We start from the raw sequence: 54,987 nt of genomic DNA on the forward strand, positions 1-54,987 counted from the left end.
GCTCGGCGCCGCCGTGATCCACGTCCACATCCGCGACGACCAGGCGCGGCCGACCCTGGAACAGGGCCGGCTGCGGGAGACCGTGGCGGCGCTGCGGGCAAGCACCGACCTGGTGGTGCAGCTCTCCTCGGGCGGCGCGGTGACCGACCCGGAGGCCGAGCGGCTCGCCGTGCTCGACGCCGGCCCCGACATGGCCTCCTGCACCATGGGCACGGTCAACTTCGGCGACGACGTCTTCCTCAACCGCTGGGAGTTCATCGTCGACCTGCACACCCGGATGCAGGACCGGGGCATCGTGCCGGAGTACGAGATCTTCGACCTCGGCCACCTGACCGCCCTGCAACGCCTGCTCGGCAAGTACGGCCTGCCGGCCGGCGGGCACGTGCACGTCGACTTCGTGATGGGCGTGCCGGGCGGCATGCCGGGCACCACCGAGGCGCTGGTCGCCTGCCGCCAGGCGCTGCGGGACCTGCCCGAGGGCACCACCTTCTCGGCCACCGGCATCGGCCGCAGCACCATTCCGGTGATGCTGGCCTCGCTCTCCACCTGCGGGCACCTGCGGGTCGGCATGGAGGACACCGTCACGTACGCGAAGGGGCGTCCGGTGGAGTCCAACATGCAGCTCGTCGCCCGGGCGGTCGGCTTCGCCCAGCTCGCCCAGCGCCCGCCGCTGACCACCGCCGAGGCCCGCGAGCTGCTCGGCGTGCCGGCCGCCGGACGGTAAGCGGCGCGCTCGCCGGCGCTCCTGTACACCGGGGCGCGGACGACCTGGTCACCCCGCCGCCCGGGGCCGCCCGGTCGTCGGTACCGTCCACCCTGTGGGAAAGACGTACGAGGGCGGTGCGCCGCTCGCCGAGGTGGTCCGGTCCGGTTTCGTGGAGGGCGTGCACCGCGGCTCGGTGGTGGTGCTCGACGCGACCGGGGCGACGGTGGCCGGTACGGGGGACGTGACCTCGCCGGTCTTCCCCCGCTCGTCCAACAAGCCGATGCAGGCGGTCGGGATGCTCCGCGCCGGCCTGCCGCTCACCGACCCGGCCGACCTCGCGCTGGTCTCGGCGAGCCACGCCGGTGAGGAGTTCCACCTGGCCCGGGTCGGCGCGCTGCTGGCCCGCGCCGGGTTGGACGAGTCGGCGCTGCACTGCCCGCCGGACCTGCCCGTCGGCGAGGCGGCCCGGGCGGCCGTGCTGCGCGCCGGCGGCGGCCCGCGCCGGATCCAGATGAACTGCTCCGGCAAGCACAGCGGGATGCTGCTGACCTGCGGCGCCGCCGGCTGGCCGCGGGACGGGTACTGGCGTCCGGAGCACCCGTTGCAGCAACGGCTGCGGGACGCGGTCGAGGAGTACACCGGTGAGCGGGCGGCGGCGGTCGGGGTGGACGGCTGTGGTGCCCCGGTGCTCGCCGTCTCGCTGACCGGGCTGGCCGGGGCGTACCTCCGGCTGGTGTCGGCGGAACCCGGCTCGGTGGCCCGGACGGTGGCCGATGCGATGCGCGCCCACCCGGAGATCGTCGGCGGCACCGAGGCGGACGACACCCGGCTGATGCGGGGCGTTCCCGGCCTGCTGGCCAAGGTGGGCGCCGAGGGGGTCATCGCGGCGGCGCTGCCCGGTGTCGGGGCGGTCGCGCTCAAGATCGACGACGGGGCGGGCCGGGCCCGGATGCCGGTGCTGGTCTCCGCGCTGCGCCGGCTCGGCGTGGCCGCGCCGGTGCTGGCCGAGTACGCCGAGCAGCCGCTGTTCGGCGGCGGCGTCCCGGTCGGCGCGGTCCGCCCGGTCTGGTGACCCCCGGGCGGGCCCGGCGGCTCAGCGGAGGAAGTCGAGCAGGGCGGCGTTGACCGGCTCGGGGCGCTCCAGCGGAAGCAGGTGGGCGGCGTCGGGCACGTCGGGCAGGCGTACCGCGTCGGGCGCTTCGGCGGCGATCCGGTCGGCGAGCCGGCTGATGTCCGGCACGTCGGCCGCGCCGGCGGTGACCAGCACGGGCATCCGCAGCTCGGCGAGGCGGCCGATCGCCGGCGGGTCGAGGTCGGCCACGTCCACCGCGGAGAGCGCCAGCTCGGCGGCGAGGGCACGCTGGTCCATCTCCCGGGCGAAGTCGAGCAGCTCCTGGTCCACCTCCTCCGGGCGGCGGCCGGGGCCGACCACCCAGAACCGCACCTCGGCGGCCGCGCTGGCCGCGAAGTCCTCCTGGTCGACCTCGCCCACCAACTGGTCCCAGAGCTCGTTGGCCTGCTCGGACCATTCGTGACCGGAGATCGCGGCGCCGAACAGGGCGAGCGCGCCGACCCGCTCCGGGTGGGCCAGCGCGGTGTCGACCGCCACCGCGCCGCCGAAGGAGCAGCCGACCAGGGCGGCCCGCGACACGCCGAGCGCGTCCAGCAGCCCGACCACGTCGTCGTGGTGGGCGAAGGGGGCGGGCGGCAGCTCGGAGTCGCCGTAGCCGCGCAGGTCGAGCGCGATCACCCGGTGCCGCGCGGCCAGCGCGCCGATCTGCTCGCGCCACATCCGGCGGTCGGCGATGCCGGCGTGCAGCAGCACCACCGGCGTGCCGCTGCCGACCTCGTCGTACGCGAGCTGGGCGCCGTTCACCTCGATCTTGGTCACCGGAGGAAGGTACGCACGTGACGGCCGGGGCGCAACCACCCGATGAGACCCTGCTAACTCTGGCTAGCGCTTTGCTTGCAAGAGTTAGCAGCGCGGGCTAGCGTCGGGGTATGGCCACACCCAAGGACCTTCCCGACGTCGGCGGGTTCATTCGCGACCTGCGCCGCAACGCGAAGATCTCGCTGCGGCAGCTCGCCGAGCAGGCGGGGGTCAGCAACCCGTACCTCAGCCAGATCGAGCGCGGCCTGCGCAAGCCGAGCGCCGAGGTGCTCCAGCAGCTCGCCAGCGCGCTGCGGGTCTCCACGCCGGCGATGTACCTGCGGGCCGGGCTGCTCGACGACAAGGAGGGTCAGGGGGTGCTCGCGGCCATCGCGGTCGACCCCGACCTGACGATGGCGCAGAAGCAGTCGCTCAGCCAGATCTACGAGACGTTCCGCCGGGAGAACGCGCGGCTCGCCGAGGCGACCGCCGCCGGCGGCGCGGCGCCGACCAGCCCGGAGGCCGCGGCGGGGAAGCCCGGCGAAACCCCGCGGCCGTCCGCGCCCGCGTCGGCCGAGTCGGCGCCCGCCCTGGTCAACCCGACCGCCACCGGCCCCACCACCGAAGCGGGCACGCCGACCGAGGCCGTCATCGAGTCGGTCGCCGTCACCGAGGCCGGCCCCGCTCCCGCACCGACCCCCGAGAAGAAGGCCGCCCCCGGGGCGGCCCGGAAGGCCGCCGAGGCGGCCGAAGAGGAGAAGTCATGACCCAGCCGAAGACCAACCGCATCCCGGCCCCGATCTACGCCGCCGCCGGCGCCGGCGAGCTGGCCATCCAGCAGCTGCGCAAGCTCCCCGCGGTGGTCAGCGACCTCGGCACCAAGGTCGTCGCCGACCTCGGTGGCAAGGCCGTCGTCACCGGCTTCGAGCTGCGCCAGAAGGCCAACGAGACGCTGCGCACCGCGAACCAGACCGCCGGCAGCCTGCGCGAGAAGGCCGTCCCGGCCGAGCTGGACCTGAACCGGCTGCGTGAGGCGGCCGACCTCAACCGGCTGCGCGAGGTCGCCGACCTGGACAAGCTGCGCGCGGTGGCCACCCGCAACGCCGCCGTCGTGGTGGCCGGCGCCCAGGCCGCCCAGGAGCGGGCGCTCGCCGCGTACGGTGCGCTGGTCGCCCGGGGCGAGCGGGTGGTCGGTGCCGGCGTGCTGGAGGCCGCCGACACGGTGAACGCCGACATCGAGGCGACCGAGGCCGCCGAGCCGGCCACCGCCGCGAAGCCGGCCGCTCCCGCCGTCGAGGTGCCGACCCCGGCCGAGGTGGCCGAGGTCGTCGAGGCCAAGCCGGCCGCCGCGAAGAAGGCCACCCGGGCCGCCAAGGCCACCACCAAGGCCGCGAAGCCGGCCGCCACCCCGTCGGCGAAGCTGCCCCGGGCCACCAAGCGGACCCGCCCGGCCGCCGAATGATCCGCTGAGCCGGCGACCCCGGAGGCGTCCTTGTCGGACGTTTCCGGGGTCGCCGGCATAAGCTTGCCCCCATGGCCAACGCCGCGCCGATCTTCGCCTTCGAAGTCCGCTACGTGATCGAGCTGATCCTGCTCGTCTTCGCGCTGATCATCCAGGGCGTCGCGCTGGTGCACGCCATCACCCAGCGATCCGACGCCTTCCCCGCCATCGGCACGCTGCCCAAGGGCGGCTGGATCGCCATCCTGGCGGTCTGCCTGGTGCTGACCCTGCTCGGGTTCGGCCCGATCAGCCTCTTCGGACTGATCGGCATCGCGGCCGCGCTCATCTACCTGCTCGACGTCCGGGTCGGGCTGCGCGACCTCAGCGACGGCAAAGGGTTCTGGTGAGAGGCTTCCGCTGGCCACCCCCGCCGGACGGCGGGCCCCGCACCTGGGGTCCGGGGCCGGGCGGTCCGCGTACCGGGCGGCCGGCCCTGCCCGAACCGGAGACCGAGCTGGTCGCCACCCCGCACGGCGTACGGCTGGAACGGCTGGTCACCGGGACCGGTGACCCGGTCACCGTGTTCGCCCACGGCCTGGGCAACGGCATCGCCACCACCCGGCCGTTCGGCAGCGGCGTCACCGGCCGCAAGCTCTTCTTCCAGTTCCGCGGGCACGGCCGCTCCGACGCGCCACCCGGGCCGTGGAGCTATCTCGACCTCGCCCGCGACCTGCGGGCGGTGGCCGACCTCGGCGGCGCCACCCGGGCCTTCGGCGCGAGCCTCGGCGCGGGCGCGCTCTGCCGGCTGCTCGTCGAGAGCCCGGAACGGTTCGAGCGGCTGGTGTTCTTCCTGCCGGCGGTGCTCGACCGGCCGCGCGGCGAGGTCGCCCAGGCCCGGCTGACCGCGCTGCTCGACGCGGTGGAGAGCGGCGACGCCTCGGCGGTCGCCGAGGTGGTCTCGGTGGAGCTGCCCCCGGGCGTGCGCAACACTCCCGCCGGCTGGGCCTACCTGCGCCAGCGGCTGGACCAGCTGCTCCGCGACGGGCTCGCCCCCGGGCTGGCCAGCCTGCCCGAGCAGGCGCCGCTGCGCGACGCCGGGGCGCTGGCCGCGGTGACCGCGCCCGCCCTGGTTATCGGCTGCGCCGACGACGACCTGCACCCGGTGGAGGTGGCCGAGCAGCTCGCGGCCGCGCTGCCGGCGGCCACCCTGCACGTGTACGACCGGCCCGGCGTGCTCTGGACCGAACGCGCCGACCTGCGGTCGCGGATCTCCGCCTTCCTCAACGAGTAACCTGCCCTGTCATGGGCGTCACACACCACGGACGTACGCACCGGCTGGACCTCGCCGACCCGACGCTGCGGGAGTGGCAGTGCACGGTGCTGCACGCCGACCCGGAGCAGGGCATCGTGCTGGACCGGTCGGCGTTCTACCCGGGCGGCGGCGGCCAGCCGCCGGACCACGGCGTACTGCTCTGGCAGGGGGTGCAGACCCGGATCGTCGGCACCCGCAAGGGCGACGACCTCTGGCTGATCCCGGCCGAGGGTGACCCGCTGCCGCCGGCCGGCACCCCGGTGACCGGCGCGGTCGCCGACGAGCGGCGCACCCGGCTGATGCGCACCCACTCGGGGCTGCACGTGCTCTGCGGCGTCGTGTTCCGCGACTTCGGCGCGCTGGTCACCGGCGGCAACATGGAACCGGGCGAGGCCCGGATGGACTTCAACCTGCCCGAGGTGCCACCCGACTTCAAGAGCCGGATCGAGGAACTGGTCAACGCCGAGGTGGCCGCCGACCGGGCGGTCGCCGTCCGGGTGCTGCCCCGGGCCGAGGCGCTCGCCCTGCCGGACATCATCCGCACCCAGTCCAACCTGATCCCGCCGGACGAGCAGGAGGTCCGGATCGTCGACATCGTCGGCCTGGACGTGCAGGCCGACGGCGGCACGCACGTCGCCTCGACCGCGCAGATCGGCAAGGTGCAGGTGGTGAAGGTGGAGAGCAAGGGCCGGGCCAACCGCCGGGTCCGGGTACGCCTGGTGGACTGACCGGTCTCCCGGCGCCGGGGCATCCCGACGCCGGGAGGTCACCGGCTCACACCAGGTCGATCCGTTCCCGCTCGACCGGATAGCCGGCCCGGGCGAAGGCGGCCGCCATCGGGTGGTTGGTCTGGTCGGTGGCCGCCACGATCACCTCCACCCCGGCCTCGACGAGCAGGTGGGTGGCCTCGACCAGCAGGTCGTACGCGTACCCGTGCCCGCGCTGCTCGGGGACCACGCCGACGAAGCCGACGATCGGATCGCTGTGGTTGCGCGCCGGCACGGTGATGCCGACCAGTTCGCCCTCGGGCGTCCAGGCCAGCCGCCACCAGTCGCGCGGGCTCGGCAGCCAGCGCAGCAGGTCGAGTTCCTCCCGCGCGGCCGCGTCCGGCCCGTGCTCGGCGGCGGTGTGCCGGGTGTGCGCGTCGAGGCTTCCCTCGCCCACCCGGCGCAGCACGTCGAGGATCACCGCGTCGTCCGGTTCCGGGCGGAACTCCAGCCGGCCGGGGCGGGCGGGCAACCCGCACTCCGGCGTCCAGCGGTACCGGTACCGCTCGACCAGCGGTGCCATGCCGGCGTCGATCGCGGCGTCGATCCGGGCCTGCGCCTCCGCGCGGACCGTCGGGTCGTCCCGCCAGCCGGGCGGCAGGGAGAGCGAGTACTCGGCCCGCAGCGGCGCGGTCCGCAGTAGCCGGACCGCGGCCTCGCGGTCGGTGAAGTCGAACCAGTCGAGGGCCAGTGGCGATTCGTCGTCCGGCCCGCCCCACCAGGCGGCCCGGGCCACCACGGTGCCGGCGCGCAGGGCGACCCAGCTCCACCCGGGACGGTACTGGCCGTCCGCGGCCATCTCGGAGTAGGTGTCGCCGAAGGCGGCGCGCCCGACCAGCTTGGTGTGTGGCAGGGAGTCGAACAGTGCTTCCTCGCCCGCGGTGAGCGGGCGGATGACCAGGTCGGTCATGGGATCCTTCCGGGTTTCGTGCTCCCGGCTCAGGACCGTGGCGCCCTCGTGACCGGGCGGGAGCACAACGATGTCGTGGACACGGTGCTCACCTCCCTTCCCGTCGACGAGGGCGTGCGGGGACGCTACCAGGCGGCCGTGGCGGCCGGTCAACCGATTTCCTCGGGCAGGTGGGCGGCGCGGACGTCGAGCAGCCAGCGCTCGACCGTGGCCTCGTCCGGCCGGTCCGGCAGCGGGGTGCGGATCCGGTCGAAGTCTCGCTCGGCCTCGGCCAGCAGCGCCCGGGCCTCGTCCAGTTCGCCGCCGGCGACCCGTTCGCCGAACGCCCGGAACCACTCCGGGTCGGCGAGCCGGATCTCCAGCACCCCGGTGGCGTAGAGCAGCCGGCCCTGGTGCACCAGCCGGGCCAAATGCCGGGCGTGCTTGGCGGTCCGGCGCCGGGTGTCGGCGGAGAACGTACCGTCGCCGCGCGACTCCAGCTTGCGGAACTGGCGGCTGGCGTAGCCCAGGTACGCGTCGCGGACCCGGGGCGCGCTGAGGAAGGCCGCGCGGATGGCGATCAGCCGCTCGCCGAACTCCGTCCGGGTCTCGTAGCAGTCGTCCGGCAGCCACATCAGCTCGGTGGCGGTCGGATTGCCGCTCAATCCCAGCTTCGCGTACTTCGCCGCCTCGTGCAGGGTGACGTCCGGGTCGGTGGTGACCACCGACTCGCGGGGCGGGTGCAGGCCGTGGAAGGCCACCGTGGGCGCCGCGAACACGCCGATCCGGTCCACGTCCGAACCGGGCCGGGCGAGCCCGTACGCGACCGAGCCGACGATGCCGGAGAGCAGCAGGTGCATGCCGGCGAGCATGACGGACGACACCCGGTGCGCGAAACCCGACTTCGGCTGTCAGGTATTGCTGACACGCTGGCCGCATGACGAAACCGCTGACAGGAAAGATCGCGCTGGTCGCCGGCGCGAGCCGCGGCGCCGGGCGGCAGATCGCGGTGCAGCTCGGCGCGGCCGGGGCCACCGTCTACGCCACCGGGCGCAGCAGCCGGGCCGGCCGGTCGGAGATGGACCGGCCGGAGACCATCGAGGAGACCGCCGAGCTGGTCACCGCGGCCGGCGGCGAGGGCGTCGCGGTCGTGGCCGACCACCTGGTCCCCGAGCAGGTCCGCGACCTGGTGGCGCGGATCGACGCCGAGCGGGGCCGGCTGGACGTGCTGGTCAACGACATCTGGGGTGGCGATCCGCTGATCACCTGGGAGAAGCCGGTCTGGGAACAGCCGCTGGAGGCCGGCTTCCGGACGTTGCGGCTGGCGGTCGACACGCACATCATCACCAGTCACTTCGCGCTGCCGCTGCTGATCCGCCGTCCCGGCGGGCTGGTGGTGGAGATCGGCGACGGCACGAAGGAGTACAACGACGCCAACTACCGGCTCTCGGTCTTCTACGACCTGGCCAAGGTCTCGGTGAACCGGCTCGCGGCGAGCTGGGCGCACGAGCTGAAGCCGCACGGTTGCACCTCGGTCGCGCTGACCCCGGGCTGGCTGCGGTCGGAGTCGATGCTGGAGCTCTTCGGCGTCACCGAGGAGAACTGGCGGGACGCCCTGGACAAGCAGCCGCACTTCGCCATCTCGGAGTCGCCGGCGTTCGTCGGCCGCGCGGTCGCCGCGCTGGCCGCCGACGAGGACCGGGCCCGGTGGAACGGGCGGTCGGTGTCCAGCGGCGAGCTGGCCAAGGTGTACGGCTTCACCGATCTCGACGGCAGCCAGCCGGACGCCTGGCGCTACCTGGTGGAGGTGCAGGACCCCGGCAAGCCGGCCGACGTCACCGGCTACCGCTGACCGCTGCCGCCGTGCCCGCCGACGGCATCCGGCCAGGGCGGAGGTGACGCCGCGTAGAGGGCGGCGGTACGAGCCGCGGCGTCGGCGAGCCACGCCCGCAGGCCGGGCGGGTCGAGCACCTCCACCTCCGGCCCCAGCCCCAGCAACTGGGTGTACGCCACCTCGACGGACTCGACGGGCAGCCGGGTCACCACCCAGCCCTGCCCGTCGGGTTCCCCGGCGGCGGCCACCGCCTCCTCGTACGCGAAGGGGGCGTCGGCGGCGTGCCGGAGCCGGCGCAGGCCGGCGGGGCTGAGCCGGACGGTGATCCGGTCCCGCAGCATGCTCCGCAGGAACGCCTCGGCCTGCTCCCGCCAGTACCCGGCCAGGTCGAAGCGCTCGTCCCGGTCGAAGGTCTCCGTCCGCACCTCGACGCCGGTGACCCGGTCCACCCGGTACGTCCGGTACCCGTCGTCGACCCGGCCGACCAGGTACCAGGTGCCGCTCTTGAGCACCAGGCCGTAGGGGGACAGCTCCCGGGTGACCTCCCGGTCGCCGCGCCGGTAGCGAAGCTCGACCACCCGGTCCCGCCAGACCGCGCCGGCCAGCTCGCTCAGCCACGGCGGCGGCCCGGTCTCCCGGAACCAGCCCGGCACGTCCAGGTGGAACCGCTGCCCGGTCCGGGCCGGCGCGTCCCGCAGCGCCGGCGGGAGCGCGGCCAGCACCTTCAGCTCGGCGGCCGCGACCGCGTCGGCGAGCCCCATCTCGCCGGCCGGGCCGGGCAGCCCGGCCAGGAAGAGCGCCTCCGCCTCGTCCCGGGTCAGCCCGGTCAGCCGGGTCCGGTAGCCGCCGAGCAGCCGGTAGCCGCCGGCCCGGCCCCGGTCGGCGTAGACCGGCACGCCGGCGGCGGAGAGCGCCAGCACGTCCCGGTAGACCGTCCGCTCGGAGACCTCCAGCTCCCGGGCCAGCTCCGCGGCGGTCATCGTCTCCCGCGCCTGGAGCAGCAGGATCAGGGAGATCAACCGGGACGCGCGCACCCGTCCATCCTGCCCCGGCGGCGCTCAGCGCCCGGCGGGGGTGAGCAGGCCCCGGTCGTACGCGGCGGCCACCGCGGCGGCCCGGTCGTTGACCCCGAGCTTGGCGTAGACGTGCAGCAGGTGGGTCTTCACCGTGGCCTCGCTGATGAACAGCCGGGCGGCCGCCTCCCGGTTGGACGATCCCTTCGCCACCAGGGTGAGCACCTCCAGCTCGCGCTGGCTCAGCGGCTCCTCGGCGGGCGCGCGGAGCCGCCCCATCAGCCGGCCGGCCACGCTGGGGGAGAGCACCGCCTCACCCCGCCCGGCGGCCCGCACCGCCCGGACCAGTTCGTCGCGGGGCGCGTCCTTGAGCAGGTAGCCGGTGGCGCCGGCCTCGATCGCCGGCAGCACGTCGGCGTCCGTGTCGTACGTGGTGAGCACCAGCACCCGGGCGGTGCTGCCGGCCCGGGCCAGCCGGCCGATCGCGGTCACCCCGTCCATCCCGGGCATCCGCAGGTCCATCAGCACCACGTCCGGGTGCAGGTGGGCGGCGAGCGCGAGCGCCTCGGCGCCGTCGCCGGCCTCGCCCACCACCTCGAAGCCGGGGTCACCGGTGAACATGCCGCGCAACCCGTCGCGCACCACCGGGTGGTCGTCGACGATCAGCAGCCGGACCGGGGCGGTCAACCGGCACCTCCGGGGAGTGCGGGCACGGACGCCGAGACGGCGGTGCCGCCGCCCGGCTCACTCTCGACGGCCAGCTCGCCGCCGACCCCGGCCACCCGCTGCCGCATCACCGTCAGCCCGTAGCCGCCGTCGGGGCGGCGGGGGACGGGCGGGTCGGTGACCGCGAAGCCCACCCCGTCGTCCCGGACGTCCAGGGTGACCACGTCGCCCATGTACGACAGGGTCAGCCCGACCCGGGACGCCTTGGCGTGCCGGGCCACGTTGGCCAGCGCCTCCTGGGCGGCCCGGAGCAGGGTCACCTCGACCTCCGGATGCAGTGGCCGGGCCTCGCCGGTGACGCTCACCTCGGCGCGCACCTCGTTGATCGTCGACCAGCGCCCGGTCAGCTCGGCGAGCGCCTCGGGCAGCCGGGCGGCCTCCAGTGCCTCGGGGCGGACCGCCCGCACCGAGCGGCGCGCCTCGGTGAGGCTCTCCCGGGCCAGGGCGACCGCGGTGTCGACGTGCCGCTGCCAGTCGGCCCGCCGGTCCCGCGCCTGCCCGGCCGCCTCCAGTTGGGTGATGATGCCGGTGAGGCCCTGGGCCAGCGTGTCGTGGATCTCCCGGGCCATCCGCTGCCGCTCGTCGGTCACCCCTGCTTCGCGGGCCTGGGTGAGCAGTTGGGCGTGCAGCCCCTCGTTCTCCCGCATCGTCTCGGCCAGCCGGCGGTTCGTCTCGGCCAGCTCCTCGACCAGCCGCTTGCGGTTGGCGTTCTGCCGGTCGGCGATGGCGCCGAACCAGGTCACCCCGCCGGCCACGCCCACGTTGAACAGCACCAGCACGCACCAGAGCAGCCAGTGTGACAGCGAGGACGGCAGGCCCGCGCTCTGCGCGGTGGCCACCAGGACGGCCGAGGCGGCCACCCCGGCGAACCGCCAGTGGCCGGGCAGCACGGACGCGTGCAGGAAGCCGGCCCAGGCGAAGAAGCCGTACCACGGGCTGGCGAGCACCAGCACGGTGGCGAGCGCGAGCAGCCCGACATAGAAGACGGCCATCAGTGGGCGCCGGGTCGCCCAACCGGGATGCAGGTTGACGAACCAGGCGACCCAGCACGCCGCCGCCGCGGCGACCAGCAGGTGCGGGGCCGGCGAGAGGCCTCCCGGTGCCGGCGCGGCGGTGGTGAGCAGTGCCCCGACGGCCAGCCCCACGTAGGGCACCACCCGGTGGAGTCCCGCCTCCCGGGCCTCCCAGGCGGCCAGCCGGTCGACCTGCTCGGCGGTGCTGGTCATCGGGCCCCCGCTCATTCCCAGCGGAACAGTTTCGCCGCCACCGTACCTGCGAGCAGGGCGACCACCGCCATCACCGCCAGGTGCACCGGTTGCGGTGCGGTGCCGGTCCAGGCGTCGAGCAGCGCCTGCACCCCGGGCGGCGTGTAGTCGCCGATCCGGACCAGGAAGTCCGGCAGCAGGAACCGGGGCACGTAGACCCCGCCGAAGAACATGACCACCAGGAACAGCGGCACGGCCAGCGCCTGCGCCGCCTTGGTCGTCCGGGCGACCGCCGCCACCAGCAGCCCCAGCGCCAGCAGGGCCGCCGTACCGAGGACGAGGGCCAGCGCGAAGCCCAGTGGGCGCCGGGGCAGCGGTACGTCGAAGGCCAGCCGGCCGACCACGACCAGCAGCAGGGCGCTGATCAGGATGGTGGCGAGCGCGATGACCAGTTGGGCGGCCAGCAGCGCGGCCGGGCTGGCCGGGGTGGTGGCCAGCCGGCGTAGCACCCCGCGTTCCCGGTAGGTGGCCAGCACCGTGGGCAGGATGTTCACCGCCGCCATGGCGAGCGTGATCACCAGCAGCGAGGGGGCGAAGTACTGGATGAAGGACAGGCCACCGAACTGCGCCTCCGGCTGGCGCCCCGCCGGGATCAGCCCGAACACCATCAGCAGCGCGAGCGGTAACGCGACGGTCGTCAGCGGCGAGCCGGGGTCCCGCAGGAAGAGGCGTGTCTCGATCTTGAGGATCTGCCCGAAGGCGTGCATACCGGTTCTCTCTCAGTTGGCGGGCCGATGCCCGGTCAGCTCGACGAAGGCGTCGTCGAGGGTGGACTGCTCCAGCCGCAGGTCGGCGGCGACGATCTGGTTGCGGGCCAGCACCGACGTGACCGCGTGCAGCACCTCACCGGTCCCGGTGACCACCACCTGGCTGCCGGTGCGGTGCACGGCGGTCACCTCGGGCAGGTCGGTGAAGAGCCGGTCGTCCACCGGGGCGGACGGCCGGAACCGGACCCGCTGCTCCGGCGCCACCGTCGACACCAGGCCGGCCGGGCTGTCCAGCGCGACAACGCGGCCGCGGTCGATCACGGCCACCCGGTCGCAGAGCCGCTCGGCCTCCTCCATGAAGTGGGTGACCAGCACGATCGTCACCCCGCTGTCCCGGACCTGCTCGATGAGGGTCCAGGTGTCCCGCCGGGCCTGCGGGTCCAGCCCGGTGGTCAGCTCGTCCAGGATCGCGATCCGGGGATTGCCGACCAGCGCGAGCGCGATGGACAGCCGCTGCTTCTGACCGCCGGAGAGGTTCTTGTACGCGGTGTTCCGCTTGTCGCCCAGACCCAGCTTGTCCATCAACCCGGCCGGATCGGCCGGGTCACGGTAGAAGGAGGCGTACAGTTCCAGCGCCTCGGCCACCCGCAACCGGTCGGGCAGCTGGCTCTCCTGGAGCTGCACCCCGACCTGCTGACGGAGTTGGGCCGCGTCCCGGCGCGGATCGAGCCCGAGGACCGACACCCCGCCGGAGTCCGGGACGCGGAGCCCGGAGACACATTCCACCGTGGTGGTCTTGCCCGCGCCGTTCGGGCCCAGGATGCCGAAGATCTCCCCGGCCTCCACCGTGAACGACACGTCGTCCACGGCCACCACGTCGCCGTACCGCTTGTGCAGGTTCGTCACCTCGATGACCGGCATCGCGCCGCCTTCCGCCCTTGGAGATCCGTACGTCGAGGATGGCCGCGCGGACGCGGCGGCGGATCGACCACGCGGCGATCATGGGGGACGGCGCGGGTTGACCCCGGCGATCCACCAACCGGTTGACGCGCCGCCCGCCGTTAGGCTCTCGGTCGTGAACGCACCCCGCCTCGCCGCGCCCGTGACCGGCCCCGCCCGTCGGTTCCTCACCGGCGTCGGGCTGCTGCTGCGCGGTCTCGGCCTGTACGTCCGCAGCCCCGGCCTGATGCTGCTCGGCATCGTGCCGGCGCTGATCTCCGGTGCGCTCTTCGTCGCCGCGTTCGTCACCCTGGCGTTCTTCGTCGACGACCTGGCCGAGCTGGTCACCCCGTTCGCCGACGACTGGTCGGCGACCCTGCGCGACCTGGTCCGGGTGGTCGCCGGGCTGGCCTTCCTCGGGCTCGGCGGCCTGATCGGGGTGCTCGCCTTCACCGCTGTCACCCTGGTGATCGGCGACCCGTTCTACGAGAAGATCTCCGAGCGGGTGGAGGAGCGCCTCGGCGGCACACCGGGCGCAGTCGACGTGGCGTTCTGGTCGTCGCTGCGCCGCAGCCTGGCCGACTCGGTCCGGCTGGTGGCCCTCTCGGCGCTGATCGGCGTCCCGCTCTTCGCGGCGGGCTTCATCCCGGTGGTCGGGCAGACCGTGGTTCCGGTGATCGGCGCGGCGGTGGGTGGCTGGCTGCTCGCGCTGGAACTGGTCGGCGCGCCCTTCTACCGGCGCGGCATGCGACTGCCGGACCGCCGGTCGGTGCTGAAGGCGGACCGGCCCACCGCGCTCGGCTTCGGGGTGGCGGTCTTCGTCTGCTTCCTGATCCCGCTCGGCGCGGTGCTCGTCATGCCGGCCGCGGTCGCCGGCGCCACGCTGCTGGCCCGCCGGTCGCTCGGCCAGTCCATCGAGGAGCGCTGACGTGCGGATCACCCTGGTGGAGGGCGACATCACCACCTAGGAGGTGGACGTGGTCGTCAACGCCGCGAACTCGTCGCTGCTCGGCGGCGGGGGCGCCGACGGCGCGATCCACCGGCGCGGTGGCCCGGCCATCCTGGCCGAGTGCCGGGCGCTGCGTGCCTCCCGCTACGGCCGGGGCCTGCCGACCGGGCAGGCGGTGGCGACCACCGCCGGGAACCTGCCGGCCCGCTGGGTGGTGCACACCGTGGGGCCGGTCTGGTCGGCCGACGAGGACCGCTCGGCGCTGCTGCGCGACTGCTACGCCAACAGCCTCCGGGTCGCCGACGAACTGGGTGCGCGCACGGTGGCGTTCCCGCTGGTGTCGGCCGGGATCTACGGCTGGCCGGTCGAGGACGCGGTCGGTCAGGCCCTGGCCGTGCTGCGCGCCGCGACCCCGGCGAACGTCACCGAGGCGCGGCTGGTGCTCTTCGGGGCGGACACCTATGCGGCCGCTCGGCGCGTCCACGCCGGCTGAGCACTCCGGACGGTCCCGGGCAGGACCGGAGATCGGCCACCCGGCGCCTGTCGTGAAGATGCTTCCCGATCCACCCGTCACGTGTGCCCGGTTTAGGACCCGGATAGCCGTTCCTGCCCAGAACTCTGTTTGGTCACCCTTATCCCTGGATAAGAATTAAAGCCATTCTCCGTCCCTTCTGCCGGATTATTCGTCCGGACAATTCGTCGGAAAATAGCTTTCTCTGCGCTATCTGCTTATACATTTCGTCCGTTGTCGCCAGTGGCATGAACGGAAGCCGACGGGATGGGGTAGCGGATGAGAGCAGCAGGCGTCGCGCGCCTGGCCGCCGCCGGTGTGGCGGTCGGCGCGCTGGTGTGGCCGGCGGCGCCGGCGGCCCGGGCGCAGACCACCATCGACCCGAGCGCCACGCCGCCCGCCGTCCGGCCGTCCGCCGACCCGCCGGCCAGGAGCGAGTCGCCGACGACCGGCTCCTGGGGTGGGGACGTCATCCCGCTGGCGGCTCTCGGCCTCGGCCTGGTCGCGCTCGGCACCGTGCTCAACGGCGCCCACCGGCAGGAGGCGGACGACTGATCCAGCTTTACCCGACGTAGCTCCGACCCCGCGCAGTGCGGTCGCGGGGCCGGGCTACGGAGCCGGGGGCCTCTCCTGCGCCGGGAGAGGCCCCCGCTGCCGTGCGGGTGGGAACCCCGCTCAGCTCGACGGGCGGACGGCGGCCACCGCCTCCACCTCGACCAACTGGTCGGCGTAGCCGAGCACGGCCACCCCCAGCAGGGTGCTCGGCGGATCGTGGTCGCCGAAGTGGTCGCGGACCACCTCCCAGACCGTGACCAGGTCGGCCTGCCGGCCGGACGCCACGTAGACGGTCGTCTTGACCACGTCGGTGAGCCGCGCGCCGGCCGCCGCGAGGGCGGTTTCCAGATTGGCCATCACCTGCCGCGCCTGGGCCGCGTGGTCGCCGGGCGCCACCGTCCGGCCGTCCGGGTCGAGCGGGCAGGCGCCGGCCGTGAAGACCAGCCGGGCCGGCGGCTCCACCGTGGCGGCGTACGCGTACTCGGCGACGTCGGAGAGCGCGGGCACGTGGATCAGGTGGGTCGTCACCGGCCGACGCTATCGCCGCCCCGGCGGGGGCTCGACCGAATATCCCGGCCGCTCAGGCGGACTCGCGCCGGATCAGCTCGGTCGGCAGGACCAGGGCGGTCTCGATGGCCTCGCCGGCGGCCAGCCGGAGCAGCTGGCGGGTCATCTGCCGGCCGATCTCCTGGATCGGCTGCCGGACGGTGGTCAGCGGCGGCTCGGTGTAGGCCGCCGTCTCGATGTCGTCGAAGCCGATCACCGCCACGTCGTCCGGCACCCGTCGCCCGGCCTCCCGCAGGGTACGCAGGGCGGCGTGCGCCATCAGGTCGGAGGCGGCGAAGACCGCGTCGAGGCCGGGGTGCTCGGCGAGCAGTTGCCGCATCGCCGCCGCCCCGGACTCCCGGGTGAAGTCGCCGACCGCCACCAGCTCCGGCAACCCGGCCGCCGCCACCGTGTCCCGGTAGCCGGAGAGCCGCTCGATCCCGGCGACCATGTCCTGCGGGCCGGCGATGGTGGCGATCCGCCGCCGCCCGCCGTCGACCAGGTGCCGCACCGCGGCGGCCACCCCGCCGACGTGGTCGACGTCGACGTACGGCACGTCCGCCTCGCCGAGCGGCCGGCCGCTGCACACCACCGGGATGCCGAGCCGGGCCAGCCGGCCGGGCAGCGGGTCGGCGCCGTGCAGCGAGGCGAAGAGCACCCCGTCGACGTGCCGCCCGGTGGTGTACCGCTCCACCCGGGCGTGCCCGGCCGGCGAGCCGGCCAGCATCAGCACCAGTTGCTTGTCGGCCGCCTCCAGCTCCTGGCTGACGCCCCGGATGATGCCCGGGAAGACCTGGTCGTCGGAGAAGACCCGGGTGGCCGCCTCCGGCATGACCAGGGCGATCGAATCGGTCCGCTGGGTGACCAGGCTGCGGGCGGCCAGGTTCGGCACGTACCCCAGCTCGGCCACCGCCCGGTTGACCGCCTCCCGGATCGGCTCGGCCACCGTGGTGGAGCCGTTCACCACGCGCGAGACGGTGGCCCGGGACACCCCGGCCCGGCGGGCCACCGCTTCGAGCGTCGGTCGTTGCGCCGTCGTCATGGTCGCCATCCCCCCCGCTGGTCACAGCCCGTTCCGGGAGATCACCTCCTGGTACCACCGGGCGCTGGCCTTCGGTGTGCGCCGCTGGGTCAGGTAGTCGACGTGGACGATCCCGAACCGCTTGCGGTAGCCCTCCGCCCACTCGAAGTTGTCCAGCAATGACCATACGAGATAGCCGCGCAGGTCCACCCCCCGGGCGATCGCCTCGTGCGCCGCGCGCAGGTGCCCGTCGAGGTAGGCGATCCGGTCGGTGTCGACGACGCCGCCCCCGCCGTCCGGTCCGTCCGCCCCGGGCTTGTCCGGGAACGCCGCGCCGTTCTCGGTGATCAGCAGCGGCACGCCCGGATAGTCGGTGGCGATCCGCTCCAGCAGCCGGGTCAGCCCGGCCGGCTCGATCATCCAGCCCATGTCGGTCAGCGGCCCGACCGCCGGCAGGAACTCCACCGCACCCTCGGTGCCCGGGTAGGCGCCGCCGCCCCCGGCCCCGCCGGGCCGGCCGGCGACGTAGGTGGGCTGGTAGTAGTTGATCCCCAGCAGGTCGATCGGGGCGGCGATCAGCTTCTCGTCGCCGTCCCGGATGAAGGACGGCTCGACGATCCGGCCGACGTGCTCCAGCACGTCCTCCGGATAGCCGCCGGCCAGCAGCGGGTCCAGGAAGATCCGGTTGTGCAGGCCGTCGACCAGGCGGACCGCGGCCGCGTCGGCGGCGCTGGCCGGGTCGGCCGGGCGCACGTCGGCCGGGTTGAGGGTGATCCCGACGGTCTGCGCGCCGGCCGCGCGCAGCGCCCGGGCCGCCAGGCCGTGCCCGAGCAGCAGATGGTGTACGGCGGTGAAGGCCGCCGCCGGATCCTGCTCGCCCGGGGCGTGCACCCCGTTGCCGTACCCGAGATAAGCCGAGCACCACGGCTCGTTGAGCGTGGTCCAGGTGCCCACCCGGTCACCGAGTCGGGCGTGCACCGCGGTGGCGTACGTGGCGAAGTGCTCGGCGGTCTCCCGGTTGGTCCAGCCGCCCCGGTCGGCCAGGCTCTGCGGCAGGTCCCAGTGGTAGAGCGTGACGATCGGGTCGATGCCGCGGTCGAGCAGCGCGTCGGTCAGCCGGTCGTAGAAGTCCAGCCCGTGCGGGTTGACCGGGCCGGTGCCGTCCGGCTGGATCCGGGGCCAGGCCACCGAGAAGCGGTAGGCCCGCAGCCCCAGCTCCGCCATCAGCGCCACGTCCTGCGGGTACCGGTGGTAGTGGTCGCAGGCCACGTCGCCGGTGTGCCCCTGGAACACCTTCCCCGGCGTACGGCTGAAGGTGTCCCAGATGGACGGGCCGCGGCCGTCGTCGCGAGCCGCGCCCTCGATCTGGTACGCGGCGGTGGCGGCGCCCCAGAGGAAGCTCTCGGGAAATCGGATGTTGCTCAAGCTTTGACCGCACCTTCCATGATCCCGCCGATGATCTGGCGGCCGAACAGGACGAAGACCAGCAGCAGCGGGAGCGTTGCGATGGCCGTCCCGGTGAAGACCTGCGACATGTCCTGGTAGTACCCGTCGGACAGGGCCCGCAGGGACAGCTGGACGGTCGGGTTCTCCGGGTCGTTCAGCACAGCGTACGGCCAGAGGAAGTCGTTCCAGGTGGTCATGAAGGTGAGCAGGCCGAGCACCGCCGCGGCCGGGCGCAGCGCGGGCAGCACCACGTTCCAGTAGATCCGGGCCGTGCCGCAGCCATCGACCCGGGCCGCCTCGATCAGCTCGGTGCTGACCGCCTGGCCGGCGTACTGCCGCACCATGAACACCCCGAAGCCGGTGACCAGTGCTGGCACGATCACCGCCGGCAGCCGGTCGTTCCAGTTCAGCTTCGTCATCAGCAGGTACAGCGGGATGACGCCGAGCTGGGTCGGCACCATCATGGTCGCGATGATCACCAGCAGCAGCGCGTTGCGCCCGCGGAACCGCAGCTTGGCGAAGGCGAACCCGGCCAGGGTGGAGAAGAAGACCACCGAGACGGTGACGGTGGTCGCCACGATCGCCGAATTGATCAGACCGGTCAGGAAGTACGCGTCGGTGTTGTCGAACAGCCGGGCGATGTTCGCGCCGAGGTTGCCGCCGGGGGTGACCGGTGGCGGCACCTGCCCCATCGCGTCACTGGACCGGCTGGCCACCACGAACATCCAGTAGATCGGGAAGATCGACAGGAACGCGGCGGCGACCAGCGCGCCGTACGTCAGCGGGCTGGCCCGCCACAGCCGGCTCATCGGAGGTCTCCCTTCGCCGCCCGGCCACCGGGCGTCTGCCCGCCGAGCCGCCGGATGATCAGTACGTTGACCGCCGCCACGACGGCGATCAGGGCGAAGAGCAGCCACGCCACCGCCGAGCCGTAGCCGAAGTTGTAGTGCGGCGCGAAGGCGTTCTCGAACATGTACATGGTCACCGTCTGCGACTCGCGCAGCGGTCCACCGCGGATCGGGTTGGTCCCGGAGTGGAACAGCCGCGGCTCGGTGAAGAGCTGCAGCCCGCCGATGGTGGAGATGATGACCGCGAAGATGATCGTCGGCTTGAGCAGCGGCACGGTGATGGACCAGAACTGGCGGGCCCGGTTCGCGCCGTCGATCGCCGCGGACTCGTAGAGGTCCCGCGGGATGGCCTGCATGGCGGCCAGGAAGATCAGCGCGTTGTAGCCGGTCCACCGCCAGTCGACCATGGCCGAGATGGCCACCCAGGAGGCGAACCGGTCCGACTTCCAGTTGACCGCGTCGATCCCGACCAGGTCGAGCAGCCAGTTGACCATCCCGAACTCGCGGCCGAAGAGCACCCCGAAGACGATCGCGACGGCCGCGGTGGAGGTGACGTTCGGGATCAGCACCGCCATCCGCCACCCGGTGCGGGCCCGCAGCGACCGGTTGAGCAGGTTGGCCAGCCAGAGCGCGGCGAGCAGCTGCGGGGCGGTGGAGATGACGAAGATGCCGAGGGTGTTGACCACCGCGTGCCAGAAGTCGGCGTCGGCCATCAGCCGCGCGTAGTTCTCCGCGCCGACGAAGGCGTGCTCGGTACCGAGCAGGTCCCAGTCGTGCAGCGAGACCCAGAACGTGTACGCCAGCGGGTACACCCCGAACACCGCGAAGAGCAGGAAGAACGGGGCGATGTAGAGGTAGGGCGAGAACCTGGTGTCGAACCGGCTGAGCCGGTGCCCCCGGGTGGGCCGGGCGGCGGCTGCCGGTACCACCGGAGGCCGCGCGTCGAGCTGGACGCTCATGGCCGGAAACTCCTTTCCACGCCGCCTGCCCGCCCCGTGACCCGCCGGCCACCGGGTCGGCCGAGCCGGGGTGCGGGGGCGGGAGGGGGTTACTTGGCGGCGGCCTTCTTCGCGTTGGTCACCGCGTCGGTCCAGCCTTGGTCGGGGTTGCGCTGGCCCAGCTCAACGGTCCGGACGGCGTTCTCCACCTCGGTCCGGACCGCCTGGTTCTTCGGGCCCATGTAGACCGGCTTCAGGTTCTTGGCCCCGGCGGCGAAGATCTGGCCCACCGGCGCCCCGGAGAAGTACGCGTTGGTCGCCCCGGTGATCGCCGGGTCGTCCAGGGCCTGCGGCGACGACGGCAGCGGCCCCTTGGCCTTGAACGCGCCGATCTGCCCCTTGGCGCTGGTGAGGAACTTGGCCAGCTCGATCGCCTCGGCCTGGTGCTTGCTCTGCTTGGGCACCGCGAGGTAGGAGCCGCCCCAGTTGCCGCCGTTGCCGGGCACCTGGGCGATGTCCCACTGGCCGGACGCGGCCGCGCCGGCGTTGCCTTCGATGACCCCGGTCATCCAGGCCGGGCAGGCGATGGTGGCGAACTTGGCCTGCTTGAAGGCGGAGACCCACTCCTCGGACCAGGCGCCGTACTTGCCGGACAGGCCCGAGTCGATGATGTCCATGGTGGTGTCCCAGGCCTGCCGGACCGCGGGGTTGCTGTCGACGACCAGGTTGTCCGAGGTGTCGTAGTAGCTGTAGCCCTGGGCGTTGCCGGCGGTCTGCAGCAGGATGGTGTTGAAGGTGTTGGTGGCCGCGTCCAGGAAGGACGCCCCGGTCTGCTTCGCGGTGAACTGCTCGCCGACCCGGATGTAGTCCTGCCAGGTGGGCCAGAGCTTCGAGACCGCCTCGCGGTCGGTGGACAGGCCCGCCTTGGCGAACAGGTCCTTGCGGTAGCACATCGCCATGCCGCCCACGTCGGTGCCGAGGCCGATGAGGTGCTTGCCGTCGGCGGTCAGCCCGGCGTTCCACTTCCAGTCCAGGAAGTTGCCCTTGAGCTCGGCGGCGCCGTGGTCGAGCAGGTTCACGAAGTTGCCGGGGTTGGCCTTGTACTCGACCAGCAGCCCCTCCTCGATGGCCACGACGTCGCCGGCGCCCTTGCCGGCGGCGAGCCACTGGGTGAGCTTCGGCGAGTACTCGTCGAGGTTGCCACCGGTGCCCCGTTCGACGATCTTCACGCCGGGGTGGCTGGCCATGTACTCCTGGTAGAGCTGCTCGTAGCCGAACTGGCCGAAGACGTCGACGGTCAGCGTGACCGTGCCGTCCTCGGCAGCGTCGTCGCCACCGCAGCCGGTGGTGACGAGCAGTGCGCTGGCGGCGACGAGGGCGACCGCCGCGAGGCGGCGGCGCGGAAAGGCACCCATCTGTCTCGGACCCCTCTCAGGTCGGGCGGGTGGTGGTGGAATGAATCTGAGAGAGCGCTCTCACGTAGGGTGCGGTCTCGTTGATCCGGTGTCAAGAGAGCGCTCTCTCAGGTGTCGAGACCGTTACCTGGCGGCCGTCGGCCCGGCCTTCGTCGCCGCCGCCTGGCGGGACGGGTCCCCGCAGACGGAAAGAGTGGCCCCCCGGCGACGGGAGGCCACTCTTTCCGTACCTGGTCCGGGACTGGACCCGGGCGGGGTCGGGCTCAGCCGGTGCGGAGGCCGTCGAGCAGGGTGCGGTCGCCCGCGACGTCCAGGTTGTCGAAGCCGACCCGGCCCCACAGCGCCAGTAGCAGGTCGCTCGCCGTGCCGCTGACCTGCACCCGGGCGTGGTGGTCGTCGTGGTCGAAGATGGTGGCGGTGTCCAACAGCGCGACACCCTCGCCGCGCAGCCGCAGGTACCAGTCCTGGGCGGCGTCCACCGCCGACAGGTGCACCACCCCGTGCCACTGGCCCTGGACCCGCCGCCGGCCGGCCGGCAGCCAGGTGTCCAGCACCTCGCTCACCCCGTCGGCCGCGAGCTTCGCCTCGACCGGTTCGCCGGCGGCGATGGCGAGCTGGGCGTCCCAGCGGTGCACGGCCGTCTCGTGCGCCGCCCGGCGCGGCCAGAACCCGGCCTTCTTCGGCTGCGGCGCCCAGTTCCACGCCGGCGCCTCCGGGTCGAGCCCGTCGAAGAGGGTCATCAGCTGGTCGAAGTCGTGCTGCCAGACCTGGAGCGGGGTGGCGCCCGGCTCCAGGTCGGCGAGATCGGGGCGCTTCGCCGGGGCGGTGGTGGCCCCGGACCCGGCGAACGAGTGCACCCACCGGTAGAAGGCGGCCAGGTGCAGGGTGAGGTCGGCGACCGTCCAGCCGGGACAGGACAGCACCGGGGTCTCGGGCGGCGCCTCGGCGACCGCGGCGGCGAACGCCGGCCCTTCCGCCCGCAGCGCGCCGATCCAGAAGTCCTTCGTTACGTGCAGCCTGCTCATCGCCATCCTCCCGGGGGTGACCCGGCCACCAGTAGGTGCCGCGGCTACCCCACAGCCTAGGGTGAAAGGCGTGTCAGACGTCTACGCCCAGCCGACAACCGGACCCGGAGCCGACGCCATGTGCGATCTGGCGCGATACACCACATTGCGCCTGGGCGGGCCGGCCGGGCGGATCGTGACGGCCACCAACGCCGAGGAAATCGTACGAAGCGTCCGCGAGGCACAGGGACGGGACGAGCAGGTGCTCATCCTGGCCGGGGGCAGCAACGTGGTGATCGGTGACGCCGGGTTCCCCGGCACGGTGGTGCTGGTCCGCTCGCGCGGCCTGCGGGTGCTCACCGAGGACGACGACGCGGTCACCGTACGGGTGGAGGCCGGCGAGCCGTGGGACGACCTGGTCGCCGCCACGGTGGCCAACGGCTGGTCCGGTCTGGAGTGCCTCTCCGGCGTCCCCGGCTCGACCGGCGCCACCCCGATCCAGAACGTCGGCGCGTACGGCCAGGAGGTCGCCGAGACCATCACCGCCGTCCAGGTCTACGACCGGGTGGAGGGCATCACCGGGCGGATCGCCGCCGCCGACTGTGGTTTCGCCTACCGGTCCAGCATCTTCAAGTACAGCGACCGGTGGGTGGTGCTCGCCGTCGACTTCCGGCTCGCCCGCGCACCGCTCTCCGGGCCGGTGCGCTACGCCGAGCTGGCCCGGGCGCTCGGCGTAGAGGTGGGTGACCGGGTGCCGCTGGCCGACGCCCGCGCCACCGTGCTGCGGCTGCGCGCCGGCAAGGGCATGGTGCTCGACGCCGCCGACCCGGACACCCGCTCGGTCGGCTCGTTCTTCACCAACCCGGTGCTGGACCGGTCGGCGTACGAGCTGCTGCGCGAGCGCGCGGCCGACATCGGCGAACCGCCGGCCTGGTCGGGCGCGGGTGACGTGGTCAAGGTCAGCGCCGCCTGGCTGATCGACAAGGCCGGCTTCGGCAAGGGCCATCCCGGCCCGGAGGGGGTGGCCATCTCCAGCAAGCACACCCTCGCGCTGACCAACCACGGCGGCAACGCCAGCACCTCCGCCCTGGTCGAGCTGGCCCGGGAGATCCGCGACGGCGTCCACCACCGCTTCGGCGTCACCCTCCACCCCGAACCCGTCCTCATCAACTGCACCATCTGACCCCACCCTTCCCCCTCGGGGTTGCTCCGCGATCTTGCAGTGCTGGCTCCGGCATAACCGGCGAACGGTGCGATCCGCGGGCCGAAGGCAAGATCGGCGGGGTGGGGGTGGCGGTCAGGTGGGGGCGATGGCGGGCCAGGGAAGGGTCAGTTCGCCGAGGCGCCAGCGGCGGGGGCGGTCGAGGATCGGCCAGCCGGCGGCCTTGACCGACTCGACGGCGTGCAGCCAGCGCTGCCGGGGGCCGAAGGGGGCGTAGCCGGCGGCGGCGTGCCAGGCGTCGTCGAGCGCGCGGATCAGATCGTGCACCGGCTCGCCGGGCACGTTGCGGTGGATCAACGCCTTGGGCAGCCGCTCGGCCAGTTCGGCCGGGCTGCCCAGGGTGCCGAGCTTCGCGGCCAGGGTCAGCGTGCGCGGCCCGTCGGCGTCGAGCAGCACCCAGCCGCCGAGCCGGCCCAACTCGTCGCAGGTCCCCTCGACCAGCAGCCCGCCCGGGGCGAGCCCGCCGGTCATCGTGCGCCAGGCGTCGGCGACCTCGCTCTCGTCGTACTGGCGCAGCACGTTGAACGCGCGGACCAGGGCCGGCCGCAGCCCGGCCAGTTCGAAGCCGCCCCGGGCGAAGGTGAGCCATGGCGGATCGGCGGCCGGCGCGGCGGCGGCCACGCGTACCGGATCGATCTCCAGCCCGACCACCCGCACGTCGGCGCGGACCGCGGCGGCCAGCCGGGCGCGCAGTTCGACGGCGGTGACCGGGGTGGCGCCGTAGCCGAGGTCGACCACCAGCGGGTCGGCCGCGGCCCGCAGCCGGTCCCCGCAGGTCGCGACGATCCAGTTGTCCGCCCGGCGCAGCCGGTTGGGGTTGGTTGTCCCCCGGGTCACCACGCCGAGCGGCCGGCGCCGCGCCATCCCCGCCACGCCCGGGCCCGACTCAGCCGACCCGGTGCACCTTGTGCTGGGCGGCCTGCGCCAGCGGGCGGACGACCAGCCGGTCCACGTTCACGTGGTGCGGACGGGTCGCGCACCAGGCGATGCAGTCGGCGACGTCCTCGGCGACCAGCGGCTCCGGCACCCCGGCGTAGACCGCGGCCGCCTTCTCGGCGTCGCCGTCGAAGCGGACCAGCCCGAACTCGTCGGTCTTCACCATCCCGGGGTCGATCTCGATCACCCGGATCGGCCGGCCGCAGAGTTCCAGCCGCAGCGTGCCGGCGATCGCGGTCTGCGCGTGCTTGGCGGCGGTGTAGCCGCCCCCGCCCTCGTACACCGTGAAGCCGGCGGTCGACGAGACGATCACGATGGTGCCGGCCCCGGACGCCTCGAGCGCGGGCAGCAGCGCCTGGGTGACCCGCAGCGTGCCGAGCACGTTGGTGTCGTACATCCACTGCCAGTCGCCGACCGAGCCCGACTCCACCGGGTCCAGGCCCCGCGCGCCGCCGGCGTTGTTCACCAGCAGGGTGACCGGTCCCGGCGCGTGGGCCGCCGCCTCGGCGAGCAGGGCCACCGACTCGTCCGAGGTGACGTCGCAGGTCACCGCGGTGGCGGTGCCACCGGCCGCGGCGATCTCGTCGATCAGGCCGGCCAGCCGGTCGGTACGCCGGGCGGCGGCGAGCACGTGGAAACCCTCGGCGGCGAGCCGGCGGGCGGTGGCCGCACCGATCCCGCTGGACGCCCCGGTGACGATGGCGACTGGACTCATCCGGCCATTGTCCTCCCGGCCCGAGGGGCGGCTCGCGCCGGGCGCGGGCCGTGCCGTGATGAGGTCCGTCACGCCCGGCGGCCGTCCCGGGGCATTACCCACCTCCGATGGGGAAGATGACATTCGGCGAGGACGTTGTCCGAAAAGCGCCGGGCGTGCGGGACGGCATCAACCGTGGCAGAGGGAGCGGACGTGGCGGAAATGCACACCGGTGTCGGTCGTCAGCGAGGTGCCCGGCCGTGGCCCCGGCCCCGGCGGATCGCGACGCTCTCGGTGCACACCTCACCACTGCACCAGCCCGGCACCGGCGACGCCGGCGGGATGAACGTCTACATCCTCGAGGTGGCGCGGCGGCTGGCCGAGGCGGACGTCGAGGTGGAGATCTTCACCCGGGCCACCTCGGGCGACCTGCCACCCGTGGTGGAGATGGCCCCCGGGGTGCACGTCCGGCACGTCATCTCCGGCCCGCTGGAAGGGCTCACCAAGGAGGAGCTGCCCGGGCAGCTCTGTGCCTTCAGTGCGGGCGTGCTCCGTGCCGAGGCCGCCCGCCCGCCCGGCTGGTACGACCTCATCCACTCCCACTACTGGCTCTCCGGGCAGGTCGGCTGGCTGGCCAAGGAGCGCTGGGGGGTGCCGCTGGTGCACACCGCGCACACTCTGGCGAAGGTCAAGAACGCCCAGCTGGCGACCGGTGACCGGCCGGAGCCGAAGGCCCGGGTGATCGGCGAGGAGCAGGTGGTCGCCGAGGCCGACCGGCTGGTCGCCAACACCGGGGTCGAGGCCCGGGACCTGATCGACCGGTACGAGGCCGACCCGGCCCGGGTCGCGGTGGTCGAGCCCGGCGTCGACCTGGCGCGGTTCCGGCCGGTTCGGGGTGACCGGCACGCGGCCACCGTCGCCGCCCGCCGCCGGCTCGGCCTGCCCACCACGGGGTACGTGGTGGCCTTCGTCGGCCGCATCCAACCGCTCAAGGCGCCCGACGTGCTGGTCCGGGCGGCCGCCGCGCTGCGCGAGCGCGACCCGGAGCTGGCTGCCGAGCTGACCGTGGTGGTCTGCGGCGGCCCGAGCGGCAGCGGCCTCGACCGGCCGACCGCGCTGATCGAACTGGCCGGCTCGCTCGGCATCGCCGACCGGGTGTGCTTCCTGCCCCCGCAGACCGGCGACGACCTGCCCGCCCTGTACCAGGCCGCGGACCTGGTCGCGGTGCCGTCGTACAACGAGTCCTTCGGCCTGGTCGCCCTGGAGGCCCAGGCCTGCGGCACGCCGGTGGTGGCGGCCGCCGTCGGCGGCCTGGTCACCGCGGTGCGGGACCGGGTCAGCGGCGTGCTGATCGACGGCCACGACCCGGCCGACTGGGCCGCGGCGCTGGGCCGGCTGCTGCCCGACCGGCCGGGCCGGGCCGAGCTGTCCCGGGGCGCCGAGCGGCACGCCCGTAACTTCTCCTGGCACCGCACCGTGTCCGGGCTGCTCGACGTCTACGGCGAGGCGATCGCCGCGCACCGGGCCCGGCTCGTCGCCGAGCTGGCCGGCGATCCGGCACTCTCTTGTTCCTGGTGACGCCCGCGGCCGTCCCGCCCGTCCGGTGCGCCGGCAGGCCTGCCCGTCCGGTGCGCCGGCCGGGCCGGTCGTAGAGTGGGTCCGGTGAGCGGGAAGAGCGATCTTGCGGCCCTGATCGAGTCGGTCTGCGACGAGCGGGAACTGGCCTGGGAGCCGACCGGCCCGGGGTCGTACGCGGTCACCCTGCCCGGCACCCACAAGCTCAAGACCGTCTGCAACCTGATCGTCGGCGAGCACGCGCTGCGCATCGAGGCGTTCGTGATGCGCCAGCCGGACGAGCGGCGCGAGGAGCTGTGGGCCTGGCTGTTGCAGCGCAACGCCCGGATGTACGGCGTCTCGTTCTCCATCGACGCGGTCGGCGACGTCTACCTGACCGGACGGGTGAACCCGGCCGGGGTCGACTCGGACGAGCTCGACCGGCTGCTCGGCGCGGTGCTCACGTACGCCGACGAGTCGTTCGACACGATGCTGGAGATCGGCTTCGGCAGCTCGATCCGCCGGGAGTGGGAGTGGCGGGTCAAGCGGGGCGAGTCCACCGCCAACCTGGCCGCGTTCGCCCACCTCTTCGAGCCGTCCGGCGGCGCCTCGGGCGAGGGTTCCGCCGCGGGGGCGCCGGGCGGTTCCGGGAACGCCGCTTCCGGCGCGCGGAGCACCGGTGCGGCCGATGGAGGTTCGGACCGGTCCTGACGGGTATGCCGCACCGCGCGGTGCGGCACTTGGGACCCGCCGCGCGCCGAGGACGGACTGTCGAGGAGCGTGAGCGTCCCATGGCTCAGCGGAACAGCTCAGGTCGCGGCGGGACTGCGACCAGGACGAAACGGCAGGCGGGCAACCAGACCCCGAACACCCCGACGATCTCCGAGTCGGAGATCTCCCGGATGCGGGTCGACGACATCCGCGGTCAGCTGCGCCGGCACGGGGTGTCCGGGATCTCCGCACTGCGCAAGCCGGAACTGGTGAAGACGCTGGCCCGGACCCTGCGGTCGGCAGGGGGCGCGGGCCGGCGGACCACCGGGCCGGCGGGCCGTGCCACGGGCACGAAGGCGGCGGCCGGCCGCCCGGCGGCCACGAAGAAGGCCGCGGGCAAGGCGGCCCCGGCCCGTGCCAAGGCCGCGCCGGCGAACAAGACCGCCCCGGCCAAGAAGGCCGCGGTGAAGAAGGCGGCGGCCAAGAAGGCGCCCGCGAAGAAGGCACCCGCGAAGAAGGCCGTCGCGGCGAAGCAGGCGCCCGCGGCGAAGACCGCGGCCGCCCGGCGGACGACGGCGGCGGCCAAGAAGGCACCGGCGAAGAAGGCACCGGCGAAGAAGGCGCCGGCCAAGAAGGCGCCCGCGGCGAAGAAGACCGCGGCGGCCCGGCGGACGACGGCGGCGGCCAAGCAGGCACCCGCGAAGAAGGCGCCCGCAAAGAAGGCGCCGGCGGCCAGGAAGACCACCACGGCGGCGGCGGAGCGGACACCCGCGAAGACCGCCCAGGCCGGGGCGGTCCGGACCGGGCGGACCAGTTCGCGGTCGGTCACCTCGTCACAGGTGATCTCGTCGCTCACCGACCGTCCGGAGCGTCCGGGGCGGAGCCTGGTCACCACGAACCACGAGGTGATCCAGCGCTGGGCCCGGGAACGCGGCGCGAAGCCGGCCACCATCGCCGGCACCGAGCGGGAGGGCCGGGCCGGTGTGCTGACCTTCAACATCCCGGGCTACCGGGAGAGCAGCCGGATCCGGGAGATCACCTGGGACGACTGGTTCCACACCTTCGACCTGCGCAAGCTCAACCTGATCTACCAGGAGCAGCTGCGCGACGGCCGGCAGAGCAACTTCTTCCGTACCGAGTCGCCGGACCGGGAGGACGCGTGAATCCGGGGTGTTTGCGGGAATCGTCGGCGGGTATCCGCTGTTGGCCAGGACGAGGCCCGAAGTATCGGCCACGGCGATCCGCGTGTGACCGGCGAGACAGCCGGAGCGGGTTGAATCCGTAAACCGGGCGAACTAACTTTATTGCACCGCGTCACGCTTGGAAACGTTCGGGGGAGCGGCGGATCGATCAGATCCGTGCACCGAGCGAGGCGCAGGGGACGAGTGGAGCAACGCCGTTGGGGGACGGTGTCCACTCGTTTGGACCGGCGGCGCGAGCGGGCGACGCTTACGGGGGTGAGTGCCGCCCGCCGCCGCCGGTCATACGGTGCGGGTGCCCGTCACGACTCCGGTCGTGGCGGGCGCTTTGCGTCGTACGGGGCTGATTGTCCGGCTGTCAGCGCCCGGTGAGCGCCGGCTCGGCGAGCTCGACCGTGGCTCGGCGCAGGGCGGTGACCCGCCGTTCCCGGGGCGGGCCGGCCCAGAGGTGCCCGACGGCGGCCAGCAGGCCCAGCCCGCCGACCACCAGCCAATGCCGCTCGCCGAGGTACTGCAGGCTCACCCCGCCGAGGGTGGGCGCCACGAACGACGCCGCCGGGAACGCCAGGTAGAAGACGGACTGGTAGCGGGCCCGCAGCTCGGGCGGGGCGAGGTCGGCGTTGATCTGGGCGTTCGGCGGCGCGGCGAGCATCGAGCCCACCGTCCAGACCACCGCGGCGCCCAGGTAGACCACCAGTTCGTCGGCGAACGCGAGGGCGCCGAAGCCGAGCGCGAGCAACCCGGTGGAGACGGCCAGCACGTGGTCCTTGCGGTGCCGCTCGATCAGCCGGGGCACGAAGAGCTGGCCGAGCACGATCAGCACGCCGCCGAGCGCCACCACCGCGCCGTAGGCCGACGGGCGCAGACCGTCCGTCCGCATGGCCAGCGGCATGATCGTCGAGGTCTGCAGGGTCAGCACGGCCAGCACGAAGGTCAGGCCGACGAAGACCAGGAAGATCCGGTCGGTCAGCGCGGTGTGCAACCCCGGCCGGCGGGACCGGCCCGGCGCCCCGCCGGGGGAGGGAGCGCGGCGGGCGCGGCCGGGCAGGGTCTCCGGCACCTTCCAGGCGATCACCACCGCGGCGAGCAGGGTGGCCGCCGCGTCGACCAGGAACAGGGCGACGAAACTCGCCTCGGCGAGGACGCCGGCCAGCAGCGACGCCACCGCCATGCCCAGGTTGAACGCCCAGAACTGGAGGTTGAAGGCGCGCGACCGGCGCTGCTCGGGCACCACGTCGACGATCGCCGCGACGAACGCCGGGCTGGGCATCGAGTGGACGACGCCGACCAGCGCGGCGAGCACCGTGATCACCGCCAGGTGGTGGCTGAACGCCAGCGCGACCATCAGCCCCGCGGTGACCAGGTGCGCCGCGAGCAGCGCGGCCCGCCGGCCCCACCGGTCGGCGAGCACCCCGCCGAGCAGCACGCCGGCCGCCCCGCCGGCCCCGTACGCGCCGACCACCGCGCCGGCCACCGCCTCGCTCGCGCCGCGCGCGGAGGTCAGGTAGAGCGACAGGAAGAGCATCGCGAAGGCGCCGGCCCGGTTGATCAGGAGCCCGGCCCAGAGGTACCAGAACGTGGCGGGTAGCCCGCCGGCGGTGTCGTCCAGCCAGCGTCGCAGCGACCGCACGCGTCCTCCGAACAGTTCAGTTAACTAACAGTTCCGGTCCGACCGTAGGAAGCCCGACCGGCGGGCGCCATGTGTCGCTGGTCACCGCGCTCCGGCCGACTCGGTCGGGCGGGCCCGGCCCGGGCCACCCGTCACCGGCCGTGCCGAACCGCTCCCCTCGGCCGGGTCGGTCGGCAGGACCGGCTCCGCGGGTGCGGTGGCCGCCGCCTCGGCCGCCTCGGGTGCCGGCGGCTGGATCGCGGTGACCGGCACGACCGGCTCGGTGGCCACCCGCAGCGCGGCGGCCCGGCGCTCCCGGGCCGGCCCGGAGACCAGGTGCGCCACCGCCGCCACCCCGCCGATCGCCGCGCAACCGAGCCAGAGGGCCTCGTTGCCGGCCTGCTCCCGCACCAGGCCGCCGAGGACCGGGGCCACGGCGCCGGCCACCTGCCAGGAGAGCGAGAAGACGCCCTGGTAGCGGCCGCGCAACTCGGCGGGCGAGAGTTCGGCGATCAGCGTGGCGTTGGAGGGCGAGTTGAGCATCTCGCCGAGCGTCCAGATCAGCACGGTGAGCCCGTAGAACCAGGCGGCGTCCGCGAACGCGGTCAGCCCGAAGCCGACGCCCATCACCACCGAGGCCAGGGCGAGCACGTGCGACCGGCTCCGGCCGCGGATCAGCCGGGGCACGAAGAGCTGTCCCACCACGATCAGTACGCCGTTGAGCGCGATCACCGAGCCGTACGTGGCGGGGGTCAGGCCCGAGTCGCCCATCGCGATCGGCAGCATCGAGATGTGCTGGAGGAAGACCAGCGCGGCGAGCAGGTTCAACGCCACGAAGCCGAGGTAGACCCGGTCGGTCAGGATGGTGCGCAGCGCCCCGGCCGGCGCGCCGTCCCGGCCCGGTGCCGGCGGCGCGGTGACGGCGGTCCGGGTCTCCCCGACCTTGATGAAGATGATCAGAGCGGTGACCAGCGTGGTGACCGCGTCGACCACGAACAGCAGCAGGTAGCCGGCCTGGGCGGCGAGGCCGGCGAGCACCGCCGCGCAGGCGAAGCCGAGGTTGATCGCCCAGTAGTTCAGCGAGAAGGCGCGCAGTCGGTCCTTCGCCGGCACCACGTCGATCATCATCGCGCCGAACGCCGGCCGGGCCGCCTCGGCGAACGTGCCGAGCAGCAACGCGCCCAGCGCCACCGCCCACAGGTCCCGGGCGAAGCCGAGGCCGAGCATCATGGTGGCCGCGCCCAGGTGCGCGGTGAGCAGCGTGGGCCGGCGCCCCCAGCGGTCGGTCAGCGTGCCGCCGACGGTGGTGCCGACCGCGCCGCCGACGCCCCAGAGCCCGATCACCAGGCCGGCCTGCGAGGCGGAGAAGCCGCGCTCCTGGGTGAGGTAGATGGCCAGGAACACCAGCACGAACGAGCCGAGTCGGTTGATCAGGGTGCCGGTCCAGAGGTACCAGAACCGGGCTGGCAGCCCGCCCGTCGTGTCCCGCAACCAACCCCGCACCGTCCGCATCTGCCGCCCCCGCTGTGGTAATGACCGATCTATCACAAGCGCCTTACAACCTAGTCCCGCCCCGGAGTGCCGGTCATCGGCTTTTCCACGTGGTGGTCGTCACGACCGGTCGCCGCGTGTCCGGCGGCGGCGTACGGCAGGATGATCCGCATGACTGCGAGCGAGGGGCCCACCGTCGGGACGCTGGTCCTGCTGCGGCACGGCGAGAGCGACTGGAACGCCAAGAATCTCTTCACCGGCTGGGTCGACGTCGACCTCACCGAGAAGGGCGAGAACGAGGCGCGCCGCGGCGGCGAGCTGATGCGCGAGCACGGCCTGCTGCCGGACGTGGTGCACACCAGCGTGCTGCGCCGCGCGATCCGCACCGCCGAGCTGTCGCTGAGCGCCGCGGACCGGCACTGGATCGCGGTACGCCGGTCGTGGCGGCTCAACGAGCGCCACTACGGCGCCCTGCAGGGCAAGAACAAGAAGCAGACGCTGGACGAGTACGGCGAGGAGCAGTTCATGCTCTGGCGCCGCTCCTACGACACCCCGCCGCCGCCGATCCCGGACGACGACGAGTGGTCCCAGGTCGGCGACCCCCGGTACGCGCTGCTGCCGAGCGAGCTGATGCCGCGTACCGAGTGCCTCAAGGACGTCGTCGAGCGGATGCTGCCCTACTGGTACGACTCGATCGTGCCGGACATCCTGGCCGGCCGTACGGTGCTGGTGGCCGCGCACGGCAACTCGCTGCGGGCCCTGGTCAAGCACCTGGACCAGATCTCCGACGAGGCGATCGCCAAGCTCAACATCCCGACCGGCATCCCGCTGCGCTACGACCTCGACGCGCAGCTGCGCCCGCACACCCTGGGCGGGACCTACCTCGACCCGGCGGCCGCCAAGGCGGCCGCCGCCGCGGTGGCCAACCAGGGCCGCTGACGTACCCGACGGGGCCGCGGCCGCACCGGCCGGGGCCCCGTCGCGGCGGGGTCAGTTGGGCGAGGGCGCGGTCTGCCCGGTGATCAGGTAGACCACGTGCTCGGCGGTGTTCACCGCGTGGTCGGCGAACCGCTCGTAGAAGCGGCCGAGCAGGGTGGCGTCGATCGCGGTCTCCACCCCGTACGGCCATTCCTCGCCGAGCAGCACCCCGAACAGGCTCTTGTGCAGGTCGTCCATGGCGTCGTCGTCGCGGTCCAGTTCGGCGGCCACGTCGACGTCGGGCTTGGCCAGCACCGACCCGATCTTCCCGGCCATCCGGTCGGCGATGCCGGCCATGTCGGTGAAGATCGGCCGCAGCTCCGCCGGCACGGCCGGCGAGGGGTGCCGGCGCAGCGCGGTCTTCGCCACGTGGTCGGCCAGGTCGCCCATCCGCTCCAGATCGGCGGCGACGTGCAGCGCCGTGATCATGGCGCGCAGGTCGGAGGCGACCGGCGCCTGCCGGGCGAGCAGGTCGCAGACCCGCTCCTCGACGTGCCGGTAGAGGTCGTCGATCTCGGCGTCCCGCTCGATCACCGTCTCCGCGGCCCGGCGGTCCGCGGTGAGCAGGGCGCGGGTGGCCTGCCGCATCGCGGCCCGGACCCCCTCCGCCATGTCCACCAGCAGTTGGCTGACGATCTGCAGGTCAGCCCGGAACTCGTCGCGCATTGTCACGTCCTGTGTCGGTGGCCGCCGGCCGGGCCGGCGCGGGATGGGCAGGTGCGCGGCCCAGGCTAGGTCGCACGGGCGGACCGCAGATGAACCCGGGTGAACGACGCCGGACGCGGGGGTGAACTTTGCCGGAAGCGAGGTTGATTCGTCCTGCTATGGGCGATGCCCAGGTTAACAATGACCCTACGATCGCCGGGTGGAGTGGGCGGTGACCGTCGGTGTGGTCGTGGGCCTGGTGGCCGGGCTGGCCGCCGGGTTCCTGCTGGTCCGGTCGGTCCCGGCGCTGCGCGCCCGCGTCACGTCGGCGGGGGGCCGGTCCGGCCGCCGCCTCGGCAGGGGGAGGCTCGCGATAGCCGACGACCAACAGGCCGGGCTCGGCCGGCGGACGATCGACTCGCTCCGCGCCGGGGTGGTGGTGCTCGACGCCGAGGACCAGCCCGTCCTGGTCAACCCGGCCGCCCGGGCGATGGGGCTGCTCCGCACCGGCGCGACACCCGGTTCGATCGCCGCCCACCCGTTGATCCGTACGCTCGCCGGCCAGGTGCGCCGCACCGGGGTGCGGCGCGAGATCGAGCTGGACCTGCCGCGCGGCCGCGACAGCGCCGGGGAGAACCCGCTCGGGGTGCACCTGCGGGCGATGGGGATCGGCGGCGGGCACGTCGCCGTGGAGGCGGTGGACGTGACCGAGTCGCACCGGCTGGCCCGGGTCCGGCGGGACTTCGTGGCGAACGTCAGCCACGAGCTGAAGACCCCGATCGGCGCCCTCCAACTGCTCGCCGAGGCGCTGCTCGACGCCACCGAGCCGGCCGGCGCGGCGGCGCCGGACCTGTCGGAGGACCTGGTCGCCGCCCGGCGCTTCGCCGAGCGCATCCAGCACGAGTCGACCCGGCTGGGCCGGCTGGTGCAGGAGCTGCTGGAGCTGACCCGGCTGCAGGGCGCCGAGCCGCAGCCGCCGCCCGAGCCGGTCGCGGTCGACTGGGTGGTCGCCGAGGTGGTCGACCGCACCCGCACCAGCGCCGCCGCCCGGCGGATCGAGGTGGCGGTCACCGGGGAGCGTGGCCTGACGGTGTACGGCAGTGACACCCAACTGGCCACCGCGGTGGCCAACCTGGTCGAGAACGCCATCAACTACTCGGGCGAGGACACCACGGTCCGGATCACCACCCGGGCCGACGACGAGCACGTCGAGATCTCCGTGACCGACCAGGGCATCGGGATCGCCCCGACCGACGTCGACCGGATCTTCGAGCGGTTCTACCGGGCCGACCAGGCGCGCTCGCGGGCCACCGGCGGCACCGGCCTCGGCCTGGCCATCGTCAAGCACATCGCGAGCAACCATGGCGGACGGGTCGAGGTGGCGAGCACTCTTGGTGGTGGGTCGACGTTCACCCTGCGGCTGCCCACCCGTCCCCCGGACGACCTCCTGGCGACACTGCCACCCGCTGGGATCGAGGCCGGTCCGGCCGGGCTCCGGCAGGCCTGACAGCAATGGAAAGGAAATCCCCGTTGAGCCGCGTTCTGGTGGTCGAGGACGAGGAGTCGTTCTCCGACGCCTTGTCGTACATGCTCCGCAAGGAGGGCTTCGAGGTGTCCGTCGCCGCGACGGGTCCCTCCGCCCTCACCGAGTTCGACCGGACCGGCGCCGACATCGTGCTGCTCGACCTGATGCTGCCCGAGATGTCGGGCACCGAGGTGTGCCGGCAGCTGCGGCAGCGCTCGCACGTGCCGATCATCATGGTCACCGCACGGGACAGTGAGATCGACAAGGTGGTCGGTCTGGAGATCGGCGCCGACGACTACGTGACCAAGCCGTACTCGCCCCGGGAGCTGGTCGCCCGGATCCGGGCGGTGCTGCGCCGGCAGAGCACCGAGGTGGCCGAGTCCGGCGCCCCGACGCTGGCCGCCGGCCCGGTCCGGATGGACATCGAGCGGCACGTGGTGACCGTGGACGGCGCCGCCGTGCAGCTGCCGCTGAAGGAGTTCGAGCTGCTGGAACTCCTGCTCCGCAACGCCGGCCGGGTGCTCACCCGGGGGCAGCTCATCGACCGGGTCTGGGGCGCCGACTACGTCGGCGACACGAAGACGCTGGACGTGCACGTCAAGCGGCTGCGCTCCAAGATCGAGCCGGAGCCCTCCGCGCCCCGCTTCATCGTCACCGTCCGCGGCCTGGGTTACAAGTTCGAGCCCTGACCGGCAGGTGTTGCGCGAGATCTTGGAAGGAAAGGGCCCGTGACGGGGCCGTTTCCTTCCAAGATCTTCACCGGTCCGGGTCGGCGGGGTGTGGGGCGACCAGGCCCTGGCGGGAGCGGGCCGCGCAGAGTTCGGCCAGCTTGGCGTACGCGGGGGCGCCGATCAGCGCGGTCAGCTCCGGACCGTAGGAGACGTACATCGGGTCGGCGCCGACGTGCGCGTCGGTGGAGGAGGTGCACCACCAGTCCAGGTCGTGCCCGCCGGCGCCCCAGCCCCGCCGGTCGAACTCGGACAGCGTGGAGACCAGCACCTTGGTGTTGTCCGGCCGCTTGACCCAGTCCTGGTCCCGGCGGATCGGCAACTGCCAGCAGACGTCCGGCTTGTACTCCAACGGGTGCACCCCGTCGCGCAGCGCCTGGGCGTGCAGCGCGCAGCCGCCGCCGGCCGGGAAGTCGGCGTCGTTGAGGAAGACGCAGGGGCCCTCCGCGCCCTGGGTCGCGGTCCGCCGGGCCGGGTTCTTGCCGTCGACGGTGTCGTCGTCGGTCCAGTTCTTGAAGCCGCGCCGGAAGTGCTGCCAGGTCTCCGGGGTGAGTCGCTTGACCGCCGTCCGGACCCGCTTCTCGTCGTCGGAGTCGGTGAAGAAGGCACCGTGCGAGCAGCAGCCCTCCGCGGAGCGGCCGGCGATGATGCCGTGGCAGCCGCGGCCGAAGACGCACGTCCAGCGGGAGAGCAACCAGGTGAGGTCGGCCCGGATCAGGTGCTGTTCGTCCGCCGGGTCGACGAACTCGACCCACTCCCGGGGAAAGTCCAGCGGCACCTCGCGGCTGCGCGGGTCCGCCGGGTCGTCCACCAGCACCCGGAGTTCGATCTGCCCTGTCACCCGGCCCAGCGTACGCGCGGTGTGGTGCGCCGGCCGCCGAGCCGCGCAAACGTGTTGGCCCTAGGGTCGACAGCATGCGACTGGGTGTCCTCGACGTCGGTTCCAACACGGTGCACCTGCTGGTGGTCGACGCCCACCACGGCGCGCACCCCTGGCCGGCGCATTCGGAGAAGGTGGTGCTCCGGCTCGCCGAGCAGATCGGCCCGGACGGCGCGCTCACCGAGGCCGGCGCGGACGGCCTGGTCAAGGCGGTCGGCATGGCCAAGGCGGCGGCCGCCGGCCTGGAGACCGACGACCTGATCGCGTTCGCCACCTCCGCCGTCCGGGACGCCACCAACGCCCAGGAGGTGCTGGCCCGGGTCCGCGACGAGACGGGCGTACGCCTGGCGGTGCTCTCCGGGGCGGACGAGGCGCGACTGACCTTCCTCGCCGTCCGGCGCTGGTTCGGCTGGTCCGCCGGGCGGTTGCTGGTGCTGGACATCGGCGGCGGCTCGCTGGAGGTCGCGGCCGGCATCGACGAGGACCCGGATGTCGCGGAGTCGCTGCCGCTCGGTGCGGGGCGGCTGACCCGGGACCGGCTGCACACCACCCCGGACAGCGCCGCCCCGCCGCCGGCCGAGCGGGTGGACGAGCTGCGGGCGTACGTCGACGGGCTGCTGGACCCGGTGGTGAAGAAGATGACCGAGGTGGGCTGGGAGCGCCCGGTGGCCACCTCGAAGACGTTCCGCACCCTGGCCCGGCTGGCCGGGGCGGCTCCCTCCGGCGCCGGGCTCTGGGCCCGCCGCCGGCTGACCCGCGCTGGCCTGCGGCAGGTGCTCGGCTTCATCCGGCACATCCCGCCGGCCCAGCTGGTCGAGCTGGACGGGGTCAGCGCCGGCCGGGCCCACCAGCTGCTGGCCGGCGCCGTGGTCGCCGAGGCGGCGATGCGCCGGCTCGACCTCGACTCGCTGGACATCTGCCCCTGGGCGCTGCGCGAGGGCCTGATCCTGCGCCGGTTGGACCAGCTCGACCCGGTGTGATCCGCCCGAGCGGTTGACCCCGGTTTGCCGCTTCTCGTCCCGATGCCTCGGACCACGGCGGGCTACCCTGACAGGTGTGACTTCCCGCGTCCCGGTGCTCCTGTCCAGTTCCTCGGTCTTCCCTGAGCGGACCGCGGCGGCGTTCCAGCTGGCCGCGGCGCTCGGCTACGACGGCCTTGAGGTGATGGTCTGGACCGACGCCGTCAGCCAGGACACCGGCGCGCTGCGCGGCCTCTCCGAGCACTACGGCGTGCCGGTGCTCTCCGTCCACGCGCCCTGCCTGCTGGTCACCCAGCGGGTGTGGAGCCCCGACCCGTGGGAGCGGCTGCGCCGCTCGGCCGAGATGGCGGCGAGTCTGGGTGCGCCGACGGTGGTGGTCCACCCGCCGTTCACCTGGCAGCGGGACTACGCGCGCAACTTCGCCGACGGGCTGAACAAGATCGCCGGCGAGTACCCCGACGTGCAGTTCCCGGTGGAGAACATGTACCCGGTCCGGATGGCCGGCCGGCAGTTCGTGCCGTACGTGCCGGGCTGGGACCCGACCGAGACCGGCTACCCCTCCTACACCCTCGACCTGTCGCACTGCGCCGCCTCGCACACCGACTCGATGGAGATGGCCGACCGGATGGGTGCCGGCCTGGCGCACGTGCACCTCGGTGACGGCACCGGCGAGGGGCGCGACGAGCACCTGGTGCCCGGGCGCGGCAACCAGCCCTGCGCGGAGCTGCTCTCCTCGCTGGCCGGGCGGGGTTTCACCGGCTCGGTCGCGGTGGAGGTCACCACCCGGGGCGCGAAGAGTCGCGCCGAGCGCGAGGCGGACCTGCGCGCCGCGCTGGAGTTCGCCCGCGAGCACCTGAGCACCCCGTCCCCGGTGGACGCCTGACCGGCGCCCGCCGGGCGGGACGGCTCAGCTGACCGGGGCCAGCGACTCGGCGGCCGGGGCCGGCTGGGCGGCCACCGTGGCCTGCTCGCCGATGGCGGCGCGCTTGCGGGCGCGGTGCGCGGCCACGTGCGAGCGGGTGGCGCAGCGCTCCGAGCAGAACCGCCGGCAGCAGTTGGACGAGGTGTCCAGGTAGACGTTGCCGCAGCGCTCGTCCGCGCAGACGCCGAACCGGGCGCTGCCGTACTCGCAGAGCCAGACCGACAGGCCCCACACCGCGCCGGCGAGGTATTCCGCGCTCACCGAGGAGCCCCGGCTGGTCACGTGCATGTGCCAGTCGCTGGAGTCGTGCCCCGAGATGCGCGGCTGCACCGGGTAGGCCTCCAGCAGCGAGTTGAGCTCGGCCACCGCCTGGCCGTCCCGCCCGGAGGTGCCGTACTCGAAGACGTCACGCAGTCGCTTCTGCGCGCGCCGGAAGATCGCGAGGTCCCGCTCCGCCACCTCGTCGCGCATCCACGCGTTGTCGTCGGGGAAGAGGGCCCGCAGGTCGTCGAGGTCGTCCAGGCGGGCGTTGACGAGATCAACACCGGTCCGGGCGTACGCGTCGAAGTTCACGCCCCAACGGTAGACGACTCAACCGCCGCGCGGCGCGTCGATGTAGTGCGGCAGGAACCGCGCGTAACCGTCGGTGATCAGACTCACGCTCTCCCGTACCCCGGCCCCGGCGGACTCGCCGTCGACGATCCAGCTGCCCAGCACCATCCGGTTGCCGGCGAACCCGGGCAGCGCCCGGAACTCCTGGTAGCACCACCCCTCCTCGCCGTAGATCCCGGGGTTGGTGATCTCGGTGCCGGCGGTGACGATCCGCACCGAGCCACCCTCCCGGCCGAGCAGCGGCTTGGCCACGTACTCGGACATTCCGCGCGGCGAGTCGAGATACGCCGGCAGCAGCAGCTCGTGCCCCGGATAGAGCTCCCAGAGCACGGCCAGCAGCGCCTTGTTCGACAGCAGCAGCTTCCAGGCCGGCTCGATCCAGGTGGTCGGGGTGCCCGGGTCGAGCGCCGGCGGCCCGTACGGCTCGGCGAGCATCCACTCCCAGGGGTAGAGCTTGAAGCAGGTGGTCACCGGCCGGTCGGCGGCGTCGACGAAGCGGCGGCCGTCCCAGCCGATCTCCTGGATCGGCAGCAGCTCGACCTCCAGCCCGGCCTGGCGGGCGGTCTCGGCCAGGTAGCCGGCGGTCATGTGGTCCTCGCCCGACTCCTCCTCGTTCGACCAGACCACGTGCACCCGCCGGTCGTGCAGGCCGGCCCCGATCTTCGCCCAGGCGCCGACCAGGCGCTCGTGCAGGCTGTTCCACTGGTCCAGCTCGGGCCGGGTGTGCTCCAGCCAGTACCACTGGACGATGCTCGCCTCGACCAGCGCGGTCGGGGTGTCCGCGTTGTACTCCAGCAGCTTCGGCGGCCAGCTGCCGTCGTACCAGAGGTCGAAGCGCCCGTAGAGGGTCGGCGGCCGCTCCCGCAGTGACCGGGCCACCGCCTCGGCCGCCCAGGCCGGGATGCCGTACTCGGCGTACCGGTGCCGGGCGACCACGTGCTCGGCGGCGGCCACCGACATCCGGTGCAGCTCCTCGGTCGCCTCCTCCAGCCGGAGCACCTCGGCCAGGTCGAAGGCGTACGCCGCGGTCTCGTCCCAGTACGACATCACCCCGCCGTCGGGCAGCTCGGTGTCGACGTAGACCAGGCCCTGCTCCCGGATGGTGGCGTCCCAGCCGGGACGCGGGGTGACCGACTCCCGGCGCACCTCAGCCGCCGCAGGCGGCGAGGTGGGTGCCGAACCCGCCGCGGTCCGGCACCGCCGCGGCCACCGGCTCCGGGGCGGTGCGTCCGGCGGTGGCCGCCGGCGCCCGCAGCGCCAGCGCGACGGTGCCGTCGCCGCCGGCCGGCCCGAGCGCGCAGTCGTCGTCATCGTCGTCCGAGGTGAGGTTGCAGCCGGAGAGGGCGAGCGCCAGCGCGGTGAGCGCGCCGAGCTGCACGGAGGCCGAGCGGAGCCGGCGGCGAGGGCGTTGTTCCACGGCATCGTTGTAGCCGATCGCCGCCACTTCCGCCGCCCCGGGCCGGCCGGCCCGGGTGCCCGGGCGGCGGCCCGCGAGCCACCCCCGGACAGGGGCGCGAGTGGTGCACCGCGCACCCCGCCGCCCCCCGGCGCGGATCCGCACAGGGGCGTTACGCTCGGCTCATGCTCCGTTCCGTCATCCTCGCCGCCTCCCGGTCATCCCAGGTCGAGCGGCTCGTCGCGACGGCCCCGTTCACCCGGGACGTCGTCCGCCGGTTCGTCGCCGGCGCCAAGACTGACGACGCGTTGCGCGCGACCCGCGGGCTCGTCGACGACGGTCTCGCGGTCACCCTCGACAACCTCGGCGAGGACACCGTCACCCCCGAGCAGGCCAACGCCACCCGCGACGAGTACCTGAAGCTGTTGAAGCTGCTCTCCGGGGCAGGGCTCACCCCGGGCGCCGAGGTGAGCGTCAAGCTCTCCGCGCTGGGGCAGGCGTTCGACGAGCAGCTCGCGTACGACAACGCGCGGGCGATCTGCCTGGCGGCCGACGAGGTGGGCACCACGGTCACCCTGGACATGGAGGACCACACCACCACCGACTCGACTCTGGACATCCTGGCCAAGCTGCGCAAGGACTTCCCGTCGACTGGCGCGGTGCTCCAGGCGTACCTGCGGCGCACCGAGTCGGACTGCCGCGAGCTGGCCACGGCCGGTTCCCGGGTGCGGCTGTGCAAGGGCGCGTACAAGGAGCCGGAGTCGGTGGCCTACCAGTCCGCCCGCGAGGTGGACAAGTCCTACGTCCGCTGCCTGAACATCCTGATGTCCGGCGAGGGCTACCCGATGCTGGCCACCCACGACCCGCGGCTGATCGCCATCGGCGAGGACCGGGCCCGCTGGTTCGACCGGGGGCCGGAGCAGTTCGAGTTCCAGATGCTCTTCGGCATCCGGCCGGAGGAGCAGGCCCGGCTGGTCGGCGAGGGCTACACCGTGCGCACCTACCTGCCCTACGGCGAGGACTGGTACGGCTACCTGATGCGCCGGCTCGCCGAGCGCCCGGCCAACCTGATGTTCTTCGGCCGGGCCCTGATCTCCAAGAAGTGAGTCAGTCGTTCGACCAGCCCCGGGTGCTCAGCACCAGGCGGTAGCCGTCCGGATCGGCTACCGTCACCCCCCAGCGGTCCCAGTACGGGCCGGCGGAGACTCTCGTCCCGCCGGCCTGTTCCAGTTCCCGGACCAGGTCGGCGTCGACCGGCCCGTCCAGGTAGAGCACGAGCAGGTCCTCGTCGGTGGGCGCCGGGCCGACGGCGAGCGCCGGGCCGCCGACGAGTTCCAGATGCCACCGCGCGCCGGGCCAACCGACCATGAGCAGGTCGTGCTCGCCCGGCTCGGCGGCGCTGGACCGCCAGAGCACGTCGAGGCCGAGCCCGCGAACCCAGAAGCGTTCGGCGGCCGCCAGGTCGTGGCTCGGGCGGGCGATGCGGAGGTGCGGGACGGCGGTGCGGGGAAGTGGCATCCCCGGATGGTGCAACCTGAAGGCGGGTTGAGGTCAAGCCTTGACGGTATTAGCTAATAGCATTAGCCTTTTGGTTATGAGTGTTAGCTACGTGGCGCGGGACGGCGGACGGATCGCCTACGAGGTGCACGGCGAGGGGCCGCTGGTGGTGCTCTCGCACGGCATGGGAGAGAACCGGGGCTCGTTCCGCCATCTGGTCCCGCTCCTCGTCGCGGCGGGCCACCGGGTGGCGTCGGTGGACGTCCGGGGGCACGGCGAGTCCAGTGCCGGCTGGCCGTCGTACGCCCCCGCGGAGGTGGGCGCCGACCTGCTGGCGGTGGTCCGCGATCTCGGCGGCGGGCCGGCCACCCTGGTCGGCAGCTCGTCCAGCGCGGCGGCGGTGGTCTTCGCCGCCGCCGACGAGCCGGCGCTGGTCAACGGCATCGTCCAGGTCAGCCCGTTCGTCGGGCAGCCGAAGCTCAACCCGTTCCTGCGGGTGGCGCAGGCCGCCGTGCTGCGCAGCCCCCGGCTGTTCGGGCTGTTCCACCGCACGCTCTTTCCCGCCGCCCGGCCGGCCGACGACGCGGCGTACCGGAAGGCGATGGTCGCCACCCTGCGCGAGCCCGGCCGGATGGCGGCGACCCGCGGGGTGGTCGCCCCGGCCGAGCCGCACTGGACCACCCGCGCCCGCGAGGTCCGGCAGCCGGTGCTGGTGCTGATGGGCACGAAGGACCCGGACTTCCCCGACCCCGGCGCGGAGGCCCGCGCGGCCCGCCGGCTCTTCGCCACCGCCGAGGCGCGGATGATCGACGAGTCCGGCCACTACCCGCACGCCGACCAGCCGGCGCGCACCGCCGCCCAGCTCGTCGAGTTCCTGGCGGTGACCGGTGCCTAGGGCCGGGCTCAACCAGCAGACCGTGGTGCGCGAGGCGGCCCGGCTCGCCGACGAGGTCGGCGCCGGCCAGCTCACCCTCGCCGCGCTGGCCAACCGGCTCGGCGTCGCGCTGCCCAGCCTCTACAAGCACGTCCGGGGCGCGGACGCCCTGGCCCAGAAGCTCTCCGCGCTGGCCACCGCCGAACTCGCGGCCGACCTGACCGCGGCCGTCGCCGGCCGGGCCGGCGGCGACGCGCTGCGGACGCTGGCCAGCGCCTACCGGGCGTACGCCCACCGGCACCCCGGCCGCTACCCGGCCACCCAGCGGGTGCCGGACCGGACCGATCCGGAGCACGTCGCCGCCGGAGAGCGCGCCGTGGGAGCCATCTACGCGATCCTGCGCGGCTACGGGCTCGACGGCGACGCCGCCGTCGACGCGGCCCGGATGCTGCGCAGCACCCTGCACGGGTTCGTCTCGCTGGAGGCGGCCGGCGGGTTCGGGCTGCCCCGTGACGTCGACCGTTCGTTCGACCACCTGGTCACGGCCCTGGATTTTGCGTTCGGGTCCTGGCCCCGGAAGGACCGCTGATGTACGCCCTGGGCCTGCTGCTGCTCTTCGTGCTCGAGCTGGCCGTGCTGGTGGTGGGGGGCTGGTGGGGCTGGACGCTGGACGCCGGCCTCCTGGTCCGATTGGGCGCGGCCGCCGGCGTACCGCTGCTGCTCGCCGCGCTGTGGGGCGTCCTCGGCTCCCCCAAGGCCCGGGTGCCGCTGCGGCCGGCCGCCAAGCACGCGTTCCAGGCGGCCTGGTTCGCCGTCGGCGGCACGCTGCTGGCCCTGCTCGGCCGGCCGGTGGCCGGCGTCGCGCTGGTCGTGGTCTGGGCGGCCACCGTCACCCTGCTCCGGCGGGCCGGCCGCCCGGCCTGACCCGGTCCACCCGATCGCCGGGCGCCCCGGCCGGTCGGACACCGCGATCCGCCGGGTCGCCCTCGCCGGATCGGCCGCAGGGTCGTACCCTTCGGCGGGTGACTGACGGGGCGCCGGGTGACGACCGGCTGGACGAGTCGCCCACCCGCCGGCGCCGGCCGTTGTGGACGGCCCTCACGGTGGTCCTGCTGCTACTGACCTGCGGTCTGCCCGCGGCGCTGCTGGTCGTGGTGGTGCGCGACGCCGGCGCCCGGGCGGTGGTGGACCGCCTCGGCACCCCCACCGCGGACCCGGCCACGCTCGCCGCCCGCCAGCTCGCCGAGCGGATGACCGCGCAGCTCGACCGGCAGGCCAGCGCCCTGCTCGCCGGGGACCGGGCTGGCTTCCTGGCGGTGGCCGAGCCGGCCGCGCACCCCGACCTGCGGCGGCGCTTCGCCGCGCTCCGGGCGCTCCGGGTGGCCGTCTGGCAGGCCAGCCCCAACGGCCTGCCGGAGACCGTTGCGGACCGGCCGGGGGAGTGGCGCCTGCTGGTGGAGTTCCGCTACTGCTTCGTGACGCCGGACTGCCGGCCCAGCCCAGTGCTCATCGGCACCCGTTGGCGGGAGGGCGGGGCCCAGCCCCGACTGGTCGCGGTGGAGGAGTCCCGGTCGGCGGCCACCGGCACCCGGCCGTGGGAGCTCAGCGAGCTGGCGGTCGCCGTCGGCGCGCGCACCCTGGTGGCGACCACCCCGGCGATGCGCGGGCAACTGCTCCGCCTGCTGGCCCAGGCCGAGGCGGCGGCGAGGGTCGCCGACTCGTACGTGGTGGACGGCGCGCCGCCCGACCGGTACCGGGTCTTCTACGCCGGCCGCACCGAGTGGGAGCGCTGGTACGGCGGCGGCCGGCCGAAGTGGACCGGCGGGTACGCGGTCACCGTGGGCGGCGGTCACCACGAGGTGGTGCTCAACGCCGACGGGGTCACCCCCGGCGGGCTGGACGACCTGCTCCGGCACGAGTTGACGCACGCCGCATCGCTGCCCGACCGCGGCTACCCGGGCACCTCGACCTGGTGGCTGGTGGAGGGGCTGGCCGAGTTCGCCGGCGTCGACGGCCAACCGGTCGACCGGTACGAGGGGCTGGACGAGGTGCGCCGGCTGGCCGGTGGCGGCTGGACCGGCCGGCTCGACGACCTCAACCCGGCCGACGACGCCCCGGCCGACCGGGTCGCCGGCAGCTATGGCATCTCCTACCTGGCGGTCCGGCACCTCGTCGACCGCTTCGGGCAGGAGCGGCTGCTCGCCTTCTTCCGGGCGGTGGTGCACGAGCGCCGGCCGGTGACCGAGGCCGCCGAGGAGGTCTTCGGCGAACCCTGGCCGGCCCTGCACGACGCGTGCGTCGGGTACGTCCGCGGCCTGTCCGGTTGAGCGCGACCGGCCGGGTGCCGGGGATCCGCACCGGCTCCGCGGCATGGTGCTGGTAGCGCCGCGTTCGTAAGATCGACGGGGTGCGCCGCACCCACTCGCCGCGGCTGCGCGCAGCGACGCGGCCCCGCCTGCTCACCGCCCTGCTGGCCGTCACCGTCCTGACCGGAGCCGCCGGCGCGTCCTGCGGCGACGAGCAGCCCGACGTCGCGCTGGCGGCCGCGGAACGCGCCCCGGTCGCCGAGGTGGTGGACGCGCCCGCGACCGTCACCGCCCGCGCGGCCGCGACCCTCACGGCCGCCGCCGACGGCACCCTCGTCAGCCTGCGGGTCCAACCCGGCCAGCGGGTCCGGAAGGGCCAGGTGCTGGCCGTGATCGACTCGCCGTCCGCGCAGGCCCGGCTCAGCCAGGCCCGGGAGGCGCTCGCCGCCGCGAAGCGGGCCGGGCGGGGGACCGGCGGCATCGAGCTGGGCGGTTCCCGCCGGGGAACCGACCGGGCCGCCACCGACGCGTTCCGGGCGGCCCGTACCGCCGCCGGGAAGATCAGCGATCCGCGGCTGCGCGGGGCGCTGCTCGCGCAGGTGGCCGCCGCGCAGGAGCAGTACCGGGCCGCGGCCCGGGCGGCCGACCAGGCCGTCCGCGCCGTGCAGCGGGGCGTCGCCGGCATAGACTCGGCGGTCGGTGCGCTCTCCGCCGCGCAACGGCTCCAGGCCCGGCAGGCGTACGACCTGGCGAAGGCGACCGTGGACGCGCTGACCCTACGCGCCCCCATCGCGGGCGTGGTGCAGCCGGGCGGGACGGCCGCCGCGGGCGGGTCGGCGCTCGACGACCTGCTCGGCGCGCCGGGCGGCGCGGCGGCCGGCCTGGACCCGTCCGCCTTCGCACCCTTCGGGGCCCGGCCGCCGGAGGGCGTGGACGACGCGGTGCCCGTCGGCGGCCCGGTCACCGCCGGCACGCCCGTGCTGACCATCGTGGACGTCGGCGCGTTGGGCCTGCTCGCCGAGGTCGACGAGACCGACGTGCTGCTGGTGCGCCCCGGTCTGGCCGGCACCGCCGAACTGGACGCGGTGACCGGCGCGACCTATCCGGCGACGGTGCGCTCGGTCGACGTGCTGCCCACCACCTCGGCCCGGGGCGGGGTCTCCTACCGGGTGCGCCTCAGCCTCGACGCCGGCAGTTACGGCGAGGGTGAGGCGGCGCCGGCACCCCGCCCCGGCATGAACGCGGTGGTACGGCTGCGGGTGCGGGAGGCCGCCGACGCGGTGACCGTGCCGGCCTCGGCGGTCTTCTCCGCCGACGGCCGGGACGCGGTCTGGCTGGTCCGCGACGGCCGTGCCGACCGCGCCACGGTGACCCTGGGGGTGCAGGGCGAGGATCTGGTGCAGATCGTCAGCGGCGTGCGGGCCGGCGACCGGGTGGTGGTCCGGGGTACCGACCAGGTCCGCGACGGCCAGGAGCTGCGGTGACGTGTCCACCCGCGGCGCCCCGGTGAGCGTGGCACCCGCCGCCGTCGAGGCGACGGACGTCTCCCGGACCTACCAGCTCGACGGGGTGTCGGTGCCGGCGCTGCGCGGAGTGTCGCTGACGGTCGCCCCCGGCGACTACGTGGCCCTGGTCGGGCCGTCCGGTTCCGGCAAGTCGACCCTCATGCATCTGCTCGGCGGGCTAGACCGGCCGACCGGCGGCCGGCTGGTGATCGGCGGCCGGGACGTGGCGGCGCTCTCCGCGGCGGAGCTGGCGGCCCTGCGGAACCGGACCATCGGCTTCGTCTTCCAGGCGTTCCACCTGCTGCCGCGGACCTCCGCGGTGGACAACGTGGCCTTGCCCCTGGTCTACCGGGGGATCGGCGCCCGGCAGCGGCGGGACCGGGCGGCCGCGATGCTCGACCGGGTCGGTCTCGGCCACCGGCTGAACCACCGCCCCAACCAGCTCTCCGGGGGCGAGCAGCAGCGGGTCGCGATCGCCCGCGCACTGGTCACCGACCCGGCGGTGCTGCTCGCCGACGAACCCACCGGCAACCTCGACAGCGTGACCGGCGCGGCGGTGCTGGAGCTGCTGGAGCGGCTCAACACCGAGTCGGGCGTCGCGTTGGTGCTGGTCACGCACGACCACGAGGTGGCCGCCCGGGCCCGGCGGCAGATCGCCCTGCGCGACGGCGTGGTCGCCTCGGACACCGCCGCGCCGGCGCCCGTCGAGGGCCGGCCGGAGCTTCATGATCGACCGCTGTCCGGTGGCGTGGCGGGACCTGACACACTGGTGGCCGCTCCCAGCGCGGAGCCCCGGTCCGCGTCCGGAAGCGGCCCGGGGTGCCCGCCCGGTGGCTCCGGTGGCGCCACCGGAGCCACCGGGCGCCTTCCGCCGTCCGGCCCCACCGACGACCCGAACGGATCCGGCTCGTGAGGGTGGCGGAGGCGTGGCGGGTGGCGCTGGGCGCGCTGCGGGCGAACCGGCTGCGCAGCGCGCTGACCATGCTCGGCGTGATCATCGGGGTCGCCTCGGTGGTGATCCTGGTGGCCATCGGCACCGGCACCAAGCGGAAGGTCGAGCAGCAGGTCGAAGGGCTCGGCTCCAACCTGCTGCTGGTGGTGCCCGGCCGGCTGGACGTGGGCGCCGCCCCGGCCGTCTCCCCGCTCACCCTGGCCGACGTGGACGCCGTCGCCCGGGTGGTCGGCGACCGCGACCGGGTCGCGGTGACCGTCGCCTCCGGCGCGACCGTACGGGCCGGCAGCCGGGCCGACTTCAGCACCGTGCAGGGCGTGCTGGAGACCACCCCGTCGGTGTTCACCCGGGAGCTGGCCCGGGGGCGCTACCTGAGCGGCTCCGACGTGGACACCAGCCGGCGGGTGGCGGTGCTCGGCGCCGCGGTGGCGCGCGCCCTCTTCCCCGACCGTGACCCGGTCGGCCGCCAGATCACCGTGGCCGGGGTGCGGTTCCGGGTGATCGGCGTCTTCGCCCCGCTCGGCCAGAGCCTGGGCGTGGACCGCGACGACGAGGTGCACGTGCCGGTGACCGCCGCGCAGCGGCTCTACGGCACCCAGCGGGTCGACGGGATCGCGGTGAAGGCGCCGGACCGGGAGCGGATCGACGAGCTGGGTGACCGGATCGTGGCGGAGCTGACCCGCCGGCACCCGGGCACCGAGTTCAGCGCGGTGACCCAGGAGCAGATCCTCGGCGTGCTCGGCGACATCCTGGGCGTCCTCACCGGCGTACTGGCGGCGATCGCGGGCATCTCGCTGCTGGTGGGCGGGGTCGGCGTCTCCAACATCATGCTGGTCAGCGTCCGGGAACGGACCAGGGAGATCGGCCTGCGCAAGGCGGTCGGCGCCCGACCCCGGGACATCGGCGTGCAGTTCCTGCTGGAGGCGGTACTGCTCACCTCGGTCGGCGGGCTCACCGGGATGGCCCTGGGGGTGGGCACCGCCCTGCTGGTGGACGCCCTGTCCCCGATCCCGGCGGCGATCACCTGGTGGTCGCTGGCGCTCGCGTTCGGCGTGTCCGCGGCGGTCGGCATCGTCTTCGGTGTGGTGCCCGCGCAGCGGGCCGGCCGCCTCGACCCGGTGGTGGCGCTCCGTGCCGAGTGAGCCCCTCCGGTGGGCCGTACGGGCAACGGGACACCGGGCGTAGCCAGGCGGATATCGGCAGGTCGGAACGGGTGAATCGGGGGCCGAATTATGATCAGTTGTACGAAGGGATCGCGCCGGTAACAGCGGCCCCGCTACCGTACTGGTAACACGCGCGTTCGCCGCTCCGGGCGGGAGGATCCGTCCGGTGGCACGCGCCGGGCATGGGATGGGTCGGTGAGCCATGGCCGGGTCGCAGTCCGACGGTCGGCTGTCGGAGGTCAAGTTCCTGACCGTCGCCGAGGTGGCGACGGTGATGCGGGTGTCGAAGATGACGGTCTACCGCCTGGTGCACAGCGGTGAGCTGACCGCGGTGCGGGTGGGCCGCTCGTTCCGGGTGCCCGAGCACGCGGTGCACGAATATCTCCGGGGCGCCTTTCAGGAAACCGCCTGAGCCACCCGCGAGTCCCCCGGCGGGCGCGCGCTGACGCCCGTCGACGGGGTCGCGTTGGTCCTGCTGAAGCTCTCCGGCTACCCTGGACCCGACCGTGACCGCACGCCGGTGCGTCCTGCCGCCCCCGAGCTGGTCCGGTCCGTTGTCCGCAAGCGGTCGCCGACGCCACCGGAGGGTGGTGTCATCCGGTCGCCCCGCACGTTGCATCGAAAGGCTTTCGTATGGGCTCGGTGGTCAAGAAGCGCCGCAAGCGCATGGCTAAGAAGAAGCACCGCAAGCTGCTGCGCAAGACCCGCGTCCAGCGTCGCCGTCTCGGCAAGTGACCGGAGCCGGGCCTCGGCCCGGCGTCCGCCGTCACTCGCCAACTGTCGACTCCCGGAGGCTCAGGTGACCAGGCCGTGGCTGTCCCGGCTCGATCCCACCTGCCGGGAGAGGTGCGAGACATGACCCCCGGTGGCACCCCAGGTGCTCCGGGGGTCGTCGTCGTGACCGGGGTCGGGCGCTACCTCGGCGCGCACGTCGCCGCCCGGCTCGCCGCCGACCCGCGGATCGAGCGGGTCATCGGCGTCGACCCGCCGGATCCCGGTGCCGAGTTCACCGACCTGCTCGACCGGGTCGAGCGGATCCGCGTCGACGCCGGCTCGCTCGGCGGGCTGCTGGCCGACCTCGAGGTGGACGCGGTGGTGCACCTCGCCCTCGTCTCCGCCCCGGATCCGCAGCACGGCGGCCGGTCGGCGATGAAGGAGCAGAACGTCATCGGCACCATGCAGCTGCTCGCCGCGTGCCAGCGCGCGCCGCGGCTGCGCAAGCTGGTGGTCCGCTCGTCGACCGCCGCGTACGGGGCGTCGTTCCGTGACCCGGCCGTGTTCACGGAGGAGACCGAGCCGCGCGAGGTGCCGCGCGGCGGGTTCGGCCGCGACATCCTCGACATCGAGGGGTACGTCCGCGGCTTCCGGCGGCGCCGGCCCGACGTCACCGCCACCGTGCTGCGCTTCGCGCCGTTCATCGGCTCGACCGCCGACACCACCCTCACCCGGTACTTCTCCCAGCCCGTGGTGCCCACCGTGTTCGGCCGCGACCCCCGGTTGCAGTTCCTGCACTTCGACGACGCGTTGGAGGTGCTGCACCGGTCGATCGTGGAGGACCACCCGGGCACCTACAACGTCGCCGGGCCCGGGGTGCTCTCCCTCTCTCAGGCGATCCGCCGGGCCGGCCGGGTCGCCGTGCCGGTGCTGGAGCCGGGGCTCTCCGGGGCCGCCGCGCTCGCCCGCAACCTCGGCTTCGGCCGCTACGGCCTCGACCAGGTCGACCTCTTCGTGCACGGCCGGGTGGTCGACACCAGCCGGCTGGAGCGTGAGTACGGCTTCACGCCCCGCTCCACCGCGGCCGCGTTCGACGACTTCATCCGCGCCCACCACGGCGGTGTCGTGGTGTCCCGGGACCAGCTGGCCGCCGCCGAGCGGCTCGTGCTGGACGGGATCCGGCAGGTCCGGGCCGCCGTACGGGAGCGCTCGTGACCGGGCCCGAGGAGCAGCGTGACCGCCGGTACGACGTACCGTTGACCGTGGCCGACCCGGGTGCGGCGCGGGCCAACGGGCACCGGCCCGCGGCCGACGAGCCGGACACCGCGGCCACCGACGAGCCGGTGGTGTCCGCGGCGGGCGACGCCGCCACCGACGACCCGCCCGCCCCCGACCAGCGGGCCACCGACGCTCCGGCCGGTGCGCCGACCGCCGACCGGCCGGTGACGCCGAGGGCGGACGCCGGCAGGGCCGGCGACGGCGGAGCCCGGCGGGGGCCGGCGGTGCCGGACCGGCCCGGCGACCACTGGGACCGCAAGGTCGCGAACGGCCTGGCCTTCCTGCGCCGGCGGCTCTCCGGCGACTACGAGGTGGACGAGTTCGGCTTCGACCCGGAGCTGACCAGCGCCGTCTTCCATCCGCTGCTGCGGCTGCTCTACCGCGACTGGTTCCGCACCGAGGTCACCGGCATCGAGCACGTGCCGGCCGACGGGGCCGGCCTGGTGGTGGGCAACCACTCCGGCACGGTGGCGCTGGACGCGCTGATCCTCTCGGCGGCCCTGCACGACCGGCACCCGGCGCACCGCTACCTGCGGCTGCTCGGCGCCGACCTGGTCTTCCGGATGCCGGTGGTCTCCGAGTTGGCCCGCAAGTCCGGCGGCACGGTGGCCTGCAACCCGGACGCGGAGCGGCTGCTCGGCAACGGCGAGCTGGTCGGCGTCTTCCCGGAGGGCTTCAAGGGCGTCGGGAAGCTCTACTCCGAGCGCTACAAGTTGCAGCGCTTCGGCCGGGGCGGGTTCGTCTCGGCGGCGCTGCGCACCGGCACCCCGATCGTGCCGGTGGCCATCGTTGGCGGCGAGGAGATCTACCCGATGCTCGCCGACATCAAGCCGCTCGCCCGGCTGCTCAAGCTGCCGTACTTCCCGATCACCCCGACCTTCCCGTGGCTCGGGCCGCTGGGCATGGTGCCGCTGCCGAGCAAGTGGCTGATCGAATTCTGCCCGCCGATCCCGACGGCCCACCTGACCGACTCCGCGGACGACCCGCTGGTCGTGTTCAACCTCGCCGACCAGGTGCGGGAGACCATCCAGCAGACCCTGCACAAGCTGCTGGAGCGCCGGCCGGACCCGTTCGGCCCCTGACCTCGCGTCCCGCCGGCGAGGCGGACGGGAGCCGTCAGCTGCCGCGGCGGCGGCGGTGCAGCGCCATCCCGGCGGTGACCGCCCCGGCGACCAGGCCCGCGGCGGCGGTGGACGGGACCGCGATCTTGACCGCCCGGCGGCCGGTGCGGAAGTCCCGCACCTCCCAGCCGAGCTGCCGGGCCTGCTGCAGCAGGGTGCCGTCCGGGTTGACCGCCACCGCCCGGCCGACCGCCGAGAGCATCGGCAGGTCGTTCGCCGAGTCGCTGTAGGCCGCACAGCGGGCCAGGTCCAGCCCTTCGACCGTGGCGAGCTGGGTGATCGCCTCGGCCTTGGCCGGGCCGTGCATCAGGTCGCCGACCAGCCGCCCGGTGTACGCGCCGTCCACGATCTCGGCCACCGTGCCGATCGCGCCGGTCAGCCCGAGGCGGGCGGCGATCACCCGGCCGATCTCCACCGGCGCGGCGCTGACCAGCCAGACCCGCTCGCCCGCGTCGAGGTGGCGCTGGGCCAGCCGTCGGGTGCCGGTCCAGATCCGGGGTGCCATCAGCTCGTCGAAGATCTCCTCGGTGAGCCGCTCCACGTCCTCCACCCGCCAGCCCTCGATGAAGGCGAGAGCCGCCTCCTTGGCCTGCGACATGTCCCCGGCGTGCTCGGTGGCGAGCAACCGGAACCGGAGCTGCTGCCAGGCGAACCGGGCCAGGTCGCCGGTGGTGAAGTACTTGCGCGCGGCGAGCCCGCGGGCGAACCAGTAGATCGAGGCGCCCTGCATCATCGTGTTGTCCACGTCGAAGAAGGCCGCCGCGGCCGGGTCCGGCGCCGGGGGAGTGGGCGCCGCGGGGTCGGTCTCCGCCCAGCCGGCGGTGTGACCGTGGGCGTCGGTGCTGACGGTCACCTTACGGCTGCGGGCCACGCGACCTCCCTCCGCTCGACCGGCGCGACATGGGCCTCCCCGCGAGGGTAGCCGGGAGAAGGCGTCGGCCGGCCGGCCGACGGGTGAACTGTGGCGCGTCCGGCTCCCCGGCTGGTGCCGGGGGAACCGGGGCGTCGACGGTCGTGGCGTCCGCGGCCGGCAGCGCTCGCCGGGGCGGGACCGCGCGGTCAGCGGCCGGTGGGGCAGGCGGCCGGGGCCGGGCCGAGGGCGTCGCTGGCGACGGGAGCCGGCAGGCCGCAGGTGATCGCGGCGCGCAGGGCGTCGGAGCGCTTGCGGATCGCGTCCAGCAGGGCCAGCGAGCGCCGGGCGCGGTCCCGCTCGGCCCGGGTGGTGTCGTCCAGCAGCGCGTTCACCGCCCGTCGCTGCCCGGTCAGGAAGGAGTTCACCGCGTCCAGCGCCGCCGGGTCGGAGCGCTGCACCGCCGCGCCGGTCAGCAGCCGTACGCCCTGGCGGGTGTCGGCGTCCATGTCGTCGAGCACGGCGCTGAAGCCGGCGTCGTCCCCGCGCAGCGCGGCCGCCTCGCCCAAGCGGGTGCGGGCGAAGTCCAGGAAGAGCTGCCCCCGGCTGATGTCGGAGCTGGTCAGGGCGAGCTGGGCCCGCTCGGTCGAGCGCTTCATCCCGTAGAGCGCGTCGCCCGGCACCGCGTTCTCGCTGGCCGCCGAGATGCCGGAGACGGCGATCGCCCCGGCGGCGATGCCGACCAGGATGGCACCCCGGGCGCGGGCCCGGCGCGCGGTGACGGCGGGCAGCAGCGGACCGCGGCCGGTGCTGGCGGTGGAGCGCTGGGCGGCCGGTTCCGCCGCGGCGGGAGCGCCGATGCCCTCCCGTTCCGCCGTGGCCAGCAGCATCGCCCGCAGCCCGGTGCGGAACTCCGGGTCGACCTCGACGGCCGGCGCCTCCGTGCGCAGCCGCTGCCCGACCGCGACGAGCGCGGCGAGCTGGTCGTCGCCCCGGGACCGGACGTGGTGGCGTCGGCCGCCGTTGGCCTCGTCGAGAAGTTGCGCGAAGCGCTCGGCGCGCCGACGGGAGAAGAGGTTGCTGTCCACCGCAGGCACCTCCTCTCGCTGGTCACGGCCGGTCGGCCGCTGTCGTCGCCGACGACCGGTGACGGCAGGGCACCACGGACGCACGTTCGTGGTCGGCCATACCGCCGGACCTCTCGGGGGCCCGGGGGGATGTCCGGAGCTACCAACCGGTCGCACCCGGAGAAACGGTCCGCACCGGGCACGGGTTACGGGGCCGACGGGGGCGAAATCACGGAAAGTGACCGGATTCACTCGACGAGAAGGGCGCTGAGCTGCGGAAACGCCGATCGGCGAAAGCGAGTCCCGTTGATGGGACTACGGTTGGAAGCCGTCCGGGAGCAGCCGCGCCAGGGCCCGGACGGCCCGGTACTGGAGCGCCTTGATGGCCCCCTCGTTCTTGCCCATCGCCCGAGCCGTCTCCGCCACCGAGAAGCCCTGCAGGAAGCGGAGCACGATGCACTCCTGCTGCTCCGGGTTGAGCTGCTTGACGGCGCTGAGCAGGGCCACGTTGGTGATGTGCTCGACCACCGCCGCCTCCGGGCTGCCCTCCGGCCCGCGGTCCTCGCGGTCGGCGTCGAGCACGTCGCCGGTGGTCACCTCCAGCCGGTACCGGCCGGACTTGAAGTGGTCGGCGACCAGGTTGCGGGCGATGGTGACCAGCCAGGCGCCGAGGTCCCGGCCCTGCCAGGTGAAGCTGCCGATCCGCTTCAGCGCGCGCAGGAACGTGTCGGAGGTGAGGTCCTCGGCCAGTTGCCGGTTGCCGACCCGGAAGTAGACGAACCGGAAGACGGTGTCGACGTACCGGTCGTAGATCAGCCCGAACGCCTCGGACTCGCCCGCCTGGGCGCGCTCGACCAGGGCCCAGACCTCGGTGGC

General features: G+C 74.0%; 60 protein-coding genes (2 of these 60 only partly in view). 32 read left to right on the forward strand and 28 right to left on the reverse strand.

The window, feature by feature from the left end:
- Both ACVCAH_RS01580 and ACVCAH_RS01585 read left to right on the forward strand, forming a co-directional pair.
- Positions 1-724: the 3' portion of a 3-keto-5-aminohexanoate cleavage protein gene (locus tag ACVCAH_RS01580; RefSeq protein WP_447134214.1), read on the forward strand. Its footprint begins 119 nt before the window's first position; the window shows 724 of its 843 coding nt (coding positions 120-843); the start codon falls outside the window, past its left edge; the stop codon is at positions 722-724.
- A gap of 94 nt (positions 725-818) precedes the next feature.
- Complete coding sequence (locus ACVCAH_RS01585) at positions 819-1,778, forward strand: asparaginase (RefSeq protein ID WP_447134215.1); 960 nt, start codon at positions 819-821, stop codon at positions 1,776-1,778.
- Between the two features lie 21 nt (positions 1,779-1,799).
- On the opposite strand, the gene ACVCAH_RS01590 is transcribed toward ACVCAH_RS01585, so the two are convergent.
- Positions 1,800-2,597 carry an alpha/beta fold hydrolase gene (locus ACVCAH_RS01590; RefSeq protein WP_447134216.1) on the reverse strand — a complete coding sequence of 266 codons (798 nt, stop codon included), beginning with the start codon at positions 2,595-2,597 and terminating at the stop codon, positions 1,800-1,802.
- A 110-nt stretch (positions 2,598-2,707) separates the two neighbouring features.
- Here ACVCAH_RS01590 and ACVCAH_RS01595 point away from each other — a divergent pair, with 110 nt between their 5' ends.
- The 5 genes from ACVCAH_RS01595 (at position 2,708) to ACVCAH_RS01615 (ending at position 6,057) form a co-directional block, all read left to right on the forward strand.
- A complete protein-coding gene (locus ACVCAH_RS01595) occupies positions 2,708-3,343 on the forward strand; it encodes a helix-turn-helix domain-containing protein (RefSeq protein ID WP_447134217.1) in 636 nt (211 codons plus the stop codon).
- Positions 3,340-4,038 (forward strand): hypothetical protein, encoded by a 699-nt coding sequence (locus ACVCAH_RS01600; RefSeq protein ID WP_447134218.1) that lies wholly within the window; start codon positions 3,340-3,342, stop codon positions 4,036-4,038. Before ACVCAH_RS01595 ends, ACVCAH_RS01600 begins: the two co-directional genes overlap by 4 nt.
- Positions 4,039-4,109: 71 nt before the next feature.
- On the forward strand, positions 4,110-4,424 hold the full coding sequence (locus ACVCAH_RS01605) for a DUF2516 family protein (protein ID WP_124820335.1): 315 nt from the start codon (positions 4,110-4,112) through the stop codon (positions 4,422-4,424).
- Positions 4,421-5,308, forward strand: a complete 888-nt coding sequence (locus ACVCAH_RS01610) for an alpha/beta fold hydrolase (protein WP_447134219.1) — start codon at positions 4,421-4,423, stop codon at positions 5,306-5,308. The genes ACVCAH_RS01605 and ACVCAH_RS01610 overlap by 4 nt, the downstream gene beginning before the upstream one ends.
- Positions 5,309-5,319: 11 nt before the next feature.
- A complete protein-coding gene (locus tag ACVCAH_RS01615; RefSeq protein WP_447134220.1) occupies positions 5,320-6,057 on the forward strand; it encodes an alanyl-tRNA editing protein in 738 nt (245 codons plus the stop codon).
- A gap of 46 nt (positions 6,058-6,103) precedes the next feature.
- Here the strand turns inward: ACVCAH_RS01615 and ACVCAH_RS01620 are convergent, their stop codons facing one another.
- Both ACVCAH_RS01620 and ACVCAH_RS01625 read right to left on the reverse strand, forming a co-directional pair.
- Positions 6,104-7,006, reverse strand: a complete 903-nt coding sequence (locus ACVCAH_RS01620; RefSeq protein ID WP_447134221.1) for a GNAT family N-acetyltransferase — start codon at positions 7,004-7,006, stop codon at positions 6,104-6,106.
- Positions 7,007-7,155: 149 nt separating this feature from the next.
- Entirely contained in the window at positions 7,156-7,845 is a 690-nt protein-coding gene (locus ACVCAH_RS01625; protein ID WP_447134356.1) for a nucleotidyltransferase domain-containing protein, read from the reverse strand.
- Positions 7,846-7,922: 77 nt separating this feature from the next.
- Here ACVCAH_RS01625 and ACVCAH_RS01630 point away from each other — a divergent pair, with 77 nt between their 5' ends.
- Positions 7,923-8,837 carry an SDR family oxidoreductase gene (locus tag ACVCAH_RS01630; protein WP_447134222.1) on the forward strand — a complete coding sequence of 305 codons (915 nt, stop codon included), beginning with the start codon at positions 7,923-7,925 and terminating at the stop codon, positions 8,835-8,837.
- On the opposite strand, the gene ACVCAH_RS01635 is transcribed toward ACVCAH_RS01630, so the two are convergent.
- From ACVCAH_RS01635 to ACVCAH_RS01655, 5 genes are read right to left on the reverse strand one after another with little or no spacing between them, the layout of a single operon-like run.
- Positions 8,828-9,853 (reverse strand): helix-turn-helix transcriptional regulator, encoded by a 1,026-nt coding sequence (locus tag ACVCAH_RS01635; protein WP_447134223.1) that lies wholly within the window; start codon positions 9,851-9,853, stop codon positions 8,828-8,830. The two genes, ACVCAH_RS01630 and ACVCAH_RS01635, sit on opposite strands and share 10 nt — an antisense overlap.
- 24 nt (positions 9,854-9,877) lie before the next feature.
- Positions 9,878-10,519: a response regulator gene (locus ACVCAH_RS01640; protein WP_447134224.1), complete on the reverse strand. Its 642-nt coding sequence runs from the start codon at positions 10,517-10,519 to the stop codon at positions 9,878-9,880.
- Complete coding sequence (locus ACVCAH_RS01645; RefSeq protein ID WP_447134225.1) at positions 10,516-11,784, reverse strand: sensor histidine kinase; 1,269 nt, start codon at positions 11,782-11,784, stop codon at positions 10,516-10,518. Before ACVCAH_RS01645 ends, ACVCAH_RS01640 begins: the two co-directional genes overlap by 4 nt.
- 11 nt (positions 11,785-11,795) lie before the next feature.
- Positions 11,796-12,530, reverse strand: a complete 735-nt coding sequence (locus ACVCAH_RS01650) for an ABC transporter permease (protein WP_447134226.1) — start codon at positions 12,528-12,530, stop codon at positions 11,796-11,798.
- Positions 12,531-12,542: 12 nt separating this feature from the next.
- On the reverse strand, positions 12,543-13,451 hold the full coding sequence (locus ACVCAH_RS01655; RefSeq protein ID WP_447134227.1) for an ABC transporter ATP-binding protein: 909 nt from the start codon (positions 13,449-13,451) through the stop codon (positions 12,543-12,545).
- 154 nt (positions 13,452-13,605) lie between these two features.
- On the opposite strand from ACVCAH_RS01655, the gene ACVCAH_RS01660 reads away from it, so the two are divergent.
- From ACVCAH_RS01660 to ACVCAH_RS01670, 3 genes are all read left to right on the forward strand, one after another.
- Complete coding sequence (locus tag ACVCAH_RS01660; RefSeq protein WP_447134228.1) at positions 13,606-14,397, forward strand: EI24 domain-containing protein; 792 nt, start codon at positions 13,606-13,608, stop codon at positions 14,395-14,397.
- A 43-nt stretch (positions 14,398-14,440) separates the two neighbouring features.
- Positions 14,441-14,911 (forward strand): O-acetyl-ADP-ribose deacetylase, encoded by a 471-nt coding sequence (locus ACVCAH_RS01665; protein WP_447134229.1) that lies wholly within the window; start codon positions 14,441-14,443, stop codon positions 14,909-14,911.
- A gap of 297 nt (positions 14,912-15,208) precedes the next feature.
- Positions 15,209-15,484: a hypothetical protein gene (locus ACVCAH_RS01670; RefSeq protein WP_447134230.1), complete on the forward strand. Its 276-nt coding sequence runs from the start codon at positions 15,209-15,211 to the stop codon at positions 15,482-15,484.
- Positions 15,485-15,604: 120 nt separating this feature from the next.
- Here the strand turns inward: ACVCAH_RS01670 and ACVCAH_RS01675 are convergent, their stop codons facing one another.
- The 7 genes from ACVCAH_RS01675 to ACVCAH_RS01705 form a co-directional block, all read right to left on the reverse strand.
- Positions 15,605-16,012, reverse strand: a complete 408-nt coding sequence (locus ACVCAH_RS01675; protein ID WP_447134231.1) for a RidA family protein — start codon at positions 16,010-16,012, stop codon at positions 15,605-15,607.
- 52 nt (positions 16,013-16,064) lie between these two features.
- Positions 16,065-17,072: a LacI family DNA-binding transcriptional regulator gene (locus tag ACVCAH_RS01680; protein ID WP_447134232.1), complete on the reverse strand. Its 1,008-nt coding sequence runs from the start codon at positions 17,070-17,072 to the stop codon at positions 16,065-16,067.
- Positions 17,073-17,093: 21 nt separating this feature from the next.
- Positions 17,094-18,476, reverse strand: a complete 1,383-nt coding sequence (locus ACVCAH_RS01685; protein ID WP_447134233.1) for a GH1 family beta-glucosidase — start codon at positions 18,474-18,476, stop codon at positions 17,094-17,096.
- A complete protein-coding gene (locus ACVCAH_RS01690; protein WP_447134234.1) occupies positions 18,473-19,306 on the reverse strand; it encodes a carbohydrate ABC transporter permease in 834 nt (277 codons plus the stop codon). The genes ACVCAH_RS01685 and ACVCAH_RS01690 overlap by 4 nt, the downstream gene beginning before the upstream one ends.
- A complete protein-coding gene (locus ACVCAH_RS01695) occupies positions 19,303-20,304 on the reverse strand; it encodes a carbohydrate ABC transporter permease (RefSeq protein WP_447134235.1) in 1,002 nt (333 codons plus the stop codon). The genes ACVCAH_RS01690 and ACVCAH_RS01695 overlap by 4 nt, the downstream gene beginning before the upstream one ends.
- An 89-nt stretch (positions 20,305-20,393) precedes the next feature.
- Positions 20,394-21,698, reverse strand: a complete 1,305-nt coding sequence (locus ACVCAH_RS01700) for an ABC transporter substrate-binding protein (RefSeq protein WP_447134236.1) — start codon at positions 21,696-21,698, stop codon at positions 20,394-20,396.
- Positions 21,699-21,961: 263 nt separating this feature from the next.
- Positions 21,962-22,723 carry a maleylpyruvate isomerase family mycothiol-dependent enzyme gene (locus ACVCAH_RS01705; protein WP_447134237.1) on the reverse strand — a complete coding sequence of 254 codons (762 nt, stop codon included), beginning with the start codon at positions 22,721-22,723 and terminating at the stop codon, positions 21,962-21,964.
- Between the two features lie 70 nt (positions 22,724-22,793).
- On the opposite strand from ACVCAH_RS01705, the gene ACVCAH_RS01710 reads away from it, so the two are divergent.
- Positions 22,794-23,885, forward strand: a complete 1,092-nt coding sequence (locus tag ACVCAH_RS01710) for a UDP-N-acetylmuramate dehydrogenase (RefSeq protein WP_447134238.1) — start codon at positions 22,794-22,796, stop codon at positions 23,883-23,885.
- 114 nt (positions 23,886-23,999) lie between these two features.
- Here the strand turns inward: ACVCAH_RS01710 and ACVCAH_RS01715 are convergent, their stop codons facing one another.
- Positions 24,000-24,788: a class I SAM-dependent methyltransferase gene (locus ACVCAH_RS01715; RefSeq protein WP_447134239.1), complete on the reverse strand. Its 789-nt coding sequence runs from the start codon at positions 24,786-24,788 to the stop codon at positions 24,000-24,002.
- A gap of 22 nt (positions 24,789-24,810) precedes the next feature.
- On the reverse strand, positions 24,811-25,575 hold the full coding sequence (locus tag ACVCAH_RS01720) for an SDR family NAD(P)-dependent oxidoreductase (protein WP_447134240.1): 765 nt from the start codon (positions 25,573-25,575) through the stop codon (positions 24,811-24,813).
- A 192-nt stretch (positions 25,576-25,767) separates the two neighbouring features.
- On the opposite strand from ACVCAH_RS01720, the gene mshA reads away from it, so the two are divergent.
- From mshA to ACVCAH_RS01735, 3 genes are all read left to right on the forward strand, one after another.
- Positions 25,768-27,132 carry a D-inositol-3-phosphate glycosyltransferase gene (mshA, locus tag ACVCAH_RS01725; RefSeq protein WP_447134241.1) on the forward strand — a complete coding sequence of 455 codons (1,365 nt, stop codon included), beginning with the start codon at positions 25,768-25,770 and terminating at the stop codon, positions 27,130-27,132.
- A gap of 84 nt (positions 27,133-27,216) precedes the next feature.
- On the forward strand, positions 27,217-27,819 hold the full coding sequence (locus tag ACVCAH_RS01730) for a YbjN domain-containing protein (protein ID WP_447134242.1): 603 nt from the start codon (positions 27,217-27,219) through the stop codon (positions 27,817-27,819).
- Positions 27,820-28,109: 290 nt separating this feature from the next.
- Positions 28,110-28,982: a hypothetical protein gene (locus tag ACVCAH_RS01735; protein ID WP_447134357.1), complete on the forward strand. Its 873-nt coding sequence runs from the start codon at positions 28,110-28,112 to the stop codon at positions 28,980-28,982.
- Between the two features lie 394 nt (positions 28,983-29,376).
- On the opposite strand, the gene ACVCAH_RS01740 is transcribed toward ACVCAH_RS01735, so the two are convergent.
- Positions 29,377-30,648: an MFS transporter gene (locus tag ACVCAH_RS01740; RefSeq protein ID WP_447134243.1), complete on the reverse strand. Its 1,272-nt coding sequence runs from the start codon at positions 30,646-30,648 to the stop codon at positions 29,377-29,379.
- An 81-nt stretch (positions 30,649-30,729) separates the two neighbouring features.
- Positions 30,730-32,139, reverse strand: coding sequence for an MDR family MFS transporter (locus tag ACVCAH_RS01745; protein WP_447134244.1), 1,410 nt, complete (start codon positions 32,137-32,139; stop codon positions 30,730-30,732).
- Positions 32,140-32,289: 150 nt separating this feature from the next.
- Here ACVCAH_RS01745 and ACVCAH_RS01750 point away from each other — a divergent pair, with 150 nt between their 5' ends.
- Positions 32,290-33,057 carry a phosphoglyceromutase gene (locus ACVCAH_RS01750; protein ID WP_447134245.1) on the forward strand — a complete coding sequence of 256 codons (768 nt, stop codon included), beginning with the start codon at positions 32,290-32,292 and terminating at the stop codon, positions 33,055-33,057.
- A gap of 51 nt (positions 33,058-33,108) precedes the next feature.
- On the opposite strand, the gene phoU is transcribed toward ACVCAH_RS01750, so the two are convergent.
- Positions 33,109-33,762 (reverse strand): phosphate signaling complex protein PhoU, encoded by a 654-nt coding sequence (gene phoU / locus ACVCAH_RS01755; RefSeq protein ID WP_447134246.1) that lies wholly within the window; start codon positions 33,760-33,762, stop codon positions 33,109-33,111.
- Positions 33,763-33,961: 199 nt separating this feature from the next.
- Here phoU and ACVCAH_RS01760 point away from each other — a divergent pair, with 199 nt between their 5' ends.
- Positions 33,962-35,248, forward strand: coding sequence for an ATP-binding protein (locus tag ACVCAH_RS01760; protein WP_447134247.1), 1,287 nt, complete (start codon positions 33,962-33,964; stop codon positions 35,246-35,248).
- 23 nt (positions 35,249-35,271) lie between these two features.
- Positions 35,272-35,955, forward strand: coding sequence for a response regulator (locus ACVCAH_RS01765; protein WP_447134248.1), 684 nt, complete (start codon positions 35,272-35,274; stop codon positions 35,953-35,955).
- Positions 35,956-36,022: 67 nt separating this feature from the next.
- Here the strand turns inward: ACVCAH_RS01765 and ACVCAH_RS01770 are convergent, their stop codons facing one another.
- Positions 36,023-36,835, reverse strand: a complete 813-nt coding sequence (locus tag ACVCAH_RS01770) for a hypothetical protein (RefSeq protein ID WP_447134249.1) — start codon at positions 36,833-36,835, stop codon at positions 36,023-36,025.
- Positions 36,836-36,909: 74 nt separating this feature from the next.
- On the opposite strand from ACVCAH_RS01770, the gene ACVCAH_RS01775 reads away from it, so the two are divergent.
- On the forward strand, positions 36,910-37,854 hold the full coding sequence (locus tag ACVCAH_RS01775; RefSeq protein WP_447134250.1) for a Ppx/GppA phosphatase family protein: 945 nt from the start codon (positions 36,910-36,912) through the stop codon (positions 37,852-37,854).
- Positions 37,855-37,930: 76 nt separating this feature from the next.
- Entirely contained in the window at positions 37,931-38,737 is an 807-nt protein-coding gene (locus ACVCAH_RS01780) for a sugar phosphate isomerase/epimerase family protein (RefSeq protein WP_447134251.1), read from the forward strand.
- A 24-nt stretch (positions 38,738-38,761) separates the two neighbouring features.
- Here ACVCAH_RS01780 and ACVCAH_RS01785 read toward each other — a convergent pair whose 3' ends face one another.
- Genes ACVCAH_RS01785 through ACVCAH_RS01795 form a run of 3 tightly spaced genes read right to left on the reverse strand, consistent with a single transcriptional unit; the run spans position 38,762 to position 40,805 of the window.
- Positions 38,762-39,349, reverse strand: coding sequence for a CGNR zinc finger domain-containing protein (locus ACVCAH_RS01785; RefSeq protein ID WP_447134252.1), 588 nt, complete (start codon positions 39,347-39,349; stop codon positions 38,762-38,764).
- A gap of 18 nt (positions 39,350-39,367) precedes the next feature.
- Positions 39,368-40,534, reverse strand: a complete 1,167-nt coding sequence (locus ACVCAH_RS01790; protein WP_447134253.1) for a glutathionylspermidine synthase family protein — start codon at positions 40,532-40,534, stop codon at positions 39,368-39,370.
- Between the two features lies 1 nt (position 40,535).
- Positions 40,536-40,805, reverse strand: a complete 270-nt coding sequence (locus ACVCAH_RS01795; RefSeq protein ID WP_447134254.1) for a hypothetical protein — start codon at positions 40,803-40,805, stop codon at positions 40,536-40,538.
- Positions 40,806-40,969: 164 nt separating this feature from the next.
- Between ACVCAH_RS01795 and ACVCAH_RS01800 the strand changes: the two genes are divergently transcribed.
- Positions 40,970-41,890 carry a proline dehydrogenase family protein gene (locus ACVCAH_RS01800; protein WP_447134255.1) on the forward strand — a complete coding sequence of 307 codons (921 nt, stop codon included), beginning with the start codon at positions 40,970-40,972 and terminating at the stop codon, positions 41,888-41,890.
- Position 41,891: 1 nt separating this feature from the next.
- Here ACVCAH_RS01800 and ACVCAH_RS01805 read toward each other — a convergent pair whose 3' ends face one another.
- The gene (locus ACVCAH_RS01805) at positions 41,892-42,302 is read right to left on the reverse strand and encodes a VOC family protein (protein ID WP_447134256.1); all 411 of its coding nucleotides are present in this window, start codon (positions 42,300-42,302) and stop codon (positions 41,892-41,894) included.
- Positions 42,303-42,378: 76 nt separating this feature from the next.
- On the opposite strand from ACVCAH_RS01805, the gene ACVCAH_RS01810 reads away from it, so the two are divergent.
- The 11 genes from ACVCAH_RS01810 (at position 42,379) to ACVCAH_RS01860 (ending at position 52,155) form a co-directional block, all read left to right on the forward strand.
- Positions 42,379-43,176, forward strand: coding sequence for an alpha/beta fold hydrolase (locus tag ACVCAH_RS01810; protein WP_447134257.1), 798 nt, complete (start codon positions 42,379-42,381; stop codon positions 43,174-43,176).
- Positions 43,169-43,744: a TetR/AcrR family transcriptional regulator gene (locus ACVCAH_RS01815; RefSeq protein WP_447134258.1), complete on the forward strand. Its 576-nt coding sequence runs from the start codon at positions 43,169-43,171 to the stop codon at positions 43,742-43,744. The genes ACVCAH_RS01810 and ACVCAH_RS01815 overlap by 8 nt, the downstream gene beginning before the upstream one ends.
- Positions 43,744-44,079, forward strand: coding sequence for a YrdB family protein (locus tag ACVCAH_RS01820; RefSeq protein ID WP_447134259.1), 336 nt, complete (start codon positions 43,744-43,746; stop codon positions 44,077-44,079). Before ACVCAH_RS01815 ends, ACVCAH_RS01820 begins: the two co-directional genes overlap by 1 nt.
- A gap of 98 nt (positions 44,080-44,177) precedes the next feature.
- The gene (locus ACVCAH_RS01825) at positions 44,178-45,482 is read left to right on the forward strand and encodes a hypothetical protein (RefSeq protein WP_447134260.1); all 1,305 of its coding nucleotides are present in this window, start codon (positions 44,178-44,180) and stop codon (positions 45,480-45,482) included.
- 71 nt (positions 45,483-45,553) lie between these two features.
- A complete protein-coding gene (locus tag ACVCAH_RS01830; RefSeq protein WP_447134358.1) occupies positions 45,554-46,945 on the forward strand; it encodes an efflux RND transporter periplasmic adaptor subunit in 1,392 nt (463 codons plus the stop codon).
- Between the two features lie 28 nt (positions 46,946-46,973).
- Entirely contained in the window at positions 46,974-47,879 is a 906-nt protein-coding gene (locus ACVCAH_RS01835; protein WP_447134359.1) for an ABC transporter ATP-binding protein, read from the forward strand.
- The gene (locus ACVCAH_RS01840) at positions 47,876-49,060 is read left to right on the forward strand and encodes an ABC transporter permease (RefSeq protein WP_447134261.1); all 1,185 of its coding nucleotides are present in this window, start codon (positions 47,876-47,878) and stop codon (positions 49,058-49,060) included. The genes ACVCAH_RS01835 and ACVCAH_RS01840 overlap by 4 nt, the downstream gene beginning before the upstream one ends.
- Before the next feature lie 223 nt (positions 49,061-49,283).
- Positions 49,284-49,493: a helix-turn-helix domain-containing protein gene (locus ACVCAH_RS01845; protein ID WP_007465625.1), complete on the forward strand. Its 210-nt coding sequence runs from the start codon at positions 49,284-49,286 to the stop codon at positions 49,491-49,493.
- A gap of 221 nt (positions 49,494-49,714) precedes the next feature.
- Positions 49,715-49,816 carry a 30S ribosomal protein bS22 gene (locus ACVCAH_RS01850; protein ID WP_007465623.1) on the forward strand — a complete coding sequence of 34 codons (102 nt, stop codon included), beginning with the start codon at positions 49,715-49,717 and terminating at the stop codon, positions 49,814-49,816.
- Between the two features lie 120 nt (positions 49,817-49,936).
- Positions 49,937-51,010 (forward strand): NAD-dependent epimerase/dehydratase family protein, encoded by a 1,074-nt coding sequence (locus tag ACVCAH_RS01855; RefSeq protein ID WP_447134262.1) that lies wholly within the window; start codon positions 49,937-49,939, stop codon positions 51,008-51,010.
- 287 nt (positions 51,011-51,297) lie between these two features.
- Positions 51,298-52,155 (forward strand): lysophospholipid acyltransferase family protein, encoded by an 858-nt coding sequence (locus ACVCAH_RS01860; protein ID WP_447134360.1) that lies wholly within the window; start codon positions 51,298-51,300, stop codon positions 52,153-52,155.
- A gap of 34 nt (positions 52,156-52,189) precedes the next feature.
- Here the strand turns inward: ACVCAH_RS01860 and ACVCAH_RS01865 are convergent, their stop codons facing one another.
- The 3 genes from ACVCAH_RS01865 to ACVCAH_RS01875 form a co-directional block, all read right to left on the reverse strand.
- Positions 52,190-53,065: an HAD family hydrolase gene (locus ACVCAH_RS01865; RefSeq protein ID WP_447134263.1), complete on the reverse strand. Its 876-nt coding sequence runs from the start codon at positions 53,063-53,065 to the stop codon at positions 52,190-52,192.
- A gap of 188 nt (positions 53,066-53,253) precedes the next feature.
- A complete protein-coding gene (locus ACVCAH_RS01870; protein WP_447134264.1) occupies positions 53,254-54,132 on the reverse strand; it encodes a DUF5667 domain-containing protein in 879 nt (292 codons plus the stop codon).
- A 294-nt stretch (positions 54,133-54,426) separates the two neighbouring features.
- Positions 54,427-54,987, reverse strand: partial view of an ECF subfamily RNA polymerase sigma factor, BldN family gene (locus ACVCAH_RS01875; protein WP_447134265.1) — the 3' portion only. 396 nt of this gene lie beyond the right edge of the window; 561 of the gene's 957 nt are visible here — the last part of the coding sequence; its start codon lies off the right edge, out of view; it ends in the stop codon at positions 54,427-54,429.

Source organism: Micromonospora sp. LZ34, assembly GCF_052981855.1.

Excerpts from the sequence above, each read along its gene's own strand:
- ACVCAH_RS01595 (WP_447134217.1), top strand. The coding sequence starts at position 2,708 with ATGGCCACACCCAAGGACCTTCCCGACGTCGGCGGGTTCATTCGCGAC.
- ACVCAH_RS01600 (WP_447134218.1), top strand. The coding sequence starts at position 3,340 with ATGACCCAGCCGAAGACCAACCGCATCCCGGCCCCGATCTACGCCGCC.
- ACVCAH_RS01605 (WP_124820335.1), top strand. The coding sequence starts at position 4,110 with ATGGCCAACGCCGCGCCGATCTTCGCCTTCGAAGTCCGCTACGTGATC.
- ACVCAH_RS01615 (WP_447134220.1), top strand. The coding sequence starts at position 5,320 with ATGGGCGTCACACACCACGGACGTACGCACCGGCTGGACCTCGCCGAC.
- ACVCAH_RS01620 (WP_447134221.1), bottom strand. The coding sequence starts at position 7,006 with ATGACCGACCTGGTCATCCGCCCGCTCACCGCGGGCGAGGAAGCACTG.
- ACVCAH_RS01625 (WP_447134356.1), bottom strand. The coding sequence starts at position 7,845 with ATGCACCTGCTGCTCTCCGGCATCGTCGGCTCGGTCGCGTACGGGCTC.
- ACVCAH_RS01630 (WP_447134222.1), top strand. The coding sequence starts at position 7,923 with ATGACGAAACCGCTGACAGGAAAGATCGCGCTGGTCGCCGGCGCGAGC.
- ACVCAH_RS01645 (WP_447134225.1), bottom strand. The coding sequence starts at position 11,784 with ATGACCAGCACCGCCGAGCAGGTCGACCGGCTGGCCGCCTGGGAGGCC.
- ACVCAH_RS01650 (WP_447134226.1), bottom strand. The coding sequence starts at position 12,530 with ATGCACGCCTTCGGGCAGATCCTCAAGATCGAGACACGCCTCTTCCTG.
- ACVCAH_RS01655 (WP_447134227.1), bottom strand. The coding sequence starts at position 13,451 with ATGCCGGTCATCGAGGTGACGAACCTGCACAAGCGGTACGGCGACGTG.
- ACVCAH_RS01670 (WP_447134230.1), top strand. The coding sequence starts at position 15,209 with ATGAGAGCAGCAGGCGTCGCGCGCCTGGCCGCCGCCGGTGTGGCGGTC.
- ACVCAH_RS01680 (WP_447134232.1), bottom strand. The coding sequence starts at position 17,072 with ATGACGACGGCGCAACGACCGACGCTCGAAGCGGTGGCCCGCCGGGCC.
- ACVCAH_RS01690 (WP_447134234.1), bottom strand. The coding sequence starts at position 19,306 with ATGAGCCGGCTGTGGCGGGCCAGCCCGCTGACGTACGGCGCGCTGGTC.
- ACVCAH_RS01695 (WP_447134235.1), bottom strand. The coding sequence starts at position 20,304 with ATGAGCGTCCAGCTCGACGCGCGGCCTCCGGTGGTACCGGCAGCCGCC.
- ACVCAH_RS01700 (WP_447134236.1), bottom strand. The coding sequence starts at position 21,698 with ATGGGTGCCTTTCCGCGCCGCCGCCTCGCGGCGGTCGCCCTCGTCGCC.
- ACVCAH_RS01705 (WP_447134237.1), bottom strand. The coding sequence starts at position 22,723 with ATGAGCAGGCTGCACGTAACGAAGGACTTCTGGATCGGCGCGCTGCGG.
- ACVCAH_RS01715 (WP_447134239.1), bottom strand. The coding sequence starts at position 24,788 with ATGGCGCGGCGCCGGCCGCTCGGCGTGGTGACCCGGGGGACAACCAAC.
- ACVCAH_RS01720 (WP_447134240.1), bottom strand. The coding sequence starts at position 25,575 with ATGAGTCCAGTCGCCATCGTCACCGGGGCGTCCAGCGGGATCGGTGCG.
- ACVCAH_RS01745 (WP_447134244.1), bottom strand. The coding sequence starts at position 32,139 with ATGCGGACGGTGCGGGGTTGGTTGCGGGACACGACGGGCGGGCTGCCA.
- ACVCAH_RS01750 (WP_447134245.1), top strand. The coding sequence starts at position 32,290 with ATGACTGCGAGCGAGGGGCCCACCGTCGGGACGCTGGTCCTGCTGCGG.
- phoU (WP_447134246.1), bottom strand. The coding sequence starts at position 33,762 with ATGCGCGACGAGTTCCGGGCTGACCTGCAGATCGTCAGCCAACTGCTG.
- ACVCAH_RS01775 (WP_447134250.1), top strand. The coding sequence starts at position 36,910 with ATGCGACTGGGTGTCCTCGACGTCGGTTCCAACACGGTGCACCTGCTG.
- ACVCAH_RS01800 (WP_447134255.1), top strand. The coding sequence starts at position 40,970 with ATGCTCCGTTCCGTCATCCTCGCCGCCTCCCGGTCATCCCAGGTCGAG.
- ACVCAH_RS01805 (WP_447134256.1), bottom strand. The coding sequence starts at position 42,302 with ATGCCACTTCCCCGCACCGCCGTCCCGCACCTCCGCATCGCCCGCCCG.
- ACVCAH_RS01810 (WP_447134257.1), top strand. The coding sequence starts at position 42,379 with ATGAGTGTTAGCTACGTGGCGCGGGACGGCGGACGGATCGCCTACGAG.
- ACVCAH_RS01820 (WP_447134259.1), top strand. The coding sequence starts at position 43,744 with ATGTACGCCCTGGGCCTGCTGCTGCTCTTCGTGCTCGAGCTGGCCGTG.
- ACVCAH_RS01845 (WP_007465625.1), top strand. The coding sequence starts at position 49,284 with ATGGCCGGGTCGCAGTCCGACGGTCGGCTGTCGGAGGTCAAGTTCCTG.
- ACVCAH_RS01850 (WP_007465623.1), top strand. The coding sequence starts at position 49,715 with ATGGGCTCGGTGGTCAAGAAGCGCCGCAAGCGCATGGCTAAGAAGAAG.
- ACVCAH_RS01855 (WP_447134262.1), top strand. The coding sequence starts at position 49,937 with ATGACCCCCGGTGGCACCCCAGGTGCTCCGGGGGTCGTCGTCGTGACC.